Origin of the sequence: Pseudomonas atagonensis, assembly GCF_011369485.1 — a bacterium.
GTDB lineage: Bacteria > Pseudomonadota > Gammaproteobacteria > Pseudomonadales > Pseudomonadaceae > Aquipseudomonas > Aquipseudomonas atagonensis.
In genome coordinates this window covers 56,418-114,088 of the sequence record NZ_VXCA01000009.1, presented here as the reverse complement: position 1 = coordinate 114,088, position 57,671 = coordinate 56,418, and the positions used below count along the sequence as shown (strand labels likewise).

Annotated in this window: 48 protein-coding genes and 2 pseudogenes (2 of these 50 cut by a window edge); 18 read left to right on the top strand and 32 right to left on the bottom strand. The window is 60.2% G+C overall.

Annotated elements, in window-relative coordinates:
* From F2P67_RS06075 to F2P67_RS06050, 6 genes are all read left to right on the top strand, one after another.
* A protein-coding gene (locus F2P67_RS06075) for a phosphoribosyl-ATP diphosphatase (RefSeq protein ID WP_007909355.1) crosses the window boundary here: on the top strand, window positions 1–263 show its 3' portion. 70 nt of this gene lie to the left of the window's left edge; only the last 263 of its 333 coding nucleotides appear in the window; its start codon lies off the left edge, out of view; it ends in the stop codon at window positions 261–263.
* A gap of 25 nt (window positions 264–288) precedes the next feature.
* Window positions 289–570, top strand: coding sequence for a twin-arginine translocase TatA/TatE family subunit (locus F2P67_RS06070; RefSeq protein ID WP_003220847.1), 282 nt, complete (start codon window positions 289–291; stop codon window positions 568–570).
* A gap of 10 nt (window positions 571–580) precedes the next feature.
* Window positions 581–1,051 (top strand): Sec-independent protein translocase protein TatB, encoded by a 471-nt coding sequence (gene tatB / locus F2P67_RS06065; protein WP_166218547.1) that lies wholly within the window; start codon window positions 581–583, stop codon window positions 1,049–1,051.
* Entirely contained in the window at window positions 1,048–1,839 is a 792-nt protein-coding gene (gene tatC / locus F2P67_RS06060) for a twin-arginine translocase subunit TatC (RefSeq protein WP_166218545.1), read from the top strand. The genes tatB and tatC overlap by 4 nt, the downstream gene beginning before the upstream one ends.
* Window positions 1,836–2,543, top strand: a complete 708-nt coding sequence (locus F2P67_RS06055; RefSeq protein WP_166218543.1) for a 16S rRNA (uracil(1498)-N(3))-methyltransferase — start codon at window positions 1,836–1,838, stop codon at window positions 2,541–2,543. Before tatC ends, F2P67_RS06055 begins: the two co-directional genes overlap by 4 nt.
* Window positions 2,544–2,662: 119 nt before the next feature.
* Window positions 2,663–4,579, top strand: a complete 1,917-nt coding sequence (locus F2P67_RS06050; RefSeq protein WP_166218540.1) for a methyl-accepting chemotaxis protein — start codon at window positions 2,663–2,665, stop codon at window positions 4,577–4,579.
* A gap of 158 nt (window positions 4,580–4,737) precedes the next feature.
* On the opposite strand, the gene F2P67_RS06045 is transcribed toward F2P67_RS06050, so the two are convergent.
* The 19 genes and pseudogenes from F2P67_RS06045 to hutC form a co-directional block, all read right to left on the bottom strand.
* A complete protein-coding gene (locus tag F2P67_RS06045; protein ID WP_166218538.1) occupies window positions 4,738–5,472 on the bottom strand; it encodes an ATP-binding cassette domain-containing protein in 735 nt (244 codons plus the stop codon).
* Complete coding sequence (locus F2P67_RS06040; protein ID WP_166218536.1) at window positions 5,465–6,424, bottom strand: amino acid ABC transporter permease; 960 nt, start codon at window positions 6,422–6,424, stop codon at window positions 5,465–5,467. The genes F2P67_RS06045 and F2P67_RS06040 overlap by 8 nt, the downstream gene beginning before the upstream one ends.
* A 150-nt stretch (window positions 6,425–6,574) precedes the next feature.
* A complete protein-coding gene (locus F2P67_RS06035) occupies window positions 6,575–7,372 on the bottom strand; it encodes a transporter substrate-binding domain-containing protein (protein ID WP_166218534.1) in 798 nt (265 codons plus the stop codon).
* Between the two features lie 390 nt (window positions 7,373–7,762).
* Window positions 7,763–10,333, bottom strand: a complete 2,571-nt coding sequence (gene mdoH / locus F2P67_RS06030; RefSeq protein WP_166218533.1) for a glucans biosynthesis glucosyltransferase MdoH — start codon at window positions 10,331–10,333, stop codon at window positions 7,763–7,765.
* Entirely contained in the window at window positions 10,326–12,107 is a 1,782-nt protein-coding gene (locus F2P67_RS06025) for a glucan biosynthesis protein G (RefSeq protein ID WP_166218531.1), read from the bottom strand. The genes mdoH and F2P67_RS06025 overlap by 8 nt, the downstream gene beginning before the upstream one ends.
* A gap of 351 nt (window positions 12,108–12,458) precedes the next feature.
* The gene (gene dtd, locus F2P67_RS06020; RefSeq protein WP_166218529.1) at window positions 12,459–12,896 is read right to left on the bottom strand and encodes a D-aminoacyl-tRNA deacylase; all 438 of its coding nucleotides are present in this window, start codon (window positions 12,894–12,896) and stop codon (window positions 12,459–12,461) included.
* Window positions 12,893–13,864 (bottom strand): prolyl aminopeptidase, encoded by a 972-nt coding sequence (pip, locus tag F2P67_RS06015; RefSeq protein ID WP_123449369.1) that lies wholly within the window; start codon window positions 13,862–13,864, stop codon window positions 12,893–12,895. Before pip ends, dtd begins: the two co-directional genes overlap by 4 nt.
* Window positions 13,865–14,010: 146 nt before the next feature.
* Window positions 14,011–14,142: pseudogene (locus tag F2P67_RS27960) on the bottom strand (metal ABC transporter ATP-binding protein); the annotation flags it as partial.
* Window positions 14,115–14,918 carry an N-formylglutamate deformylase gene (hutG, locus tag F2P67_RS06010; RefSeq protein ID WP_166218527.1) on the bottom strand — a complete coding sequence of 268 codons (804 nt, stop codon included), beginning with the start codon at window positions 14,916–14,918 and terminating at the stop codon, window positions 14,115–14,117. The gene hutG and the pseudogene F2P67_RS27960, both read right to left, overlap by 28 nt.
* A gap of 10 nt (window positions 14,919–14,928) precedes the next feature.
* Window positions 14,929–16,134, bottom strand: a complete 1,206-nt coding sequence (gene hutI / locus F2P67_RS06005) for an imidazolonepropionase (RefSeq protein ID WP_166218525.1) — start codon at window positions 16,132–16,134, stop codon at window positions 14,929–14,931.
* A 246-nt stretch (window positions 16,135–16,380) separates the two neighbouring features.
* Window positions 16,381–17,913, bottom strand: a complete 1,533-nt coding sequence (hutH, locus tag F2P67_RS06000; protein ID WP_166218523.1) for a histidine ammonia-lyase — start codon at window positions 17,911–17,913, stop codon at window positions 16,381–16,383.
* A gap of 117 nt (window positions 17,914–18,030) precedes the next feature.
* Window positions 18,031–19,554 carry an HAL/PAL/TAL family ammonia-lyase gene (locus F2P67_RS05995; protein WP_166218521.1) on the bottom strand — a complete coding sequence of 508 codons (1,524 nt, stop codon included), beginning with the start codon at window positions 19,552–19,554 and terminating at the stop codon, window positions 18,031–18,033.
* 163 nt (window positions 19,555–19,717) lie between these two features.
* Entirely contained in the window at window positions 19,718–20,548 is an 831-nt protein-coding gene (locus F2P67_RS05990) for a quaternary amine ABC transporter ATP-binding protein (RefSeq protein WP_166218519.1), read from the bottom strand.
* A complete protein-coding gene (locus F2P67_RS05985) occupies window positions 20,545–21,396 on the bottom strand; it encodes an ABC transporter permease (protein ID WP_007949591.1) in 852 nt (283 codons plus the stop codon). The genes F2P67_RS05990 and F2P67_RS05985 overlap by 4 nt, the downstream gene beginning before the upstream one ends.
* An 83-nt stretch (window positions 21,397–21,479) precedes the next feature.
* Complete coding sequence (locus F2P67_RS05980) at window positions 21,480–22,448, bottom strand: ABC transporter substrate-binding protein (protein WP_166218517.1); 969 nt, start codon at window positions 22,446–22,448, stop codon at window positions 21,480–21,482.
* A gap of 70 nt (window positions 22,449–22,518) precedes the next feature.
* Window positions 22,519–23,991 carry a purine-cytosine permease family protein gene (locus F2P67_RS05975; RefSeq protein ID WP_166218515.1) on the bottom strand — a complete coding sequence of 491 codons (1,473 nt, stop codon included), beginning with the start codon at window positions 23,989–23,991 and terminating at the stop codon, window positions 22,519–22,521.
* A gap of 148 nt (window positions 23,992–24,139) precedes the next feature.
* Window positions 24,140–25,822 (bottom strand): urocanate hydratase, encoded by a 1,683-nt coding sequence (hutU, locus tag F2P67_RS05970; RefSeq protein ID WP_166218513.1) that lies wholly within the window; start codon window positions 25,820–25,822, stop codon window positions 24,140–24,142.
* A 463-nt stretch (window positions 25,823–26,285) separates the two neighbouring features.
* Window positions 26,286–26,858, bottom strand: a complete 573-nt coding sequence (locus tag F2P67_RS05965) for a HutD/Ves family protein (RefSeq protein WP_166218511.1) — start codon at window positions 26,856–26,858, stop codon at window positions 26,286–26,288.
* A 9-nt stretch (window positions 26,859–26,867) separates the two neighbouring features.
* On the bottom strand, window positions 26,868–27,578 hold the full coding sequence (hutC, locus tag F2P67_RS05960; RefSeq protein WP_166218791.1) for a histidine utilization transcriptional repressor HutC: 711 nt from the start codon (window positions 27,576–27,578) through the stop codon (window positions 26,868–26,870).
* Window positions 27,579–27,723: 145 nt separating this feature from the next.
* Here hutC and F2P67_RS05955 point away from each other — a divergent pair, with 145 nt between their 5' ends.
* Complete coding sequence (locus F2P67_RS05955) at window positions 27,724–29,088, top strand: formimidoylglutamate deiminase (protein WP_166218509.1); 1,365 nt, start codon at window positions 27,724–27,726, stop codon at window positions 29,086–29,088.
* A 117-nt stretch (window positions 29,089–29,205) separates the two neighbouring features.
* On the opposite strand, the gene F2P67_RS05950 is transcribed toward F2P67_RS05955, so the two are convergent.
* The gene (locus tag F2P67_RS05950; RefSeq protein ID WP_166218507.1) at window positions 29,206–29,775 is read right to left on the bottom strand and encodes a lipocalin family protein; all 570 of its coding nucleotides are present in this window, start codon (window positions 29,773–29,775) and stop codon (window positions 29,206–29,208) included.
* 30 nt (window positions 29,776–29,805) lie between these two features.
* Window positions 29,806–30,060 (bottom strand): lipoprotein, encoded by a 255-nt coding sequence (locus F2P67_RS05945; protein WP_034152995.1) that lies wholly within the window; start codon window positions 30,058–30,060, stop codon window positions 29,806–29,808.
* A gap of 281 nt (window positions 30,061–30,341) precedes the next feature.
* Between F2P67_RS05945 and F2P67_RS28020 the strand changes: the two are divergent.
* Together F2P67_RS28020 and F2P67_RS28015 are read left to right on the top strand one after the other, a co-directional pair.
* A pseudogene (locus tag F2P67_RS28020) lies at window positions 30,342–31,376 on the top strand (HAMP domain-containing protein); the annotation flags it as partial.
* A gap of 93 nt (window positions 31,377–31,469) precedes the next feature.
* Window positions 31,470–32,234, top strand: coding sequence for a methyl-accepting chemotaxis protein (locus F2P67_RS28015; RefSeq protein ID WP_371917810.1), 765 nt, complete (start codon window positions 31,470–31,472; stop codon window positions 32,232–32,234).
* A gap of 182 nt (window positions 32,235–32,416) precedes the next feature.
* Here the strand turns inward: F2P67_RS28015 and F2P67_RS05935 are convergent, their stop codons facing one another.
* The 5 genes from F2P67_RS05935 to F2P67_RS05915 form a co-directional block, all read right to left on the bottom strand.
* Window positions 32,417–33,019, bottom strand: a complete 603-nt coding sequence (locus F2P67_RS05935) for a DUF924 family protein (protein ID WP_166218503.1) — start codon at window positions 33,017–33,019, stop codon at window positions 32,417–32,419.
* 3 nt (window positions 33,020–33,022) lie between these two features.
* Window positions 33,023–34,033 (bottom strand): class 1 fructose-bisphosphatase, encoded by a 1,011-nt coding sequence (locus F2P67_RS05930; RefSeq protein ID WP_007961744.1) that lies wholly within the window; start codon window positions 34,031–34,033, stop codon window positions 33,023–33,025.
* Between the two features lie 331 nt (window positions 34,034–34,364).
* On the bottom strand, window positions 34,365–35,729 hold the full coding sequence (locus F2P67_RS05925; protein WP_166218501.1) for a DUF3999 family protein: 1,365 nt from the start codon (window positions 35,727–35,729) through the stop codon (window positions 34,365–34,367).
* Window positions 35,726–39,322 (bottom strand): DUF2339 domain-containing protein, encoded by a 3,597-nt coding sequence (locus F2P67_RS05920; RefSeq protein ID WP_166218499.1) that lies wholly within the window; start codon window positions 39,320–39,322, stop codon window positions 35,726–35,728. Before F2P67_RS05920 ends, F2P67_RS05925 begins: the two co-directional genes overlap by 4 nt.
* 102 nt (window positions 39,323–39,424) lie before the next feature.
* Window positions 39,425–41,875, bottom strand: coding sequence for a glycogen/starch/alpha-glucan phosphorylase (locus F2P67_RS05915; protein WP_166218497.1), 2,451 nt, complete (start codon window positions 41,873–41,875; stop codon window positions 39,425–39,427).
* A 260-nt stretch (window positions 41,876–42,135) separates the two neighbouring features.
* Here F2P67_RS05915 and F2P67_RS05910 point away from each other — a divergent pair, with 260 nt between their 5' ends.
* Window positions 42,136–42,573: a YkgJ family cysteine cluster protein gene (locus tag F2P67_RS05910; RefSeq protein ID WP_045122258.1), complete on the top strand. Its 438-nt coding sequence runs from the start codon at window positions 42,136–42,138 to the stop codon at window positions 42,571–42,573.
* Between the two features lie 143 nt (window positions 42,574–42,716).
* On the opposite strand, the gene typA is transcribed toward F2P67_RS05910, so the two are convergent.
* On the bottom strand, window positions 42,717–44,537 hold the full coding sequence (gene typA, locus F2P67_RS05905; protein ID WP_166218495.1) for a translational GTPase TypA: 1,821 nt from the start codon (window positions 44,535–44,537) through the stop codon (window positions 42,717–42,719).
* Between the two features lie 139 nt (window positions 44,538–44,676).
* A complete protein-coding gene (gene thiI, locus F2P67_RS05900) occupies window positions 44,677–46,131 on the bottom strand; it encodes a tRNA uracil 4-sulfurtransferase ThiI (protein WP_166218493.1) in 1,455 nt (484 codons plus the stop codon).
* A 327-nt stretch (window positions 46,132–46,458) separates the two neighbouring features.
* Between thiI and glnA the strand changes: the two genes are divergently transcribed.
* From glnA to ntrC, 5 genes are all read left to right on the top strand, one after another.
* Window positions 46,459–47,865 (top strand): glutamate--ammonia ligase, encoded by a 1,407-nt coding sequence (glnA, locus tag F2P67_RS05895; protein ID WP_064117048.1) that lies wholly within the window; start codon window positions 46,459–46,461, stop codon window positions 47,863–47,865.
* Between the two features lie 286 nt (window positions 47,866–48,151).
* Window positions 48,152–48,664, top strand: a complete 513-nt coding sequence (locus F2P67_RS05890) for a DUF4124 domain-containing protein (protein WP_166218789.1) — start codon at window positions 48,152–48,154, stop codon at window positions 48,662–48,664.
* Complete coding sequence (locus tag F2P67_RS05885) at window positions 48,661–49,284, top strand: DUF4124 domain-containing protein (protein ID WP_166218491.1); 624 nt, start codon at window positions 48,661–48,663, stop codon at window positions 49,282–49,284. Before F2P67_RS05890 ends, F2P67_RS05885 begins: the two co-directional genes overlap by 4 nt.
* A 231-nt stretch (window positions 49,285–49,515) precedes the next feature.
* Window positions 49,516–50,601, top strand: coding sequence for a nitrogen regulation protein NR(II) (glnL, locus tag F2P67_RS05880; protein ID WP_166218489.1), 1,086 nt, complete (start codon window positions 49,516–49,518; stop codon window positions 50,599–50,601).
* Window positions 50,598–52,034, top strand: a complete 1,437-nt coding sequence (ntrC, locus tag F2P67_RS05875) for a nitrogen regulation protein NR(I) (RefSeq protein ID WP_090280245.1) — start codon at window positions 50,598–50,600, stop codon at window positions 52,032–52,034. Before glnL ends, ntrC begins: the two co-directional genes overlap by 4 nt.
* Window positions 52,035–52,645: 611 nt before the next feature.
* Here the strand turns inward: ntrC and F2P67_RS05870 are convergent.
* Complete coding sequence (locus F2P67_RS05870; RefSeq protein ID WP_166218487.1) at window positions 52,646–53,086, bottom strand: hypothetical protein; 441 nt, start codon at window positions 53,084–53,086, stop codon at window positions 52,646–52,648.
* On the opposite strand from F2P67_RS05870, the gene F2P67_RS05865 reads away from it, so the two are divergent.
* Complete coding sequence (locus tag F2P67_RS05865) at window positions 53,085–53,540, top strand: tRNA (cytidine(34)-2'-O)-methyltransferase (RefSeq protein ID WP_041071426.1); 456 nt, start codon at window positions 53,085–53,087, stop codon at window positions 53,538–53,540. The two genes, F2P67_RS05870 and F2P67_RS05865, sit on opposite strands and share 2 nt — an antisense overlap.
* A 130-nt stretch (window positions 53,541–53,670) precedes the next feature.
* Here F2P67_RS05865 and secB read toward each other — a convergent pair whose 3' ends face one another.
* Genes secB through F2P67_RS05850 form a run of 3 tightly spaced genes read right to left on the bottom strand, consistent with a single transcriptional unit; the run spans window position 53,671 to window position 54,883 of the window.
* Window positions 53,671–54,156 (bottom strand): protein-export chaperone SecB, encoded by a 486-nt coding sequence (gene secB / locus F2P67_RS05860; protein WP_016772114.1) that lies wholly within the window; start codon window positions 54,154–54,156, stop codon window positions 53,671–53,673.
* Between the two features lie 57 nt (window positions 54,157–54,213).
* Window positions 54,214–54,468 carry a glutaredoxin 3 gene (gene grxC / locus F2P67_RS05855; protein ID WP_007952522.1) on the bottom strand — a complete coding sequence of 85 codons (255 nt, stop codon included), beginning with the start codon at window positions 54,466–54,468 and terminating at the stop codon, window positions 54,214–54,216.
* A 1-nt stretch (window position 54,469) separates the two neighbouring features.
* The gene (locus tag F2P67_RS05850) at window positions 54,470–54,883 is read right to left on the bottom strand and encodes a rhodanese-like domain-containing protein (RefSeq protein WP_166218485.1); all 414 of its coding nucleotides are present in this window, start codon (window positions 54,881–54,883) and stop codon (window positions 54,470–54,472) included.
* Window positions 54,884–55,036: 153 nt separating this feature from the next.
* Between F2P67_RS05850 and gpmI the strand changes: the two genes are divergently transcribed.
* Entirely contained in the window at window positions 55,037–56,563 is a 1,527-nt protein-coding gene (gene gpmI, locus F2P67_RS05845) for a 2,3-bisphosphoglycerate-independent phosphoglycerate mutase (RefSeq protein ID WP_166218483.1), read from the top strand.
* 136 nt (window positions 56,564–56,699) lie between these two features.
* Window positions 56,700–57,671, top strand: the 5' portion of a protein-coding gene (locus tag F2P67_RS05840) for a murein hydrolase activator EnvC family protein (protein ID WP_166218481.1). 315 nt of this gene lie beyond the right edge of the window; the window shows 972 of its 1,287 coding nt (coding positions 1–972); its start codon is at window positions 56,700–56,702; its stop codon lies off the right edge, out of view.

Below are 57,671 nucleotides of genomic sequence, written 5' to 3'. Positions count from 1 at the left end.
ATGTGGCTAGTCTGTATCACAAGGGTCTGAACAAGATTCTGGAGAAAGTCGGCGAAGAGTCGGTCGAAACCATTATTGCCGCCAAGGACGCCGCCATCAGCGGCGACTGCAGCGATGTGATCTACGAGACCGCCGACCTGTGGTTCCACAGCATGGTCATGCTCGCCCAACTGGGGCAGCATCCGCAGGCTGTACTCGACGAGCTGGATCGTCGCTTTGGCCTGTCCGGACACGTCGAGAAAGCCTCGCGTCCGTCCGCCTGAACAACTTTTAGAGAGGAACAGCAACATGGGCATTTTTGACTGGAAACACTGGATCGTCATTCTGGTTGTCGTGGTGCTGGTGTTCGGCACCAAGAAACTGAAAAACCTCGGCACCGACGTCGGTGAGTCGATCAAGGGCTTTCGCAAAGCCATGAACGACGACGAGAAGCCGGCCGCCGATCCGACCGTGACGCCTGCGCAACCGGTGCCACCGGTGCAGCCGCAAGCCACCGCTCAGGCCAACCCGCCGCACACCATCGACGTGCAGGCGCAGAAAGTCGAAGAGCCGATCCGCAAAGACGTGTGAGCACTGACTAATGTTTGGTATCAGCTTCTCTGAACTGCTGCTCGTCGGCCTCGTTGCCCTGCTGGTGCTCGGCCCCGAGCGTCTGCCGGGCGCTGCACGCACTGCCGGCCTGTGGGTCGGACGGCTGAAGCGCAGCTTCAACGCGATCAAACAGGAAGTTGAACGTGAAATCGGTGCCGACGAGATCCGTCGGCAACTGCACAACGAGCACATTCTGTCCCTGGAACAAGAGGCGCGGAAAATCTTTCAGCCGGTTCAGCAGGAGCCGACCCCGGTCGAAGTTGAACATGTCGGACAGCAGACGATTCAAGCGCCAACCGCACCTGCTGCAACTGCTCCGACACCAGCACCTGCTGCCGTTGTAGCGCCGACAGAACCGGCGCCCGTTGCCGCAGAAACCTCGGTTGAACACGTTGCTCAAACCGCCGCGCCGATCACACCTGCGCCTCACGATCCTACTTTGCCGCCGCGAGCCCCATGAGCGATCTCCCCGAAAACGACCAGCACATGCCGCTGGTTTCGCACCTCACCGAGTTGCGCACCCGCCTGCTGCGTTGTGTGGCGGCGATATTCATCATCTTCGCCGGTCTGTTCGCCTTCACCCAGCAGATCTACACTTTCGTCTCGACGCCGCTGCGCCAGTACCTGCCGGTCGGCGCGACGATGATCGCCACCGACGTGTCGTCGCCGTTCCTGACGCCGCTGAAACTGACGATGATGGTGTCGCTGTTCCTTGCGATTCCGGTGATCCTGCACCAGATCTGGGGTTTCATCGCGCCGGGCCTGTACAAGCATGAAAAGCGCATCGCTGTGCCGCTGCTGGTCTCCAGCATTCTGCTGTTTTACACCGGCATGGCGTTCGCCTATTACTTCGTGTTCCCGCTGATCTTCAAGTTCTTCGCCGCCGCCACCCCGGCCGGCGTGGAAATGATGACCGACATCGCCAGCTACCTCGACTTCGTCATGACGCTGTTCTTCGCCTTCGGCGTGGCGTTTGAAATCCCGGTGGCCGTGGTGCTGTTGGTGTGGATCGGCGTGGTCGACGTCAAATACCTGAAGAAAATCCGCCCGTACGTGATCATCGGTTGCTTCGTGGTCGGCATGATCCTGACGCCGCCGGACATCTTCTCGCAGACCCTGCTGGCTGTGCCGATGTGGATGCTGTTTGAAATCGGCATTCTGTTCGGTGGCCTGATCAGCAAGCGCGAACGCCCGGATGAAAAGCCGGCTGACGATCACAACGACCAGCCGCCAGCGACCCAGGCATGAACCTGCTGTTGCTCGAAGAGGCCGACTTCATCGCGGTCGACCGCGTGATCCTGCGTGATCGTCGTCTGACCCACATGCAGGAGGTTCACCGCTCGGAAGTCGGTGACAGCCTGCGCGTTGGCCGTATCAACGGGCTGATGGGTTCGGCCGAGCTGCTGCGCCTTGAGGCGGGTGAAGCGGAGCTACGTGTCACCCTCGATCAGCCAGCGCCGGCCAAACTGCCGTTGACCCTGGTGCTCGCGCTACCACGTCCGAAAATGCTCCGCCGGGTGTTCCAGACCGTGGCGACCATGGGCGTGTCGAAGGTGATTCTGGTCAACAGCTACCGCGTCGAGAAGAGCTTCTGGCAGACGCCATTTCTGGAGCCGCAAGCGATTCGCGAAAACTTGATCCTCGGCCTCGAACAAGCCCGGGATACCGTGCTGCCGGAAATCATCATCGAGAAACGCTTCAAGCCTTTCGTTGAGGATCGGCTGCCGGCGATTACCGAAGGCACGCTCGGGCTGGTCGGCCACCCCGGTAACTTCCCGACGTGCCCCCGTGCGCTGAGCGAACCGGTGACGCTGGCCATCGGCCCTGAAGGTGGCTGGATTCCTTACGAAATCGACCTGCTGGCCAAGTCCGGCCTGCAACCGGTGCAACTGGGCGAGCGCATCCTGCGCGTCGAAACCGCCGTCACCGCCCTGCTCGCCCGGCTCTTCTAAACCCCACGTCCCTCGCCACCGGGCCTCCTGCAATACCGGACAAAAGGTGTTACAGATTGCCATCACTCAGCCGATACAGTCCCCATAAGTCCAATTAGTGGTCCGAGGGGAGTCGTCGCATGTACCGTTGGTTAGCCGAGAATCTTGGGAACGTCAGCGTCAAACGCAAGCTGGGAATCGGTTTCGGCCTGGTGCTGTTGCTGACGCTGTTGATCACCTTCACCGGCTGGACCGGCATGAGCGGCATCATCAGCCGTGGCGACAAGCTCGGTTTTATCTCCAGCCTCAACGAACTGACCAAGGACCTGCGCCTGGCGCGTCTGGACTATGAAGCACGCCGTGGCGAACAAGGCCCGGGCGCGGTCAATGAGCTGCTGAGCAAACTTGATAGCGGTCTGCAAACCGCCCGCAGCCTGATCGAACAACCCGCCGACGCGGCGATGGTCGATCAGCAATTGGCTGCCGTGGCTGAATACAAGCGCGCCTTCGCCGACATGACCCAAGCCACCGTGCAGCGTGAAGACGCCCGCAGCAAGCTCGGCGCCAGTGCCGACAACGCCGTGGCGAAAGTCGCCGAAGTGGAAAAATCCATGCTTGCGGGTGACAGCGTCGCGCAATTCAACAGCGTGATCGAGCTGAGCAAACTGCTGCAACAGGCGCGCTATCAGGTTCGCGGCTATACCTACAGCGGCAAGGCCGAGGCTGAGCAGCCGGCGCTGGACGCCATCGACAATGCCTTGAAAAACCTCGAAAGCTTGCCGGCGAAACTGCCGGAACAGCACATCGCCAACCTGCAACAGGCGACCGACTCGATCAAGGCCTACCGTGCGGCTGTCGCCCAGTTCCGCGACTCGCAGGTCAACAATGCCAAGGCTCAGGCGCGCATGTCGACTCAGGGCGACATCCTGCTCGATGTCAGCAAGAAACTCACCGAATCGCAGACCGTCGTACGCGACACCGACGCCGCTCACGCCAAGAACATGCTGATCATCGCTACCTTGCTGGCCGTGGCCTTCGGTCTGCTGGCGGCTTGGGCGATCACGCGGCAGATCATCATTCCGCTGAACCAGACCCTGAAAGTCGCCGAGCGCGTCGCCGCTGGTGACCTGACCCACAATCTGGTGTCCCAGCGTCGCGACGAACTCGGCCAGTTGCAGCGGTCGATGCAAAGCATGACCCAAGGCCTGCGCGACCTGATCGGCGGGATCAGCGATGGCGTCACCCAGATCGCCAGCGCCGCCGAAGAACTGTCGGCAGTGACCGAGCAGACCAGCGCCGGGGTCAACAATCAGAAGATCGAGACCGATCAGGTCGCCACCGCCATGAACGAAATGGCCGCGACCGTGCAGGAAGTCGCGCGCAACGCCGAGGAAGCCTCCGAAGCCGCCGTGGCTGCCGACCAGCAGGCTCGTGAAGGCGACAAAGTCGTCGGCGAAGCCATCGCGCAGATCGAACGTCTGGCCGCCGAAGTCGGCCACTCCACCGAAGCCATGGGCGAGCTCAAACGCGAAAGTGACAAGATCGGCAGCGTCCTCGACGTGATCAAGTCCGTGGCACAGCAAACCAACCTGCTAGCACTCAACGCGGCGATTGAAGCGGCGCGTGCCGGTGAAGCCGGACGTGGTTTTGCCGTGGTTGCCGACGAAGTGCGCAGCCTCGCCCAGCGCACGCAGAAGTCCACCGAAGAGATCGAAGAGCTGATCGTCGGCCTGCAGAACGGCACCCAGCAAGTCGCAACGATCATGGACAACAGCCGCACCCTGACCGACAGCAGCGTCGAGCTGACCCGTCGTGCCGGTGGTTCGCTGGAAAGCATCACCCGCACTGTGTCGGCGATTCAGGCGATGAACCAGCAGATTGCGGCGGCGGCCGAGCAGCAGAGTGCGGTGGCTGAAGAAATCAACCGTAGCGTGTTGAATGTGCGCGATGTGTCGGATCAAACGTCGGCGGCGAGCGAAGAGACAGCGGCGTCCAGCGCTGAGCTGGCGCGGTTGGGCACGCATCTGCAGATGCTGGTCGGCCGGTTCAAGGTCTGAGTCGATGCGCAAACCTCGGTTCATTCAGAACCGAGGTGATGCCTTCGCGAGCAAGCCCGCTCCCACAGGGCACGGAGGTGTTGCCCAGATGACATGAGCGCCACCAAACCACTGTGGGAGCGGGCTTGCTCGCGAAGGCTTACCGGCAGACGCTGAAATTAAAGGACCTGACGCAGGAAGGCCTGAGCGCGGGGATCTTTCGGCGCATCAAAGAACTCTGCCGGCGCGGCATCTTCGAGCAATTTGCCGTGATCGAAGAACAACACCCGATCCGCCACTTCCCGGGCGAAACCCATTTCGTGGGTCACGCAGACCATGGTCATGCCTTCCACGGCCAGGTTTTTCATAACATCCAGCACTTCGCCGACCATTTCCGGGTCGAGCGCCGAAGTCGGCTCGTCAAACAACATGACCTTCGGCTCCATCGCCAGCGCCCGGGCAATCGCCACACGCTGCTGCTGACCGCCGGAGAGGCGTGACGGAAACTCATTGGCCTTCTGCGCAATGCCGACCTTTTGCAGCAACTCCATGGCCTTGGCTTCGCGCTCTTTCTTGCCACGCCTGCGCACGACTTTCTGTGCCAGGCACAGGTTCTCCAGCACGGTCATGTGCGGGAACAGGTTGAAATGCTGGAACACCATGCCGACTTCTCGACGATAGGCGTTGACGTCGGTTTTCGGGTCGGCCAGTTGCAGGCCGTCGATGCTCACCGAGCCGGAATCGAATTCCTCCAGACCATTGAGGCAACGCAGGAAGGTCGACTTGCCGGAGCCGGATGGGCCGATCACCACCAGCACTTCGCCCTTGGCGACGGAAGTGGTGACGTTATCCACAGCCCGTACCACCTGGCCACGGGTGTCGAAAACTTTTACCAGATCGCGGACTTCAATCACTTTGCGCGAGCCTCCGCTCAAGCCGGCTGGCGATTTTCGACAGCGGTAGGTTGATCAACAGGTACAAACCGGCGACGCAGAACAGAATCTCGAACGGCGAAAACGAGGTGGTGATGACTTCACGACCGCTTTTCAGCAGTTCGGTGATAGCGATCACCGACACCAGCGAGGTGTCCTTGACCAGGCTGATGAACTGCCCGGCCAGCGGTGGAAGCACGCGTTTGAACGCTTGCGGCAACACCACATGGCGCATCGACTGGCCGGCACTCAGGCCGAGCGAACGCGCCGCTTCGTTCTGGCCGCGTGCAATCGACTGCACACCGGAGCGGATGATTTCTGCCACGTAGGCGCCGGTGAACAGCGACAGTGCAGCGATCCCGGCGAACTCGCGGGACAGGTTCATCACCGTGCCGATGAAGAAGTAGAAAATAAAGATCTGCACCAGCAGTGGCGTACCGCGCACCAGCTCGACGTAAATGCTCGACAGATCACGCAGGGTCGGGTTGCTCGACAAGCGGCACAGCCCGGTGACCAGACCGATCAGCAGGCCGAGAACACCAGAGACCACCGACAGCCAAAGCGTCGTCCACAGCCCCCACAACAGCGGCCCAGCCGCCCAATGCCGGGTTACGCCCACGACGTCGCCTTCCGCGACATCGTCGCCCTGAGCGAATTGCAGGCTGTTTTCGTCGACGGTCAGGTGCTGCTCGTCACCGGCGTCGTTGCGCAGGGTGATTTGCGCACTGCCGCCCTTGCGCACCAGTTCACTGACCGTGGAAATGTCGGCAGCGCGCTGGGTTTCTTCGGCCTGATAGGCGAAGTACTGCGGCACGCGGTTCCAGCGCCATTCGTAGGACATCAGCGACGTCGCGTAATACAACGCGCCGGCCAGGCCGATCAGCACCAGCACGGTGAGGACGTGCCAGGGCCATTGGGCTTTTTTCTGTTTCATGGGTTTAGCGAAATCCGAAAGTTGTGTCGCCGGGGAGGCCGTCTTCGCGGGCAAGTCGAATCGTCGCACCGCCGCTCCCACAGGAGAACGCATTCCAATGTGGGAGCGGGCTTGCTCGCGAATGGGGCGACTCGGTCTATCTGACCGGGCTTATTCCATGTCCTTGAGCCACTCGGTGCTCTTGAACCACTTGTCATGGATGCGATCGTAGGTGCCGTCTTCGTGGATCTGGTGCAGGAAGTTATTGATGAAGTTGAGGCTGTCGTAGTCACCCTTCTTCAGACCGAACGCCAGTGGCTCGTAGGTAAACGGCTTGTCGAGGAACACCAGTTTGCCGGCGCCGACCTTGTTTACGGCAACCACGTTGTACGGCGCGTCGTAGATGAAGGCGTCTGCCTTGCCGTTGACCACGTCGAGCACAGCTTCCTGCTCGTTGTCGTAGCCGTGGTACTTGGCTTTGGAGATCAGCTTCTTGGCGACCATCTCGCCGGTGGTGCCGAGCTTGGAGGTGATGCGGTAGTCGGCAGTGTTCAGGTCTTTGTAGGACTTGATGGTGCCTTCCAGCTCCTTGCGGATCAGCAGAGTCTGGCCGACCACAATGAACGGTTCGCTGAAGTTCAGGCGCAGGTTGCGTTCCTGGGTCAGGGTCATGCCGCTGCCGATCATGTCGAACTTATCGGTCATCAGCGCCGGAATGATGCCGTCGTAACCGGTGGACACCAGCTCCAGTTTGACGCCCATGGCCTTGGTCATGGCTTTGAGGATGTCGACTTCGAAACCGATGATTTCGCCGCGCTTGTTGGTCATTTCGAACGGCATGTAGGTCGGATCCATACCGACTTTCAAGGTGCCGCGCTTGACCGCGTCATCGATGGCGCCGGCCTGCGCCGCATTGACTGCAACCAGTGCCGTGACGCCGACCAGCAGCATCGACAGATACTTCTTCATCTTCAAGTCCCCAAAACCATTGCGTTTGCGGCGCGAAAACCGACAGAAATGGACAAGATTGTCCGGGTGCGCCAATTCGGGGACGGATGCTAACGCACTCGATTTTTTGCACAAGGTTTAATGGACGATTTGTTTAACATTCAAAGGCCGACCCTCACCCCTGCCCTCACCCCTGCCCTCTCCCCAGAGGGGAGAGGGGGCCGACCGAGGTGTCTTGCGCCATACATCGACCTGAATGACCGAGTCGATTATGGATTCAACACCGCTAGATCAGGTCGGCGTATCTCTGAAGCATCCCCCCGTCAGTCCCCTCTCCCTCCGGGAGAGGGTTAGGGTGAGGGGGCTTTTCAGCAGGCAAAAAAAACCCCGCAACATCGCGGGGTTTCTTCATCAGGCCGGTTGCGCCTGCAGGCTAACAGGCTTGAGCGGCAGTAGCGGTGCATGCGGATCGGCTTTCACCGAAGCGCGCCATGCATCCAGCCACTCGGCGTGACCTTCGGCCCACACTTGCTCGTGCAGACGACCCAGCGCAACCGGATCGCTCAGCAGTTGCAAGCGCTCGTGGTTATTCAGCCCGGCCGGGCCGACCTTGATCGCGTGACGCACACGCTCCTGACGTAGCCACTCGATCGGTTCGGCCTGACCGTGACGGGAAGTCGCCAGCGAGCACGCCAAAGCGTTCTGCTGTGGATCGACCACCGCGCGGACAAAGCCGTCGTTGAGGGCGTGGTAACGATTTTCGTGGGTGTACTGATCGGTCGCCAGCAGCGCCTGTGGCGGATTGTATTCCTCAGGGATGAGGAACAGGCTCTCGTCACGGGATTTGAGGCCCAGACCGACACGACTGGAAATCACCGACACCGGAATCGACAACATCAGCGAACCGACAATCGGCACCAGCCACCAGAGGAAGCTCGGGTTCAGCCAGATCACCAGCAGTGCCCAGCAGAAACCCAGCAGGGTTTGCGGGCCGTGGCGCTTGACCGCTTCGCTCCATGGCGTCGAGTCGTCGTCACGCTGCGGCGAGTTCCAGGTCGCTGCCCAGCCGAGGAACGCGGCCAGGACGAAACGGGTGTGGAAAATCATCCGCACCGGCGCCAGCAGCATGGAGAAGAGCATCTCCAGCAGCATCGACAGAGTCACCTTGAACTTGCCACCGAACTCTTTCGCGCCCTTGGCCCAGATCAGTATGATGCTCAGCAGTTTCGGCAGGAACAGCAGCACGATGGTTGTCGAGAACAGCGCGATGGCTTTATCCGGGTGCCATTGTGGCCACAGTGGATAGAGCTGGCGCGGTTCGAGGAAGTACTGCGGCTCCATCAATGTGTTCACCGCCAGCAGCGCGGTCGACAACACCAGGAAGAAGAACCACAACGGCGCCGACAGGTACGACATCACGCCCGTCAGGAACACCGCCCGGTGTACCGGGTGCATGCCTTTAACCAGGAACAGACGGAAGTTCATCAGGTTGCCGTGGCACCAGCGACGGTCACGCTTGAGTTCGTCGAGCAGGTTCGGCGGCAGTTCTTCGTAGCTGCCCGGCAGGTCGTAGGCAATCCACACGCCCCAGCCGGCACGGCGCATCAGCGCGGCTTCAACGAAGTCGTGAGACAGGATCGCACCGGAGAACGCACCTTTGCCCGGCAACGGCGCCAGGGCGCAGTGGTCGATGAACGGCTTCATGCGGATGATCGCGTTGTGACCCCAGTAGTGGGATTCACCCAACTGCCAGAAGTGCAGACCGGCGGTAAACAGCGGGCCGTATACGCGGGTCGCAAACTGCTGCATGCGCGCATACAGGGTGTCCATGCCCGACGCACGCGGCGCCGTCTGGATGATCCCGGCGTCCGGAGTGGCTTCCATCAGACGCACCAGACTGGTCAGGCACTCGCCGCTCATCACCGAGTCGGCGTCGAGCACGACCATGTACTTGTAGTCACCGCCCCAACGACGGCAGAAGTCGTCGAGGTTGCCGCTCTTGCGTTTCACACGACGACGACGGCGGCGATAGAAGATCTTGCCGAAGCCTTTGGCTTCACGGCAGACGTCCAGCCAGGCCTGTTGCTCGGCCACGCAGATATCGGTGTCGTTACTGTCGCTGAGGACGAAGAAGTCGAAACGATCCAGATCACCGGTGGCGGCGACCGACTCGAACGTCGCACGCAGACCGGCGAACACGCGCGGCACGTCTTCGTTGCAGATCGGCATTACCAGTGCGGTGCGCGCATCCTTGGCAATCGGCTCGTTGCCGGCACTTTTACCGGAGATCCGGTATTTATCGTGACCGGTGAGCAGTTCAAGGAAGCCCATCAGCGCAGTCCAGAAACCGGCCGATACCCAGCAGAACAGAATCCCGAACAGAATCAGGATGCTGGTCTGCAACGCATACGGCAGCACTTGCGTGGCGGTTTGCAGCAACGGTTGATGCAGGACTTCTTCGAGGTCGACGAACGACCAGCCCTGATACGGCATGATGCCTTTCATGTACCAACCGGCGACGATGGTCTGGCCGAGCATCAGCAGCAACAGAATGTAGCGACGGATCGAACCTACGGTGCGCCAGCGCGCAGCCGGCAGGACATTCTCGTCCTTCGGCGGCTGCGGCGGGTTGGTGCGACCGGTCAGACGACGCCAGCCACGCACCAGAATATTGGTGCGCCACGGCTCCGGCACGACCTTGGTGCGACGGATCGGCGGCGTCGCCTTCATGCTGACGCGACCGCTGGCGTCGAGCACCAGCATCTCCGCGTCTTCCAGTTCTTCGGCGGTGCTCAGGGTCAAGCGCTTGCCCACCGAAGCCTGGGCGGCTTCGGCAGGGGCGTCGAACGTCGAGGACGACAAGCGTTGGTGCAGCTCGCTGAACGACTGGCAGCCCGCGAGTTCCGCGCGCTGTTCGTCGGTCATCGGCAGATGCGCCAGATACTCGGACAGAGTTTCTGGCTGTACTTGAGAGTTACTCATCGGCAGGCAACTGATAGCTCCAGGTCTCGGTCAGGACTTCTTCAGTCGGGGCCGATTCCGGTGTGGCTGGGGCCGCGTCCGCAGCTGCTGGCTGCTTAGCGTCTTTGTTGGCCTTGTCCTTGGCATCTGCTACTGGCTTGGCGTCGGCCTGTTTGGCCTCGGCAGCCTTGGCTTCCTTGTCGAGTTTCTCTTGTTGTTTGGCCGCGACCTTGTCGGCCTTGGCGACGGACGAATTGGACGCCGGCACCGATTTCGCCAGATCAGCAGTCACAACCGGCTGAACCAGAGCGGCACGCATCTCTGTCGACTTGCTCGCGTCCTTGATTTTCATCCGCAGGGTCAAACGCCAGCCCTTGGTTTCAGGGTTGTAACGCACGCTGTTTTCAACCAGTTCGGCGTTGTCGCCAACACTGACCTGGCTGCGCACGTCGGCGTCCGGGGTCAGAGCCGCCAGCGATGGACCTTCGAAGTCGACCAGGTAGGCAACGCTGCCGTCCGGCTGACGGATCAGGTTCGATTGCTTGACGTCACCGGTGGAGCGCAGCGTCTGCGAAACCCAGGCGCTGTCCGGCGCGTGAATCGCCGCTTCGTCCATGGTCCAGTGCAGGCGGTAGGCGAAGTCCAGTGGCTTGCCTGGCTCCGGCATGGTTTCCGGGCTCCAGAACGCAACGATGTTGTCGTTGGTTTCGTCGGCGGTCGGAATTTCTACCAGATCAACGGTGCCCTTGCCCCACTCGCCCTTCGGCTCGATCCAGGCGCTTGGGCGCTTGTCGTAGCGATCGTCGAGGTCTTCGTAATGGCTGAAGTCGCGGCCACGTTGCAGCAGACCGAAACCACGCGGGTTCTCGACGCTGAAGTTGCTCACGGCCAGGTGTTTCGGGTTGTTCAGCGGACGCCAGATCCACTCGCCGTTACCGGCATGGATCGACAGGCCACTGGAGTCGTGCAGTTCACGACGATAGTTGAGGACTTTCGACGGCTGGTTGGCACCGAACAGGAACATGCTGGTCAGCGGCGCGATGCCCAGTTTGCCGACTTTGTCACGCAGGAAGACCTGCGCCTTGACGTCGACGATGGTGTCGCTGCCCGGACGCAGGATCAGACGATAGGCACCGGTGGCACGCGGCGAGTCGAGCAGCGCGAAGATCACCAGGTGCTTGTCACCCGGCTTCGGCTGCTGAATCCAGAACTCTCGGAAACGCGGGAATTCTTCACCCGACGGCAGCGCGGTATCAATCGCCAGACCACGGGCCGACAGACCGTAGGTGTGCCCCTTGCCGACGACGCGGAAGTAGCTCGCGCCGAGCATGGTCATGATTTCGTCTTGCTTGTCGGCCTTGTTGATCGGGTACAGCACACGGAAACCGGCATAACCCAGTTGTTCGGTGGCTTTCGGATCGAATTTCAGATCGCCGAAATCGAAACGGGAAGGATCGTATTTGATCTCTTCGACGGTGTTCGCCGTGATTTCGTTGATTTTCACCGGTGTATCGAAGTGCATACCCTGGTGATAGAAGGACAATTTGAACGGGGTCTTCTGATCGGCCCACTCAGCCTTTTCGGTGAGGAAGCGGATTTTCTGATAGTCCGCGAACTTCATGTCACGGAATTCGTTCGGCAGGTTGCTGCGCGGGGCTTCGAATTTCTGCCCGGCCAGCTCTTTGGCCTTGGTCGATACATCGTCAAGATTGAACGCCCAAAGCTGACCGGCGCTGAGCAGGCACAGGAGCGCCGAACCCGCTACCAGGGCACTTCGCATGCGTTTGGCAGACATTTTTGCTGCATTACAGGGACTAACAATCACGAGCAACCCTCGCCGAAAACAGATCAATAAACCAACGGCCAGATGAAGTGCCTGTAGGGTTTTCGGTAGTAAAAAACCGACCTTCCAGAACACTCTTGCCAAGTTGGCGAGCATTGTTCCGACTCCGCTGGGGCAAAATGATTCCCCAATCGGATCCGGACAAGTCTCTACCTAAGTCAAAATGGACCAACGAACGCTGATCCCCGTAGCGCGCGATTATCTAGTAGCCCGCATGACAACGCATCAGGGGTAACAAAGTATTTATCGCGAAAATTGCCTGTTTTCAGTCGAAATGCCCTTAAAAAGATGTTTCAAGCGCTTTCAAGTCTGTAACAGGAAGGTTACCGGGCCATCATTGACCAGGTGCACCTGCATATCCGCGCCGAATCTACCTGATGCCACAGTGCCATGCATCTGTTTCGCTTTGCTTAATAGATAGTCGAACAATTCCTCGCCCAGGGCCGGAGGAGCCGCCGTCGAAAAACTCGGTCGCAACCCGCTTTTGGTGTCGGCAGCCAGAGTGAACTGAGAGACCAGCAGCAACCCGCCGCCAACATCCGCCAGAGACAAGTTCATCTTGCCCTCGGCGTCGCTGAATACCCGATAGTTAAGCAGCTTATGCAGAAGTTTGTCGGCGCTGGCACGCGTGTCGTCGGGTTCGACCGCTACCAGCACCAGCAAACCCTGATCGACCGCGCCAACCACCTCGCCCGCCACTTCGACTCGCGCACCACGAACGCGCTGTAAAAGCCCCTTCATGCTTCTTCGGGCGGCAGGTCGAGCAGACGCCGGGCCATTTTGCTCGCGGCGCGCACCAGCGCATCGGTTATGCCCGGCTCGGACGCAGCATGGCCGGCATCGCGGATCACCTGCAGTTCGCTGTTCGGCCAGGCCTGGTGCAATTCCCACGCATTGTCCAGCGGACAGATCACGTCGTAACGACCGTGAATGATCACGCCCGGCAGATGGGCGATCTTACCCATATCGCGAATCAGTTGATTCGGCTCAAGGAACGCATTGTTGGTGAAGTAATGGCATTCGATCCGCGCAATCGACAGCGCGCGCTGCGGTTCGGAGAAGCGATCGACCACCAGCGGATTCGGCCGCAGCGTCGCGGTGCGCCCTTCCCAGGTCGACCAGGCTTTAGCCGCGTGCATCTGGGCTATTTGATCGTTGCCGGTCAGGCGCTTGTGGAAAGCGCTGAGCAGGTCGTCGCGCTCGTCGAGCGGGATCGGCGCAATGTAGTCCTGCCAGTAATCAGGGAACAGACGGCTGGCGCCGGCCTGATAAAACCACTCGATTTCCTGCGGGCGGCAGAGAAAGATCCCACGCAGGATCAAACCGTGAACGCGTTCAGGGTGGGTTTGCGCATAGGCCAGCGCCAGGGTCGAACCCCACGAGCCGCCAAAAAGCACCCATTTATCGATGCCCAAGTGCTTGCGAATGCGCTCGAGGTCAGCGACCAGATCCCAGGTGGTGTTGTTTTCCAGGCTGGCATGCGGGGTGGAACGTCCACAGCCACGCTGGTCGAAGGTGACGATGCGATACAGGTTCGGGTCGAAATAGCGACGGCTCTGCGCGTCGCAACCGGCGCCAGGACCGCCGTGAATGAAGACGACCGGCAAACCTTCCGGCGAGCCGCTTTCGTCTACATAAAGAGTATGGGTGTCATCGACAGCCAGATCGTGCCGGGCGTGAGGTTTGATCTGCGGAAACAAAGTCTGCATTGCGCGCTCCGTAAGGGGTCGAGGTCATCCCTGGGGGGACTTCTATTATTCTGCCGTTGGGCATCATAAACCCGATTTGCGTCAATGAGCATGCTCCGGGACAGTCACCGTTTGTCAGCCATCAACTTCGCAGGGTGTACACCATCCTGTGGGAGCGAGCCTGCTCGCGAATGCGGTGTGTCAGTCAACGTAGATGCTGGCTGACCGGACGCCTTCGCGAGCAGGCTCGCTCCCACAGGGAATTGCGTGATTACTTGCTGTAGTGTTTTTGGCCCCACGCCAGATAGCCCTGCAGCAATTCCTTGAGCACCACCCGCGTCGGCTCGGCCAGATCGGCGCGATAGCGGAACGGTTCGAACTCTTCCATGTAGGTGCACTGGCCCAGTTCCAGTTGCACCGCGTGAATGTTCTCGGCCGGGTTGCCGTAGTGACGGGTGATGTGGCCACCCTTGAAACGGCCGTTGAGTACATGGCTGTAATCGCCGTGACGCGCGCAAATCGCTTCCAGTTGCGTGGCCAGTTGTGGATCGCAACTGGCGCCGTTGAAGGTGCCGAGGTTGAAGTCCGGCAACTTGCCGTCGAACAGGTGCGGGATGATCGAGCGGATCGAGTGCGCATCGAACAACAGCGCATAACCAAACTCGGCTTTCAGACGCTCCAGTTCTTCCTGCAAGGTGCGGTGATACGGCGTCCAGATCTGTTCCAGATAAGTCGCACGCTCCTCTTTTGAAGGCTCCTGCCCTTGCTTGAACAGCGGGATGCCATCGAACAGCGTCGCCGGATACAGCCCGGTGGTGGCGCCGGCGTAAAGCGGTCTGTCGTCGGACGGGCGATTCAGGTCGATCACAAAACGCGAGTATTCGGCGGCCAACGTACTGGCGCCGAGTTCTTCAGCAAAATCGTAAAGCTGCGGAATGTGCCAGTCGGTGTCCGGCAGGCTTTTCGCGTCCGGAATCAACCCGGCCTCGACCGCCGGCGTCAGACGCACACCGGCGTGGGGCATGCTGATCAGCAGCGGCACACGACCTTGTTTGAAGTTCAGAACCTTATCCACAACCGCTCTCCTACAGACTTGATTCGACGCCGTGACGCACGACGCGTTTGTCCAGATCGCCACCGAGCCAATAAGCCAGGTCCGCCGGGCGATCAATGTGCCAGGCAACGAAATCCGCGACCTTGCCGACTTCCAGCGAACCGTGGGTGGCGGCCATGCCCAACGCTTGCGCAGCATGAATGGTCGCACCGGCCAGGGCCTCTTCCGGGGTCATGCGGAAACAGGTGCAGGCCATGTTCAGCATCAGGCGCAACGATAGCGCTGGCGAGGTGCCGGGGTTGAGGTCGCTGGCGATGGCGATCTTCACTTTATGCTTGCGCAGGGCTTCCATCGGCGGCAACTGGGTTTCACGCAGGAAATAGAACGCGCCCGGCAGCAACACCGCGACGGTATCGGATGCGGCCATGGCGATGGCGTCGGCCTCGTCCATGAACTCCAGATGATCGGCAGACAACGCGTGATAGCGCGCAGCGAGGCTGGAGCCGTGCAGCGACGACAGTTGCTCGGCGTGCAGCTTCACCGGCAGACCGAGTTTTTGCGCGGCGACGAACACACGCTCGACCTGCTCCGGCGAGAACGCCAGGTATTCGCAAAATGCATCCACCGCATCGACCAGACCTTCGGCGGCCAGCGCCGGCAGCATCTCAGTGCAGATCAGCTCGATGTAATCGTCAGCGCGGTCCTTGTATTCCGGTGGCAACGCGTGAGCGGCGAGACAGGTGCTGCGCACGCTGATCGGCAGCTCGTTGGCCAGACGGCGGATGACCCGGAGAATTTTGCGTTCATTGACCAGATCGAGGCCGTAGCCGGATTTCATTTCGACCGTGGTCACGCCGTCGCGCATCAGGCTTTTCAGGCGTTTGGCGGCGCTGGCGAACAGCTCGTCTTCAGTCGCTTCGCGCGTCGCGCGCACGGTGCTGGCGATACCACCGCCCTGCGCGGCGATCTCAGCGTAGCTGACGCCTTGCAGGCGCTTTTCGAATTCACCGCTGCGGTTGCCGCCGAACACCGTATGGGTGTGGCAGTCGATCAGGCCGGGAGTGACCCATGCACCTTGCAGATCATTGACGTCCGGGTACTCGCCGGACGGCAATTGATCACGCGGGCCGATCCACTCGATGAGCGCACCGGACGTCACGATGGCCGCATCCTCGATGATCGAGTAGACGCCTTGCGCCATGGTTGCGACGTGGCAGTGTTGCCAGAGGGTTTTCACTGTTGGCCTCCGTTGGATTCTGTTTGGTGAGCGGCCTTCAAAAGCCCCTCACCCTAGCCCTCTCCCGGAGGGAGAGGGGACTGACCGGGTTGTTCTTTCGAGGTACATCGACCTGAAATTACTGAGCCGAACTCAGGTCTCGAAGCTCACCGAGATCGGCTCCCTTCCCCCTCTCCCCCTTGGGGGAGAGGGTTGGGGTGAGGGGGATAGATTTCAGTAACAACAAACCTCCCCTTGAAAACCCACTTACAAACTAGGCAGCAGCTTGGCCGGAACCAGTTCGGTCAGGCACCGCGAAGCCAGCAGTTCGGTCGCGGCATTGATGTCCGGCGCAAAGAAGCGGTCCTTCTCGTAGAACGGCACTTCGCGACGCAGAATCGCCCGCGCCTGTTCCAGCTTCGCCGAAGTCTTCAGACCGCTACGCAGATCCAGCCCTTGCACCGCCGCCAGCCATTCCACCGCGAGAATTCCACGCGTGTTCTCGGCCATTTCCCACAGGCGCTTGCCCGCCGCCGGGGCCATCGACACGTGGTCTTCCTGGTTGGCCGAAGTCGGCAGGCTGTCCACCGAATGCGGATGGGACAGCGCCTTGTTTTCGCTGGCCAAGGCCGCTGCGGTCACTTGAGCGATCATGAAACCGGAGTTCACCCCGCCATTGGCCACCAGGAACGGCGGCAGTTGCGACATGTGCTTGTCCATCATCAGCGAGATACGGCGCTCGCTCAGCGAGCCGATTTCGGCAATGGCCAGCGCCATGTTGTCAGCCGCCATGGCCACCGGTTCGGCGTGGAAGTTACCGCCGGAAATCACATCGCCTTCGGCTGCGAATACCAATGGGTTATCCGACACGGCGTTGGCTTCGACCGCCAGCACTTCAGCGGCCTGACGGAACTGGGTCAGGCAGGCACCCATGACTTGTGGCTGGCAGCGCAGCGAATACGGGTCCTGGACCTTTTCGCAGTTCTGGTGCGAGTCGGAGACTTCGCTGCGCTCACCGAGCAGATCGCGGTAAGCGGCAGCGGCATCGATCTGGCCTTTCTGGCCGCGAGCCGCGTGAATGCGTGCGTCGAACGGCGAGCGCGAACCAAGTACCGCTTCAACCGTCAGACCGCCCAGCGCCAACGCGCCGGCAAACAAATCTTCACCTTCAAACAAGCCACGCAACGCAAACGCCGTGGAAACCTGCGTGCCATTCAGCAGCGCCAGACCTTCTTTGGCCGCCAGCGTCAGTGGCGTCAGACCGGCAACTTTCAGCGCTTCGGTCGCTTCCATCCATTCGCCCTTGTAACGCGCCTTGCCCTCGCCCAGCAGCACCAGCGACATGTGCGCCAGCGGCGCCAAGTCACCGGATGCGCCCACCGAACCCTTCAATGGAATGTGCGGGTAAACCTCGGCGTTGATCAGCGCGATAAGCGCATCGATCACCACGCGGCGGATACCGGAGAAACCACGGCTGAGGCTGTTGACCTTGAGCACCATGATCAGGCGCACCAGCTCATCGCTGATCGGCTGGCCGACGCCGGCGGCGTGGGACAGCACCAGCGAGCGCTGCAGGTTTTCGAGGTCTTCGCTGGCGATGCGGGTCGAGGCCAGCAGGCCGAACCCGGTGTTGATGCCGTAGGCTGTGCGGTTCTCGGCGAGGATCTGCTCGACGCAGGCCACGCTGGCTTCGATCTGCGCCGAGGCGCTGTTGTCGAGGCTCAGCTTGACCGGGTGCTGGTAGACGTCACGCAGTTGAGCCAGGCTCAGTTGGCCGGGAATCAGGTTTAGCGCAGTCATTAAAATGCTCCTTTTGAGAGTTTGTTATTGGCTCGCCAGTCGCTCCGGATTATTCCGTTGTCCGTCGCATTTCGCCTTTTGGGCGATCCGCGCCTTGGCACGCTGGCGTTTAAAAAATCAGTGCAAATTCGGCAGTAACGTGTGCGGCAGATTCGGGTCTTTCAACACGCTCGCAGCGGCGCCGATGTCCGGCGCCAGCCAGCGATCCTGATCGTAGGCCGGGACCTTTTCCCGCAGCAGTCGCCACGCCACATCGGTGCCGGCGCCGAAGCGTTGTTCCTTGAGAAATTCAAACGCCTGCGCCGCCAGCAGATATTCGATGGCGAGGATCTGTGTGCAGTTTTCCAGCGCACGGTGCAGCTTGAGCGCGGCGTTGGTGCCCATGCTCAAGTGGTCTTCCTGCAGGCCCGAGGTGATGTAGTTGTCGAGCACCGCCGGTTGCGCCAGTTGACGGTTTTCCGCACACAGCGACGCGGCGACGTACTGCACGATCATCATCCCGGAGTTCACCCCCGGATTGGCCACCAGAAATGCCGGCAGACCGCTGACGTGCGGGTTAACCAAACGATCGAGGCGACGCTCGGCAATCGAGCCGATTTCGGCCATGGCGATGGCCAGCAGATCCGCCGCCATCGCCACCGATTGCCCGTGAGGGTTGGCTTGCGACATGACGCGGAAGTTGTCCGGCGTGCCGAGCAACAGCGGGTTGTCGGTGCAGCCGTTGAGTTCGGCTTCGACCTGTTTGATCGCGTGATCCAGTTGATCGCGGGCGGCGCCGTGCACCTGCGGGATAGAACGGATACTCAGCGCATCCTGCGTACGAATGCCTTTGCTCGACGCAATCACTTCACTTCCATCGAGCAACGCACGCAGGTTGATGCCGACGTGCTGCATGCCCGGGTGCGGCTTGAGCGCGATGATCTCGGCATCGAACGCGGCGATCTGCCCGCGTTGCGCTTCGAAACTCATGGCACCGATGACGTCGGCCCATTGCACCAGACGCGTGGCATCGGCAATCGCCAGACAGCTGAGGCCGGTCATGCACGGCGTGCCGTTGACCAGGCACAAGCCATCCTTCGCACCGAGTTGCACCGGTTGCAGGCCTTCTTCGGCCAGAGCCTGTTGCGCCGAGGTGATCTGCCCGCGATAGCTGACATTGCCCACGCCCAGCAGCGCGATGCCGATGTGCGCCATGTGGGTCAGATAACCCACCGAACCTTGCGAGGGCACCTGCGGAGTAATGCCAAGATTGAGCAGCGCCAGCAGCGCTTCGACCACCCGGCGATGAATCCCGGATTTACCGTGGCTGTAGTTGTGAATGGCGGCGCAGATGATGGCGCGGGTCTGTTCGTCGGCGAGTACCGGGCCGACGCCACAGGCGTGGCTGAGCAAGGTGTTGCGCGAGAGCTGGCTGAGTTGTTCATCCTTGAGCGAGACGTTGGACAAGCCGCCCAGACCGGTGTTGACGCCATAGGCGCGCTCGCCGCTTTCGACGATGCGCTGGACGATGCCTTGGGCATTTTCGATGCGCGCCCAGGTCTGGGCCGACAGCTCGAGCTGCGCGCCGTGACGGGCTACCGCGACCACATCCTGCCAACGCATCGGGGCGTCGGCGATAACGATTTTTTCAGCCTGGGACATCATTGACCTCTTACCCGAATATTGATGCAGCTCTGCCGACGCCTTCGCGAGCAAGCCCGCTCCCACATTGGATCTGTGCCGAACACAAATTTTAAATACACCAACTATCCAATGTGGGAGCGGGCTTGCTCGCGAAAAGGTCGGCACAAACGCCGCGAATCTCTTAAACCACCGCCGCCCGCCGCTGCACGAAGCGGTCGACATATTCGTCCGCCGGCGAATGCAGGATCTCTTTCGGCGTGCCGACCTGAATCAGGCGGCCGTCCTTGAGGATCGCGATGCGATTGCCGATGCGCACGGCCTCGTCGAGGTCGTGGGTGATGAAGACGATGGTCTTGTGCAGAGTCTTTTGCAGCTCCAGCAACTGATCCTGCATCTCGGCGCGGATCAGCGGATCGAGGGCGCTGAACGCTTCGTCCATCAGGATGATGTCAGTGTCCGCCGCCAAGGCCCGGGCCAGACCGACGCGCTGACGCATGCCGCCGGAGAGTTGATGCGGGTATTTGTTTTCATAGCCTTTGAGGCCCACGGTGTTGATCCAGTGCAGCGCACGTTCGGAGCACATTTGCTTGCTCTCGCCGCGCACCTTCAGGCCGTAGGCGACGTTGTCGAGCACGGTCTTGTGCGGCAGCAGGCCGAAGCTCTGGAACACCATGCTGATCTTGTGCCGGCGAAATTCGCGCAGGGCTTCCATGTCGTATTGCAGGATGTCCACGCCATCGACCAGGATCGCGCCGCTGGTCGGGTCGATGAGGCGATTGAAGTGGCGTACCAGCGTCGATTTGCCGGAGCCGGACAGGCCCATGATCACGAAAATCTCGCCGGTGCCGATGCTCAGCGACAGGTCGTTGACGCCGACCACGCAACCGGTTTCGTTCAGCACCTGATCCTTGGTTTTGCCCTGACCGACCATGGCCAACGCATCCTTGGCGCGGTTGCCGAAAATCTTGAAGACATTTTTGACTTCGATCTTGCTCACGGTTGCGTTGCTCATTTGCTCACCTCATGCCGTGGCCGACCGTACGCCTGGGTAATGCGGTCGATGACCACTGCGAGAATCACGATCGCCAGACCGGCTTCAAGACCGCGTCCGACGTTGAGGGTCTGAATGCCCACCAGCACATCTTCACCCAGGCCACGGGCGCCGATCATCGAGGCGATCACCACCATCGACAGGGCCATCATGGTGGTCTGGTTGATCCCGGCCATGATGCTTGGCAGGGCCAGCGGCAGTTGCACGCCGAACAGTTGCTGCCAGCGATTGGCGCCGAAAGCGTTGATCGCTTCCATGACTTCGCCGTCGACCTGGCGAATACCCAGATCGGTCAGGCGGATCAGCGGTGGCGCGGCGTAGATCACCGTGGCGAAAATCGCCGGGACCTTGCCCAGACCGAACAGCATCAGCACCGGGATCAGGTACACGAAACTTGGCATGGTCTGCATGATGTCGAGCAGCGGCATCAGCACCGAACGCAGGCGATTGCTGCGCGCCGAGAGAATCCCCAGCGGGATGCCGATCAGCACCGAAATGATCGTCGCGACCATCATCAGCGCCAGGGTCTGCATGAGTTTGTCCCACAGGCCAACGGCGCCGACGAGGAACAGCAGACCGACGATGACCGCCGTGGTCACCACTTTGCGTGTGGCGTGCCAGGCGACGACACCGACGATCGCCAGCATCAACCACCACGGCGCCGCACGCAGCAAGCCTTCGAGATTGACGATGGCCCACAACAGGGTGTCGGAGATGTGGCGGAACACATCACCGTAGTTGGTGACCAGCGAATCGACCCAACCGTTGACCCAGTCGGCGATGGAAAAGGTAAAGCTCTCGGGAAACATAAGCGGCTCTCAATCAGAAATCTCAATCAAGCGTTTACGGCATATCTCCCGGCCTGCCTCACGGTTAGCCGGGAGGTATCGACCTACAGCGCCGCGTCGATTTTCTTGGCTGCGTCGTCACTGACCCACGCGTGCCAGACCTCAGGATGTTCCTTGAGGAAGATTTTCGCCAGTTTTGGCGACTCGATACGTTCTTTGGCCATGCGACCCAGATTCTGGTTCAGCAAGTCGATTGGCAGGTTGACCTTTTCCAGCACGGCCACCAGTTCCGGAGCCTGTTCGTGGAAGGTTTTCGAGAGGCCGACCTTGATGCTCACAGACTTGTCGACGCCCGGTTTCTCTTCGAGTTTGACCGCGTCGATCTGACCCATCAGCGGTGTTGGCGACCAGTAGTAGAACAGGATCGGCTCGCCACGCTTGTAACTCGACAGCACTGCTGCATCGAGTGCCGGGCCGGTGCCCGGGCGGAAGTTGGTGTAGCTGTTTTCGAGGCCGTAGCTTTTCAGCATTTCGCTGTTGTCCAGCTCGCAGGTCCAGCCGGCCGGGCAGTTGTAGAAACGGCCCTTGGAAGGCTCTTCGGCGTCTTTGAAGATGGCCGCGTATTTGCCCAGATCAGCGATGTTTTTCAGGTCTGGGGCTTTCGCCTCAAGCTTGCGCTTGGCGTCGCCTTCGATCACGTAGCGCGGCACGTACCAGCCTTCCACCGCACCGACGACCGGCGCGCCGACACCGACGACCTTACCGGCCTTCTCGGCCTTGTTCCAGACCTCGCTGCGGCCGACCCACTCTTCGGCGAACACTTGAATATCGTTGCTGCTCAGGGCGTTTTCCATGGTGATGGAGTTGCCCGGCAGGCTGTCGGTCTTGCAGTCGTAACCTTTCTCCAGCACTACTTGCAGCACATCGGTCAGCAGCATGCCGCTTTCCCAGTTCAGCCCGGCGAATTTCACCGGTTTGCCCGATTCGCACCAGCCGGCTGCCTGAGTGGCGCCGGCACTGGCCAGCAGGCCCATGGAAAGCAATGCGGTCAGCAGGGTCTTGTTCGATTTCATTGTCGTGACGCTCCTAATCATGAATTGGGCTTACGGCAGTCAAGAGGCATCCAGCCCTGTCCACGTCCAATCAGGCCTGCGCCGCTACGCGACTGGCCCCGCTTTTTTCAGGTTGTGCATGGCTGTTCTGCTCGACCGGCAGAATCAGTTGATCAGGTACCGCGCTGTGCCATTTTTTCGCGCACACGTAATACACAGCGGCGGGCAGCACCAGACCGATGATCCAGGAGATATCCACATCACCCAGCGCTGCCACCAGCGGACCGGTGTAGAACTTGGTGGAGATAAACGGCAGTTGCACCAGCACGCCGAACACATAGACGCTGATGCCGAGGATGTTCCAGCGCCCGTAGCGGCCGTTCGGATCGGCCAGTGCCGGCACGTCGTAGCGCTCGCGGGTGATGCAGTAGTAGTCCACCAGATTGATCGCGCTCCACGGGGTGAAAAAGGCGAGCAGGAACAGGATGAACGACTTGAATGCACCGAGGAACGAGTGCTGACCGAGCAGCGCAATCAGGGTCGCCGCACCGACAATCACCAGCACGAAAACCAGACGCTGCAGGCGCGTCACCGTCAGGTGCCCTTTGAAACCACTGATGATGGTCGCGATGCACATGAAGCTGCCGTAGGAGTTCAGCGTCGAGATGGTGACCTTGCCGAACGCGATGCTGAAGTACAGCAGCGCGGCAGTTGCACCGGCTCCGCCCAGACCGACGATGTAAGCCACCTCGTGACCGGCGAACTGGCCGTTGGAGGACGCTGCGGCGAACACGCCGAGGATCATCGCCACTTGTGCGCCAACCACAGAGCCGGCACCGGCGGCGAAGAAGGTTTTAACCGCCGAAGTGTTGCTCGGCAGGTAACGGGAATAGTCAGCCACGTAAGGGCCGAAAGCGATCTGCCAGGAAGCGGCAAGCGATACCGCGAGCAGGAAGCTGCTCCAGCTGAAGTGACGGATTTGCAGAAGTGCGCCAACGTCAACCTGACTGATCAGACGGCTGAACAGATAAACGAAGGCGATCACACCAATGACACTGGCGACCCGGCCAATCCAGTGGATGACCCGATAACCGAGCACCGTGACCAGCACGATGACACTGGCGAAAATCAGAATGCCGACGGTGTCGCTGACGCCAAACAACTGGCCCAGCGCCTGGCCGGACAGTACGGTTCCGGTCGCGGTGAAGCCCAGGTACATCAGGCACACCAGCACGATCGGGATGGCCGCGCCATAAACCCCGAACTGCACACGGCTGGAGATCATTTGCGGCAAGCCAAGTTTCGGCCCTTGCGCCGCATGCAGCGCCATGACGCCGCCGCCGAGCAATTGACCGATCAACAGACCGATCAGCGACCAGAACACATCACCGCCCAGCACCACGGCCAGGGCCCCGGTTACAATCGCAGTGATTTGCAGGTTGGCACCCATCCACAGGGTGAACTGACTGAACAGACGACCGTGTCTTTCCGCTTCCGGGATGTAGTCGATCGAACGCCTTTCGATCAACGGTTTGTTGCTTGCACGATCGGTGTTGCCAGCCATGATTCAACCTCTGTGGATTGTTCCGGGTTTTGTTCTTGTTTTGGCTTTTGTAGGAGTAAGCCTTCTCGCGATTGCGGTGTGTCAGTCAGTGGATTTGCTGAATTTGCTGACCTCATCGCGAGCAGGCTCGCTCCTACAGGGGAAAGCATTATTTGCCGGTAATCATCGGCAGGTTCAGGCTCTGTTCCTTGGCGCAGTCGATGGCGATCTGGTAACCGGCATCGGCGTGACGCATGACGCCGGTGGCCGGGTCGTTGTGCAGCACGCGCGCAATGCGCTCGGCCGCTTCGTCAGTGCCGTCGCAGACAATCACCATGCCCGAGTGCTGCGAGAAGCCCATGCCGACGCCGCCGCCGTGGTGCAGGGAAACCCAGGTCGCGCCGCTCGCGGTATTGAGCAGGGCGTTGAGCAGTGGCCAGTCGGAGACAGCGTCGGAACCGTCCTGCATCGATTCGGTTTCGCGGTTCGGGCTTGCGACCGAACCGGAGTCGAGGTGGTCGCGACCGATCACGATGGGCGCCGACAGCTCGCCGCTACGGACCATTTCGTTGAACGCCAGACCGAGCTTGGCGCGCAGGCCCAGGCCAACCCAGCAGATACGAGCCGGCAGACCCTGGAAGCTGATGCGCTCGCGGGCCATGTCCAGCCAGTTGTGCAGGTGGGCATCGTCCGGGATCAGTTCTTTGACCTTGGCATCGGTCTTGTAGATGTCTTGCGGATCACCCGACAGCGCCGCCCAGCGGAACGGGCCGATGCCACGGCAGAACAGCGGACGGATATAGGCCGGTACGAAACCCGGGAAATCGAAGGCGTTTTCGACGCCTTCTTCCTGCGCCATCTGACGGATGTTGTTGCCGTAGTCGAAGGTCGGAATGCCTTGCTTCTGGAATTCCAGCATGGCTTTGACGTGCACCGCCATCGATTGCTTGGCGGCCTTGATCACAGCGGCCGGCTCGGTCTTGGCGCGGGCGCGGTATTCGTCCCAGGTCCAGCCGGCCGGAAGGTAACCGTTGAGCGGGTCGTGGGCACTGGTCTGGTCGGTGACCATGTCCGGGCGCACGCCGCGCTTGACCAGTTCCGGAAGGATTTCTGCCGCGTTACCCAGCAGCGCGATGGAGATCGCCTTGCCTTCTTTGGTGTATTTGTCGATGCGCGCCAAGGCGTCGTCGAGGTCTTTGGCCTGCTCGTCGACGTAACGGCTTTTCAGACGGAAGTCGATGCTGACTTGCTGGCATTCGATGTTCAGCGAGCAAGCGCCAGCCAGGGTCGCGGCCAGAGGCTGAGCGCCGCCCATGCCACCGAGACCGGCAGTCAGGACCCACTTGCCGGTGAGGTTGTCGTTGTAGTGCTGACGACCGGCCTCAACGAAGGTTTCGTAAGTGCCCTGGACGATGCCCTGGCTGCCGATGTAAATCCAGCTGCCGGCGGTCATCTGGCCGTACATGGCCAGGCCTTTGGCGTCGAGTTCGTTGAAGTGTTCCCAGCTCGCCCAGTGCGGCACCAGGTTGGAGTTGGCGATCAGTACGCGCGGGGCATTGCTGTGAGTCTTGAACACGCCGACCGGCTTGCCGGATTGCACCAGCAGGGTTTCATCGTCATTCAGGTTGGTCAGGCTCTCGACGATCTTGTCGTAGCATTCCCAGTTACGCGCGGCGCGACCGATACCACCGTAGACCACCAGCTCTTTAGGGTTTTCGGCGACTTCCGGGTCGAGGTTGTTCATCAGCATGCGCAGCGGCGCTTCAGTCAGCCAGCTCTTGGCGGTCAGCTTGTTGCCGCGGGCGGCACGGATCTCGACGTTGCGGTATTTAGTAGGCTTATTGTCAGTCACGAAAAAGACTCCTCAGCGATCAATTCAAACCAACCCTGGCAGTGGGCAAGCAGCCTGCGCGCTTCAATGCGCGACAAGCGAATCAGTGGACGCTGCGGACTTATACGCATACGTCTTTACTTGTACATACAAGCATATGCAATCAAGCGGCCAACTTGTTGAAGGGCTGTTCAAGAAAAATCGCGGATACGGCTGGAGACCGCCTGAAACAAGGGTTCTGGCGTGGATGAAATTTTTTGCGAGGGTATTGGGGGGAAGTGAACGGCTGTTACGGAAGCGTGGTTTTGCGCCACGCTGGGGCGTTCGGTAACAAGTTGGTGCGCTTGGGGGAACAACAGTGGGCTGGCTTTTGTGGCGAGGGGATTTATCCCCGTTGGGTCGCGAAGCGGCCCCATTCTCGAATAAAAAAAGCGGTCTGCTGCGCAGCCCAACGGGGATAAATCCCCTCGCCACAGGGTTTTGCCTAGTTTTGGAGGAGTTCGATTACGCAGCAAGCGGCATTGGTTGAGACCTCAACCAGCCCGACGTTACCGTTCAGTTGCAGGCAATCGTGTCGGCCCAGTTGCGAGACACTTTCGCCGGCCTTCACTTCCAGCAGTTCAGCAACACTGAACACCAACAACGTCCCCGCCGAACTGAAAAACCGTTGCTCACCGTCCAGCCACTGCAACCGCGCGCGGTAACGCTGCGGTGCATAGATCAGGTTGAAGTCGCGGATCGCGCCACCGAGCAACGTGCACGACACCTGGCTCTCGCCACTGAAAGCGAACGGGTCCAGCGGTAACAACGGACGGGTATCGTCGCCGTCGACACACAGGGTCATGCCGTCGCCCTGCAATACCGTGATGACTCGCTGGTAGCCAGCGAAGGTCGAGAACCCGCCCGATTCGGCGATGTCGGCAATCGACAGGCGCCAGCCAAATCCATCAAGACCGGCACCCGCGTCACGGGTGATTTCCTCGGTGCTGCCACCGCCGTTTTTCCACGGCATGCGTGGGTAGCCTTCGGCGCGTAAAACCTTCACTTCACTGCTCATTTATGCTCTCTATTTATGGAACCGACCTTCCAGACGATGACGAGAACCGGGGTGAATCAGACGCGCAGCGGTAACAGGCTGACGACCCGACCAGGTACGACGACGAATCAACAGGCAAGGCTCGCCCTTCTCGATTTGCAGCAACTTGCACTCGGACGGCTCGGCAAGAATCGCCTCGACCACATGCTCGCCTTCGGTCAGTGGCGCGACCTGATTCAAATACGCGTATGGGGTTTGCAGGGTGAAGTCCTGCTTGAGGTATTCCGGGGCGACCAGCGCATTGACGAAACGGTCTTCGATTTGCACCGGAATGTCGTTTTCGTAATGCACGATCAGCGAGTGGAAGACTTTCTGCCCTTCGCGCATGTCCAGCGCCAGGGCACGCTCGGAACCGGCGGCTTCTTCTTCAAGGGTGATGACCGTACAAGTATGGCGGTGACCGCGCGAGGCGATTTCGTCGGCAATGTTGTGCACTTCGAACAAGGCGGACTGGCTCTTCGGCTCGGCGACGAATGTACCGACGCCTTGCATGCGCACCAACAGACCGTCAGCGGTCATTTCGCGCAGCGCACGGTTGATGGTCATGCGGCTGAAACCGAGCTGATTGACCAGTTCGCTCTCCGACGGCACGCGGTAGTGCGGCGGCCAGTTACCGCTGTCGATCTGCTGGGTGATCATCTGTTTGACGCGGGCGTACAAGGGCGCCGGACTGTCGCCCATGTTCGCGGCCAACGGGGAAACTGGAGGCGGAGTCGGCACGGTTGATCCTTGTTCGTCGGTAGAGGTTGCTAGCTTGCCGGAGTTTACCGGGCAGGCAAACGTCTGTATATGTATATACAAATAACACACGATGGGGTGCTGAACCATGTCCGCTTTCTTTGCCGAACGCGCGCTGCTGCCTAACGGATGGGCCAACAATGTACGTCTTGAGGTCAGCGCCGATGGCCTGCTGACCCAAATCCAGGCCGATTCCACCGCAGATGGCGCCGAACGGCTGAGCGGGCCCGTGTTGCCGGGGATGCCCAATCTGCACTCCCACGCCTTCCAGCGCGCCATGGCCGGACTGGCCGAAGTAGCCGGCAACCCGAACGACAGTTTCTGGACCTGGCGGGACTTGATGTATCGGCTCGTCGGAAAAATCAGTCCGGATCAACTTGGCGTCATCGCCCGTCAGCTGTACATCGAAATGCTCAAGGCCGGTTACACCTCGGTGGCCGAGTTCCATTACGTGCACCACGACAGCAACGGCCAGCCGTACGCCGACCCGGCCGAACTGGCGTTGCGCATCAGTCAGGCGGCCAGTGAAAGCGGCATCGGTCTGACCCTGCTGCCGGTGCTCTACAGCCACAGCGGTTTCGGTGGCCAGGCGCCCAACGACGGCCAGCGCCGCTTCATCAACAGCACTGAAAACTACCTGAATCTGCAATCGCGCTTGCAGCCATTACTGGCGCAGCAAAAAGCACAATCATTGGGTCTGTGCTTCCACTCATTGCGCGCGGTCACTCCGCAGCAGATCAGCGAAGTATTGGCCGCCAGCGACAAGCAATGCCCGGTGCACATCCACATTGCCGAACAGCAGAAGGAAGTCGATGACTGCCTGAGCTGGAGCGGCCGCCGCCCTCTGCAATGGCTCTACGAGAACACCGAAGTCGATCAGCGCTGGTGCCTGGTTCACGCGACCCACGCCAACCCGGAAGAAGTCACGCTGATGGCCAAGAGTCGCGCCATCGCCGGCCTGTGCCTGACCACCGAAGCGAATCTGGGCGACGGGATTTTTCCGGCCGTGGATTTCCTCGCTCAGGGCGGACGCATGGGCATCGGTTCCGACAGTCATGTGTCGCTCAGCGTGGTCGAGGAATTGCGTTGGCTGGAATATGGCCAGCGTCTGCGCGATCAACGGCGCAACCGTTTGTACGGCGCGGATCAACCGATGGTTGGCCGCACGCTGTACGACGCAGCGCTGGACGGTGGCGCTCAGGCGTTGGGCCAGCCGATTGGCGCACTGGAGGTTGGCAAGCGTGCCGACTGGATTGTGCTCGATGGCAACGATCCGTATCTGGCCACGGCCAGTGGTGACGGGATTTTGAATCGGTGGTTGTTTGCCGGCGGGGATCGGCAGGTGCGCGATGTGCTGGTCAACGGTCAGTGGGTCGTCCGAGACGGGCGACATGCCGGGGAAGAGGACAGCAATCGCGCGTTCACCCAAGTCCTGCGCGACCTTTTGGGCTGACACATAACCAAATGTAGGAGTGAGCCTGCTCGCTATAGCGGTGTATCAGACATAAATATGTGACTGACACATCGCTATCGCGAGCAGGCTCACTCCTACATTGGTTTTGCAGTGTTCTTAGTTCGAAGTCTTGGCCATCTGCCGATCCGACGCTCGCCAGATCAGTCGCGTGGTGTCGTACCCCTGTTGCCGCGCCTTGCTCAGCAGCTCTTCGCGCACCACACCATTGACGGTCGGCGTACGCGACAGCAGCCACAAGTACTTGCGACTCGGGTCGCCGACGATGGCGGTCTTGTAGTCGTCGCTGACGTACAACACCCAGTATTCGCCCTTCGCCACACCCGGAATCAACCGCGAGAACCAGGTATCGAACTCGACCCATAACTTGTCGGTCTTGCCCGGCACCTGTGGATAAGCCGTGCCTTTGACCTCTTCCCACTGCCAGTCCGTGGTCATGCAGCGATTGAACACCGCAACATTGCCATCGGGCTTGAGGGTGTAGCGGGCTTCGGATTGCGCGCAATTGCGCTGGAAGTACATAGGCAGACGCGCCAGCTCATACCAGGTGCCTTGGTAGCGTTTGAGATTGACGCTGTTGACGGTCTTCGGCGCCAACGGATCTACGCCGGAACTGGCGCAGCCGGCCAGTACCAGGCCGGCAAAAAGGATTAGCAATAACCGCTTCATTTTTCTTCTCCGTGGGCGCGAGGCCCCGGTTTACTTCAGGCCTTGGCCGGAAAACATCAGCACTTTGTCACCGGCGTACTGCACGCTGATAAAGCTGTTCTTGTCGCCCCAGGTGCAACTGGACATGCCGAGCGCGCCCGAGCAATCGGTCGGTTTACCGAGCAACGTTTCCACTTCGGCCTTGGCCATGCCGGCAGACAGTTTCGAGTAGTTTTCCTGATTGACCTTGCTGCATGCGGCCAACAGCACGCAAAACGACAGCAGGGCGAGGGATCGCAGCGACATGGTGTAACTCCTGGAACGAGGGGGGATGGCATGGTGCCAACCAGAAGCTTAGAAGAGAAAACCCTCATCTGGTTCCCTCGACAAAGGCCTAATTTTCCCGCCACTCGTCCGGCATTTGTCGGTAAATCAGACACTTTGTAGGGCTATTGCGCATTTCGTCGCATTTCGCAAAAGACGCCTAATCTTTGGCGCGCCGCGGTCGAAATAAGAGCAGCGCAAAGCCCTCGAGTGTGGCAAATTGCCGCCCTTTCTTGACCAGCCCCTTCGCGGTAGTTCATTCGATGACCAGAAACATGAAATTCAGCCACAAGATCTTGCTGGCTGCCGCCCTCGTGGTGGCCGTTGCGTTCGCCTGTTTCATTTTGTTCAACGACTATCGACAGCGCGAAGCCCTGAGCACCAGCACCGATGCGTCGATGCAGGAACTGGGCAGTCTGACCACCAGCAACATCCAGACCTGGCTGGAAAGCCGCATTCAATTGCTGCAATCGCTGTCCCAGCAAGTCGCTGCCGACGGCAACGCAACAGCCAGCCTGAAACGCATCATCGACCTGCCCGCCTACACCGGCAATTTCCAGCTGAGCTACTTTGGCGGCGCTGACGGCGTAATGTTCTCCGTGCCCGCCGGCAACCGCGCGCCGGACTACGACCCGCGCGCCCGTGGCTGGTACAAGGCGGCGAACAGCGCGCAGCAGACCATCGTCACCGAACCGTACATCGCCGCCTCGTCGGGCAAACTGGTGATCACCGTCGCCACCCCGGTCCAGCGCCAGGGCCAGATGATTGGTGTGGCCGGTGCCGACATCGACCTGACCAGTGTCAGCGCGATCATCAACTCGCTGAACTTCGGCGGCCACGGCCACGCATTCATCGTCAGCGCCGATGGCAAGATTCTGATTCACCCGGACAGCAAACTGGTGCTCAAGACTCTGGCCGAGGCCTACCCGAACGGCGCGCCGAAAGTCAGTCCGGGTCTGAAAGAAGTCGAGTTCGACGGCAAGACTCAACTGGTCTCCTTCACCCGCGTCAACGGCGTGCCGTCGGCCGACTGGTACGTCGCGCTGGTGCTGGACAAAGACACCGCGTTCTCGATGCTCAGCGAATTCCGCACCTCGGCGCTGATCGCCATGGTCATTGCCGTGGTAATCATCATCGCCCTGCTCGGCATGCTGATACGTGTGTTGCTGCAGCCGCTGCTGACCATGGGCCGCGCCATGCACGACATCGCCGAAGGTGAAGGCGATCTGACCAAGCGCCTGGTGATTCACGGCAATGACGAATTCGGCGCACTGGGCACCTCGTTCAACCGCTTCGTCGAGCGTATTCACACGTCGATCCGCGAAGTGTCCTCGGCCACCGGGCAAGTCAACGAAGTGGTCCTGCGTGTGGTCGCGGCCTCGAACTCGTCGATGTACAACTCCGATCAGCAAGCGACACGCACCAACAGCGTCGCGGCGGCAATCAACCAGCTCGGCGCCGCCGCCCAGGAAATCGCCCAGAACGCCGCCCTCGCCTCGCAGCATTCCAGCGATGCACGCAGCCTGGCGGTCGATGGCCAGCAGGTTGTGGATAAAACCATCCACGCGATGCAACAGCTGTCGGCGAAGATCAGCGATTCGTGCGGCAACATCGAAACCCTGAACAGCAACACGGTGAACATCGGCCAGATTCTGGAGGTGATCACCAGCATCTCGCAGCAGACCAACCTGCTGGCCCTGAACGCCGCGATCGAAGCCGCGCGCGCCGGTGAGGCTGGCCGTGGATTCGCCGTGGTCGCCGACGAAGTCCGCAACCTCGCGCACCGCACCCAGGATTCGGCGCAGCAAGTGCAGAAGATGATCGAAGAGCTGCAAGTCGGCGCGCGTCAGGCGGTAAGCATCATGACCGAGAGCCAGCGCGAGAGCGAAAGCAGCGTCGGCATCGCCAATCAGGCTGGCGAACGTCTGGGCAGCGTGACCCAGCGCATCGGCGAAATCGACGGGATGAACCAGTCGGTGGCAACTGCAACCGAAGAGCAGACCGCTGTGGTCGAGTCGATCAACGTCGACATCAACGAGATCAACACGCTGAACCAGGAAGGTGTGGAAAACTTACAGGCGACGTTGCGGGCTTGCTCGGATCTGGAGCAGCAGGCGGCGCGTCTCAAGCAATTGGTCGGTAGTTTTCGCATTTAAAGATCAAGGGCTTTACCCCCTCACCCCAGCCCTCTCCCCCAAGGGGGCGAGGGGGAAAGGGAGCCGATCGGGGGATGTTCCAGAACTGAGTGCGACTCGATATTTCAGGTCGGCGTACCTCGCCCAATCACCTCGGTCAGTCCCCTCTACCTCCGGGAGAGGGCTAGGGTGAGGGAAAGTTCTTAAAACCGTGAACCCGGTTCGGAAAGAAACACCAACTCCTCAGCCGTAGACTCCCTTCCCAACACCGCATTGCGATGCGGAAACCGGCCAAACCTGGCGATCACCTTCTGATGCCGCTCGGCATAATCCAGATTGTCCGCAAACACCGCCCGCTGCGCTTCCGGCTGTTCAGCCACCAAGTCGATGAATCGCGAAACCGCTTCGTTCTGCACCGCGAGGTTTTCGCAGTGTTCGAATACCAGATAAATGAATACCCGCTGAATCGGTTTCAACTGCCGGTCGAAATCCGCAGCAATGCCTTGCGCAACAAGCTTCTGCGCACGCAGATCGCCGGAGAAAGCTTTGGGGGTATCGCGAAAGATCATTCGCGGCAGTTGATCAAGCAGCAACACCACCGCCAGCCAACCTTCGGGACGTTGCGTCCACTCGGTCAATTCGCCGGCCATGGCCTGATCGACAAAGACCCCGAAACGCTCACGCGCTTCGAGGTCTTGACTGTCTCGCTTACCGAACCACAACTTGCCCTTGTCCGCCGATATCTCGTCCGCTGATTCGGCGTGTCCGAACCACCAATCGAGCAACGGCTGCCAGGGCGCGGTCATGATTTATTCCTTGTGGTAAGCCGTGGCGCGAGCGACTTCTTCTTTCGAACCAAGGAACACTGCAACACGCTGGTGCAGGCCTTCCGGCTGAATGTCGAGGATGCGCTGGTGACCGTCGGTGGACGCGCCGCCCGCCTGCTCTACGAGGAACGACATCGGATTGGCTTCGTACATCAGACGCAGTTTGCCTGGCTTGGACGGCTCGCGGCTGTCACGCGGGTACATGAACAGACCGCCACGGGTCAGGATGCGGTGAACGTCGGCAACCATCGCCGCAACCCAGCGCATGTTGTAGTTCTTCTTCAGCGGGCCTTCTTCGCCGGCCAGCAGTTCGCTGACGTAGCGTTGTACCGGGGCTTCCCAGTGGCGCTGATTGGACATGTTGATCGCAAATTCCTGGGTGGTTTCAGGAATGGTGATGTCTTCGTGGGTCAGCACGAAGCTGCCCATTTCGCGGTCCAGGGTGAAGCCTTTGACGCCGTCGCCCAGGGTCAGCACCAGCATGGTCTGCGGGCCGTAGATCGCGTAACCGGCAGCCACTTGCTGAGTGCCTGGCTGCAGGAAAGCTTTTTCGTTCAGCGGTTCGTTCTGACTCAGGTATTCGTTCGGGCAACGCAGTACCGAGAAGATGGTGCCGACCGGCGCGTTGATGTCGATGTTCGACGAACCGTCCAGCGGGTCGAATACCAGCAGGTAGGCACCCTTCGGGTATTTGCCCGGGATCTGGTAGGCGTTGTCCATTTCTTCGGACGCCATGCCGGCCAGGTGACCGCCCCACTCGTTGGCTTCGAGCAGGATTTCGTTCGACAGCACGTCGAGTTTCTTCTGCACTTCGCCTTGCACGTTTTCAGTGCCCATGCTGCCCAGAACACCACCCAGGGCGCCTTTGGACACGGCGTGGCTGATCTCCTTGCAGGCACGCGCCACCACTTCGATCAGGAAGCGCAGATCGGCAGGAGTGTTGTTGCTGCGGGTCTGCTCAATCAAATAGCGACTCAAGGTAACGCGGGACATGGACGGCTCCGGTGGAATGGGGGGGCTAAAAACCCGCGCAGTTTACAGGGAGTCTGAAAACGTAGCGAGCGAAGACGCCCGGTAACGTGCGTTGGGGTGTATTTGCCTGCATGAGACGTGATTGTCGGTGGAGAGTTCAGGTAGCGGATTTAGCGTAGACCGGTTCGGGACGGGTGGTGGTTGAGTGAAGGGGCCGTTTGAGGATTTTTGTTGGCTGGGAGACCGCTATCGCGAGCAGGCTCACTCCTACAGGGATCGCATTGCATCTGGAGAAATGCAATCAACTGTAGGAGTGAGTCTGCTCGCGATCGGGTGCACAGCACCCGCCTTTTCAGGATTTGGCAGGAGGTTTACGCAGCAGGCTGAACGCCATCGCCCCGAGAAACACCACACTCAGTAGCAACACGGCCCATAGGCCGATTTTCTTCCAGTGGGTCTCGGCCACCGCCGCCGTCGGCGCGGTCGATGTCTGCGTGACAACCACTTCACCCTGCACCGACGCCTTACCCAGCGTTGTCAGTTTTTCCGGTTTGAAATCCGGGATCAGCGTCGACAACGGCAGGTTCGCCGTTTTCACCGTCGGATTACCGAGCGTCAGGCTGTACGGCCCTTCGCCGCGAGCGAGGAAAATCACCTGAGTCGCCCGCACCGCGTATTTAAGACTCGGTGCCTGCTCACCCAATCCGCCGCCACGCTCATCAACCGCCAGTTTCAGTTGCTGCACGGTTTGCCCATAAAGCTGCAGTTCGTTTTGCACCACGTCCTGACCATTCTGGGTCAGGCGATAGAGCAAGCCGCTGCTCAGTGTCTGCCACGGCAGGCTGCTCTCGCGCCGCCCCGCCAACGTCACTGGCGCCAGACTGTTCGGTTGTTTCAACTCAACCTGCACCCGCTCGACGCTCAGCCCCATCGGCAGTTGCCAGGTGTATTCGCCCGCCTTGACGCTGCTACCGGCCAGTTCTTCTGACCAGACTAGAGGCAGCGGCACGTTTCGCGGATCACTGCTTTTCAGTTGCGCCGAGGTCAGGGTCGGCGCCGAATTCGGCGATTCCCACAGCAGCCGCAAATAGCGCGCAGATTGCCCCGGCAACGTCACTTCGTGCTGCTCGATGCGCTCATCGGAAAAGGTCAGCCGCGCCACCTGCCCCTCGCCCCACGGCTGCCAGTGCTGCAAGTCGTCGCTGGCCTCGATGCTGAAACGCTGGAAGCCATCGCGCTCGCTGGTCCAGTCGAGGATCAACTGCTGCAACGGCGCCTTGATTGCACTGGCATCGAGCAGCCAGCCACGCAGCACTTCTTCGCCGGCTTCCAACTGACTGGACGGTTGCACTTCAACCAGCGTACCGGTGGTGGTGGATTGCACACGTACGTTCGGCGCGCGCTCAGTGGCGTCAGCGGCGTTGTACAGAGGGAACCATTTGACCTCGTTCAACCGACCGTCATCGCGGGTCTGCGCGGACTCGCGGGCCAAGGCGTAGGCTTGCGCTTCGCCGGCGGCGTTAAATACGCGCAGGTCACTGAGATCGGTCTGACGCGCCTGCAATTGCACGTTCAGCGGCAGTTCGAGGCGATACCACGGGCCGTTGCCGCTGACGGACAGCGGCACTTGCGTAGCGAAGTCCGCCGGTTTCTCCTGAGCGCCGGCGGTCATCACCACGCCCAACGCCAACCACCCCAGCTTTCGCATACGACTCACGATGAAACTCCTTCGGTTTGCGGGGCAGGTTTGTCCGCCGCCGGTTCGGCTTCGACGCGTTTGGGCGGCAGCGGCGCAAAATAGCCGACCACCAGCAACAACACGCCAACGCCGATAAACGAGACGATTCGGGCCAGACCGCCACGGTTGCTCAGCTCGACAAAAATCAGTTTGGCCACCACCAGCGCAATCAATGCCGCGCCGATCAGCCAGACCTCACGGCGATGACGCAAATGCCCGCCGATCATCAGACCCAGCGCCATCAGCGTCCAGACGATGGATAATCCGGCCTGCACCAGCATCGATTCCAGCAACAGATCCAGCTCGAACGGAATGCCCGCCCAATGATGCGCAGCGCGGGTGACCAGTGCCGTGCAGAAGGCGAACAGCGAAACCCCGGCGATCAGTTGCGTGGCGTAATCGGCGTAGTCCTGGCGAATCGACAGTTGCGACACGGCACTGCGCGACCAGACGTAAACGCCGAACAAGGCGAACAGCAGACCGAGTTCCAGCGGGTTGAGCAGCGGCACGTACGGCAGCGGTTCGGCGTTGCCATCGCTGACGCCGTTGGCCAGCCAGAACCAGCCGAGCATCAGCACCGCCAGCGGTGCAGCGGCGTACAAACGGTATTCACGAGAAAACGCTGCCACCGGCCATGGCCAGTTACGCGGTGCAGCCGCCATCAGCAGATAGAGGCTCGGCAGAATCGCCCAGCCCAGCCAGCGCCAGGCGTTGTATTGCTCGGACAACAGCAGCAAGCCGTAGCGCAACTCCAATGCCAGCACGCCGATCAACAGCCAGCAGCCGAGCACATGCGCCGTGCGCAAAGCGCGGGCCGGGAGCATCGGCTCGAGACGTCGCAGGCTGAAGAAATGCACCGCAAACACCGCTGCCCACGCCAGCCAGCCGAAGTCTGCCGCCGGGTGATAACGCGAATGCCACGCCGCCAATAACACCAGTCCCGCTGCCGGAATCAGCACGGTGCAGAGCAGGCCCAGCGCCGGCCATTTCAGACGCAGAGACAACAACGACCAGAGTGCGACACTCAGTGCCGCGACCAACAACAAAAGCGTGCCCTGTAGATTCAACGGCGCAAAACGCAGCACTTCGCTGACCCACGCCAACGCCCACCAACCGGCGCCCCATACCAGCAAGACTTCGGACAGTCGCTGCAAGCTCAGCACATCGAACGCCGAAGCGTGATTACCCAGTTGCAGACGCCACGCGCCAATCATCGCCGCCAGCCCCAGCACCAGCGGCGTCCAGAAGCCACCATGGGCAAACGGCTTCAGCCCTTCGCTGGACAGCGGCCCGAGCAACTCGGGACCGGCCAGCAGAAACGCCGCGCCACCGATCAACTGCAACAGCAGACCGAAAACAAAACTCACGCGTTGCTTGAGGTAAAGACTGAGCCAGATGATCAACAGGCCACTGGCCGCCCACACCGCGCTCGCGGTCTGCCACGGCAGCACAAACAACACCGCCAGATTGATCAGCACCAACCCCGCCAGCAGCACCACCGACAAACCGCGCAACAAACGCACATCGCCGCGCACCATCTCGTCGCGCGCTGCCAGCAACATGCCGGCGATCAGTGCCAGACCGATCAACGACGCACTAAGCAAGCCGCTCCAACCGGCGCTGAACACCGCCGCCGAATCCTCGTCCGCGCCTTGCAGACGCAACAGGAATAACGCGCCGCCGAGCAATTGCACGGTAAACGCGGTGAACAGCAACGTACGCGACTGCAGGCGCAGCCCGGCAAACAACGTCGCCAGCCCTGCCAGCGCCCAACTGATCGCCGTGCCCTGAACGAAGAAGAACAGCGGCGCCAGCAGATAAAGAAAAGTCAGCCCCAGACACGCCAACACCGGCATGCCCTGACGCTCCCACGGCGACGCCTGCTCCGACGAAGCCTTGCGCAATTGATAAAAGCTGAACAGCAACGCCAGACCGAGCATCAACGCGCCGAGCGGCGCAGCGTCGAGCAAACTGCTTTCGCCGACGTGCAGCTGACTGAGGAACGCCAGCGCCGAACCGAGTTGCAGCAGCAAGGCAAAGGCCCGGGCAAACGGGCGATGCTGACGCAAACCGAGCCAGAAAATTCCCGCGCCTTCCACCGCCCACGCCGCCGACGTCCAGCGCGCATCGAGCCCCAGCGGGATCGCCAGACTGGCGAAAATCACGCCCAGTGCCAGGCAGGTTTCACCCAGCAGGATCGCGCGCCCGCCCATCAGCACTTTGGCCAGTGCCATGTAAATCATGCCCAGCGCAAGGGCGCTGAACGCTGCGGCGAACTCCAGATGCTGGACCAAAGCAAACTGCAAACCGAAACCGATGATCGGTGGGCCAAACAGCATCGTCCCATCGACGTAATCGCCTTTGCGCGCCGACCAGTGCAGCAGCGCCTCACGGTCGCCCTCCGCCGGGGCGTCAGGCAGGTCGAGCAACTTGCGCCGGGCGAACAGCAGACCAATGGCGAGGTACATCAGAAAGAACAGAATCAGAAACGGCTCGGTGCTCCACAACAGCTCCGGCGTGTACGAACGCAGGCCCCAGGCGAACCCGATGCCGAAGGTGCCGACGAAGCCGATCAGGTTGAGCAACCGCCACGCCTTGAACCACGCAATCGCAAGAATGCCGGCGTTGAGCAACGCGAAATAACTGAACAGCGCTATGTGGTTGCCAGCGCCAGTGGAGGTCAGGATCGGCGCAGCGAAACCGCCGAGTGCGGCCACCGCCGCCAGCGCCAGCGAGTCTTCGGTGATCGCCAGAATCGCCGAGAACACCGTCACCGCGACCAGCAAGCCAAGGGCCGCCGAAGGATCGAGCAACGGGTGCAAACGCATCGCCGCAAACACCGTCAGGTACAGCACCGCGATCCCGGTGCCTTGCAGCATCAACGCGTAATTGTTGTTGCGATGCCGCAGCCACCAGCCCAGCGCCAGCAGGCCCAGCGCTGCCGCCGCGACGCCGGCGTATCGCAACTCGATCGGCACGACCATGCCTTCGGTGGCATAGCGCAACAGGAATGCCAGACCGAAGAACAGCAACACCACGCCGACACGCAGCACGGTGTTGCCGCCGAACAACCAGTTGCGTGCGGCGCTGATGCCACGCTCGATGAGGTTGGGGCCACGGGGTTCGGCAGGTTGTCGGGGTTCCGGTTCAGTGGTAACGGCGTCCAGACGCCAGACATCGTCCGGCAGCGGTTGGCCGGTCTGCCGGGCGACGGCGGCTATCGGGTCGAGTTCGGGCGGCAGTTCCCAGACCAGCTCAGGGGCTGGTACCTGTGCCTCTTCGGCAACTTTGACGGGTTCGACGACTGGCTCGGCGGCCGCTGTCGCGCTCGGGAGTGGTGCTGTATGGAGCAGCGCGCCTTCCAGCAAAAACAGACGCTGCTCGACAGCCTGCAAGGCGACTTTCGCCTGTTCAAGTTGACGCTGCTGTTCAGCAGCCTGCGAGCCCAACCGAGCAATACGCAGTGTCTGCCCGATCGCCAAGCCCAGCAACGCGCCCAACAGCGCCGAGCTGAACGACTCATCGAGCAGCCAGCCAAGCACCAGCCCGATCAACATGAACATCCATTGCATGGTCGATATCCCTGAGCAGCCCCGAAACGGGGCGGAACCAGGGCTCAGTATATCGGCCCGGCCCAACAAACGTTGGGCCTTCCGTACATTTGTTGCGGAAAGTTATTCCAGCGCTTTCCAGATGTCGGTGGCGTACTCGCGAATCGTCCGGTCCGACGAGAACCAGCCCATCCGCGCGGTGTTGAGCACCGCTGAGCGCCACCAGTTGTTGCTGTCGTGCCAGTGTTCCTCAACGCGCTTCTGCGCATCCCAATAGGAATCGAAGTCGGCGCAGACCAGGAAGCGGTCGTAATCCACCAGCGAATCGATCAAACCGGTGTAGCGCGAGGTATCGTCCGGCGAGAAAACGCCGCTGCGAATCGCCTGCAGCACGTCGTTCAAGCGATGCGAGGCGGCGATGTCCGGCGCCGCGCTGAACTCGTGATTCTGTTTTCGCGCTTCTACCTGCTGGGCGCTGAGGCCGAAGATGAACATGTGTTCGGCACCGATGCGCTCGCACATTTCCACATTGGCACCGTCCAGCGTGCCGATGGTCAGCGCGCCGTTGAGGCCGAATTTCATGTTACTGGTACCCGATGCTTCGAAACCTGCCGTGGAGATCTGCTCGGACAAGTCCGCCGCCGGAATGATGCTCTCCGCCAGGCTGACGTTGTAGTTGGGCAAGAACACCACTTTCAACAGGCCGCGCACCGTCGGGTCGTTGTTCACCACCCGGGCGATGTCATTGGTCAGTTTGATGATCAGCTTGGCCTGGTGATAACTCGCCGCCGCTTTACCGGCGAAGATTTTCACTCGCGGCACCCAGTCGACCTCAGGCTCGGCGCGAATGGCCTGATACAGCGCCACGGTGTGCAGCAGGTTGAGCAACTGGCGTTTGTATTCGTGGATCCGTTTGACCTGCACGTCGAACATCGCCGCCGGGTTGACCGCGATGCCCAAACGTTCGTGAATCAGATAGGCCAGGGCTTTCTTGCTGTGCAGGCGTTGTTCGGCGAAGGCTTTGCGGAAGGCAGTTTTCTCGGCGAACGGCTCGAGATCGAGCAAGCGTTCTTCGGGGTTATCGAGCACATCCGGGCCAAGGGCATCGACCAGCATCGAGGTCAGCTCGGAGTTGGCCTGGAACAGCCAGCGGCGGAAAGTGATGCCGTTGGTTTTGTTGTTGATCCGCTCCGGGTAGAGCTTGTGCAGTTCGGCGAACACGGTTTTACGCATCAGTTGCGTGTGCAAACCGGACACGCCGTTGACGCTGTGTGAACCGAGGAACGCGAGGTTGCCCATGCGCACGCGGCGGCCGTTGTCCTCTTCGATCAGCGACACCGCACGCAGCACGTCGAAATCGTGAATGCCCTTGGCCCGCAGCGAATCGATGTGCTGGGCGTTGATCAGGTAAATGATCTGCATGTGTCGCGGCAGCATGCGTTCCATCAGGCCGACCGGCCAGGTTTCCAGCGCTTCTGGCAGCAGCGTGTGGTTGGTATACGACAGCGTATCGACGGTGACTTGCCACGCCGCATCCCAGGCAACGTCATAAACATCGACCAGTTGGCGCATCAGTTCGGCAACGGCAATCGAGGGGTGCGTGTCGTTGAGCTGGATCGCCGCGTGGTCGCCAAGGGTCAGCACCGAGGTGTGCATATTGCGATGACGGCGCAGCAAATCCTGCAACGATGCGGCGACGAAGAAATATTCCTGGCGCAGGCGCAACTCCTGCCCCGCCTCGGTGCTGTCCGCCGGGTAGAGCACCCGGGAGATGCTCTCGGCACGGGCCACTTCGGCGACAGCGCCCAAGTGGTCACCGGCGTTGAAGCGCTCCAGGTGCAAATCCTCCATGGCCCGCGCGCGCCACAGGCGCAAGGTGTTGACGCTGGCCCCACGCCAGCCGACTACCGGTGTGTCGTAGGCAATTGCGCGGACGGTCTCGGCGGGAGACCAGACTTGCTTGGTTTTGCCGCTGGCATCGGTGACGGTTTCGACACTGCCACCGAAACCAATGCTGTAAACGACTTCTGGCCGTTCGAACTCCCATGGGTTGCCGAAATCCAGCCAATGCTCGGTCTGCTCCTGTTGCCAGCCATCGACGATGGCCTGACGGAACAGGCCGTGTTCATAACGAATGCCGTAGCCGTGGCCGGCGATACCGAGGGTCGACATGCTTTCCATGAAGCACGCCGCCAGGCGCCCGAGGCCGCCGTTGCCGAGCGCCGCATCCGGTTCGAGCAAGCGGATGCGTTCGAGGTCGACACCGAGTTCGGTCAACGCTTCGCGGGCGACATCGAGCAGGCCGAGATTGCTCAGGCTGTCGTAGAGCAAACGACCGATGAGAAACTCCAGCGAGAGGTAATACACCCGTTTCTGGCCTTTGCGGTAAATCTGCCGGGTGTGATCCATCCAGTGCTCGACCATGTGATCGCGCGCGGCCAGGGCAATGGCTTCGAACCAGTCATGGTCGAAAGCGTGATCGGGGTCTTTGCCCACCGCGTAGGTGAGTTTGGTCAGGACGGCGTCGCGGAATGCGGCCACCTCTGCTTCGCGAACTAGTGGTTCTTGAGTCATCGATAGGACCTCGAGCGAGCGGGGAATTGTCTGAGCCTAGACGGTCTGACCGACGGTAGCGGCGCAGGTTCGGCAGTTTTTCCTGAGACGGTGAGATGGCCCGGCATTACCCTGGCGGATGAGCGAATGAATGCAGGGGCCGTGCCGAATTGTCCGGCCATGTGCCTGCATGCAGAAAAAATCTGGCGAAAGGTTGTTCAAAAATCCACCAGTCCCGGTATGATCGCGCGCCCTGATGCACACACGCCTGGTAACTCCCGATGATGAAGCCCAACCTGATTGCCGCCGCCGAGATCGACCGTCTCGATACGTGGGCCAAATATTCGGCCCCGATGTGCGGCTCCTGCATCTCCAGCTGCTGCACGCTGCCGGTCGAAGTGAAGATCAAGGATCTGGTGCGCATCGGTGTGGTCGACGAGTTCGAACTGGGCGATCCGCCGAAGAACATCGCCAAGCGTCTGCAAAAGGAAGGTCTGGTCGAACGCTTCAATCAGAAGTCGGGCATCTTCACCCTCCAGCGCATGAGCAACAACGATTGCTACTACCTAGATCGTAAAAGCCGCCTGTGCACCATTTATGACAAGCGCCCGGATACCTGCCGCAACCACCCGAAGATCGGCCCGCGCCCGGGCTATTGCGCGTACAAGCCGAAAGAAGTGGAGCGGGTGCAGAATTCGCGGTCGATCGAGAAGTTTTGATCTGATCCGAGATGTTCGGCGGCTGATCGGTCGCCTTCGCTGGCAAGCTAGCGATGGGGCCGGCACAACCCCCGCATAAACCCCAGACAAACAAAAACGCCCCCGGTCTCGCGACCGGGGGCGTTTTTTATTCCAGGGCTAAATTACGCCTTGGCTTTCTTGGCAGCGCGGGTACGCTCGCTTTCGTCCAGGATCTTCTTGCGAAGACGGATGGACTTAGGCGTCACTTCGCACAGCTCGTCTTCCTGGATGTATTCCAGAGCCTGTTCCAGGGTGAAGCGAACAGGTGGGACCAGAGCGATGGTTTCGTCTTTACCCGAAGCACGCATGTTGTCGAGCTTCTTGCCTTTGGTCGGGTTCACACCCAGGTCGTTGTCGCGGGAGTTCTGACCAACGATCTGACCGTTGTAGATCTCCTGGCCGTGTTCTACGAACAGCTTGCCACGAGCCTGCAGGGTTTCCAGGGAGTAGGTCAGTGCCTTGCCGGTTTCAACCGAAACCAGAACGCCGTTCTGACGGCCGGACATGTGGCCCGACTTCACTGGAGCGTAACGATCGAAGATCGAGGTCAGGATGCCAGCACCGTTGGTCAGGGTCAGGAACTGGTTACGGAAACCGATCAGACCACGAGCAGGGATGTTGTATTCCAGACGAACACGGCCCTTGCCATCCGGCACCATGTTGCTCAGGTCGCCTTTACGCAGACCCATTTCTTCCATGACCTTGCCCTGGGATTCTTCAGGGATGTCGATGGTCACGTTTTCGAACGGTTCCTGCTTCACGCCGTCAACTTCACGGATGATCACTTCAGGACGGCCCAGGGCCAGCTCGAAGCCTTCGCGACGCATGGTTTCGATCAGTACCGAGAGGTGCAGCTCACCACGGCCGGAAACCTTGAACTTGTCAGCCGAGTCGCCTTCTTCAACGCGCAGTGCAACGTTGTACAGCAGCTCTTTGTCCAGACGATCCTTGATGTTACGCGAAGTCACGAACTTGCCTTCTTTACCGCAGAATGGCGAGTCGTTTACCTGGAAGGTCATGGAAACGGTTGGCTCGTCAACGGTCAGAGGCTTCATCGCCTCGACAGTGTTGATGTCGCACAGGGTGTCGGAGATGAACAGCTCGTCGAAACCGCTGATGCAGACGATGTCGCCAGCCGCTGCTTCTTCAACGTCGATGCGGTGCAGACCGTGGTGACCCATCAGCTTCAGGATACGACCGTTGCGGCGCTTGCCGTCGGCGCTGATAGCGACAACCGGAGTGTTCGGCTTGACGCGACCACGAGCGATACGGCCAACACCGATAACACCCAGGAAGCTGTTGTAGTCCAGAGCGGAAATCTGCATCTGGAACGGACCGTCACGGTCAACGGCCGGAGGCGGAACGTGGTCGATTACCGCTTGGTACAGCGGGGTCATGTCTTCCGCCATGGCGGTGTGATCCAGACCGGCAATACCGTTCAGGGCCGAAGCGTAAACAACCTGGAAGTCCAGTTGTTCTTCGGTCGCACCGAGGTTGTCGAACAGGTCGAAGATCTGGTCCAGAACCCAGTCCGGACGCGCGCCTGGACGGTCAACCTTGTTGATCACCACGATTGGACGCAGGCCGGCTTCGAAAGCCTTCTTGGTCACGAAACGGGTTTGCGGCATAGGGCCGTCTTGAGCGTCAACCAGCAGCAGAACGGAGTCAACCATCGACATTACGCGTTCAACTTCGCCGCCGAAGTCGGCGTGGCCCGGGGTGTCCACGATGTTGATGTGGTAGCCGTTCCAGTTGATGGCGGTGTTCTTCGCCAGAATGGTAATACCGCGCTCTTTTTCCTGGTCGTTGGAGTCCATCACGCGCTCGTCGTTGAGCTCGTTGCGCTCCAGAGTGCCGGATTGACGCAGGAGTTTGTCTACCAGGGTGGTCTTACCATGGTCAACGTGGGCAATGATGGCGATGTTGCGTAGATTTTCGATCACTTGTGTATCTCGATCAGAGGATTCGGTTTGCTGACAAGTCTTGGCAGCGATTAGCAGTAGTGTCCGGCATGGCCGTTACAGCTTGACGGCGGTGTCGGGGGGCCGGTGACGCAGGCCACAGGCAAACAGCCCCGGGCACTTAGCTCGGTCGATAAACGCGCACATTGGCATGCCCCTCACTGAGCAAATGGTGAGCATGCAGGCGACTCATCACGCCTTTGTCGCAATACAGCAGGTACTGGCGAGTCGGATCCAGCTCCTTGAAACGAGCGTTCACTGCGTAGAACGGCATCGTCTGTACTTCTACGCCAGCGAGTTCCAGCGGATCATCTTCGGCGGCATCCGGGTGACGGATGTCGATCACGATCTGACCGGCCAGCGCTTCGCTGACTTCTTCAATCTGCAAATCCTGGCCCAATTCGTCGATCACGCGATCGATCGGCACCAGTTTGGCGTTTTCGAGCGCACGCTCGAGCACCGCCATGTCGAATTCCTGTTCTTCGTGCTCAACGCGGCCACGCTTGGCGGCAGTCTTCGGATTGACCGAGATGACTCCGCAGTACTCCGGCATGTGCCGGGCGAAATCGGCGGTGCCGATCTCGTTGGCCGTGTCGATGATGTCCTGCTTGTGCGCCACGATCAGCGGACGCAGGACCAATTTGTCGGTCACGCAGTCGATCACCGAGAGGTTCGGCAGCGTCTGGCTCGACACCTGGGAGATCGCCTCGCCAGTGACCAGCGCATCGATGTGCAGGCGCTCGGCAATGACGGAGGAAGCGCGCAACATCATACGCTTCAATACGACGCCCATATGACTGTTATCGACTTTGCCGAGAATTTCGCCCAACACTTCTTCGAACGGAACACTGACAAATAGCACGCGTTGCGAGCTGCCGTACTTCTTCCAGATGAAATGCGCGACTTCCATCACGCCCAATTCGTGGGCACGACCGCCCAGATTGAAGAAGCAGAAGTGTGCCATCAGGCCGCGACGCATGATCTGGTAGGCAGCAACGGTCGAGTCAAAGCCGCCGGACATCAAGACCAGCGTCTGTTCCAGCGCACCGAGCGGGTAGCCGCCGATGCCATTGTGCTGGCTGTGGATCACAAACAACCGTTTGTCGCGAACTTCGATGCGAACTTCGATTTCCGGCGCTTTCAGGTCGATACCGGCCGCACCGCACTCACGACGCAGCTTGCTGCCGACGTATTTTTCGACGTCCATCGAGCTGAACGCATGCTTGCCCGCACGCTTGCAGCGCACCGAGAAAATCTTCCCGGCCAGGGCAGCGCCGTAGTGCTGTTTGCACTTCTCGGTAATGTCGTCGAAGTCGCCCAGCGGGTACTCGTCGATCTGCAAAAAGTGCGCAATGCCCGGCATGCAGGTCAGGCGCTCGCCCATCTCTTTCAAGGCTTTGGCGTCGGTAACGCGGGTTTCCAGCTCGAGATTGTCCCACACACCGTTCACCACCACGGCCGGGTCCAGGTCACGGAGCACGGTGCGGATGTTCTTGGCCAACTGGCGGATGAATTTCGTCCGGACAGGTCGGCTTTTGATGGTGATCTCGGGGAAGACTTTTACGATTAGTTTCATGAAAACAGCGCGCGAACGGCCAGCCGAAAAAGGGGGGCGCGGATTATAGCGGAAATTGCTCAAGGTTTAACCAGTTAATGTGCATAAGGTTTTGCATGCACCAAAACAGGTCATTTTTCGATTTTGACGCTACATTAAAGGGCGAGAATTCCAGCATTAAGACGCTTTGCACCTTAATAAGCGTGAATTTGGGGCAAAAAACCCATGCTGGGGCACTGGCATGCAATTTGCTCCCTTGTGAGGCAGGTTGCCTTGGCAGAGTATTCGCGCCGGCATCACCACTATTAAGGGCATCCACTACCCGCCCTAATTCACCCGGAGGACACTATGTCGAAGTCGGTTCAACTCATCAAAGATCATGACGTCAAGTGGATTGATCTGCGCTTCACGGACACCAAAGGCACTCAGCACCACGTGACCATGCCGGCTCGCGATGCGCTGGAAGACGACTTCTTCGAAGTCGGCAAGATGTTCGACGGTTCCTCCATCGCTGGCTGGAAAGGCATCGAAGCCTCCGACATGATCCTGCTGCCGGACGACGAAACTGCCGTTCTCGACCCGTTCACCGAAGACGCGACCCTGATCCTGGTCTGCGACATCATCGAACCTTCGACCATGCAAGGTTACGATCGCGACCCACGCGCCATCGCGCACCGCGCCGAGGAATATCTGAAGACCACCGGTATCGGTGACACCGTATTCGCCGGTCCAGAGCCAGAATTCTTCATCTTCGACGAAGTGAAATTCAAGTCGGACATCTCCGGCTCGATGTTCAAGATCTACTCCGAACAAGGTTCGTGGATGTCCGACCAAGACATCGAAGGCGGCAACAAAGGTCACCGTCCAGGCGTCAAAGGTGGCTACTTCCCGGTTCCGCCGTTCGACCACGACCACGAAATCCGTACTGCCATGTGCAACGCACTGGAAGAAATGGGCCAGACCGTTGAAGTTCACCACCACGAAGTGGCGACTGCCGGTCAGAACGAAATCGGTGTCAAGTTCAACACCCTGGTGAAGAAAGCTGACGAAGTTCAGACTCTGAAATACGTTGTCCACAACGTTGCCGATGCCTACGGCCGCACCGCAACCTTCATGCCGAAGCCACTGTACGGTGACAACGGTTCGGGTATGCACGTACACATGTCCATCGCCAAAGATGGCAAGAACACCTTCGCTGGCGAAGGCTATGCCGGTCTGTCCGAAACCGCTCTGTACTTCATCGGCGGCATCATCAAGCACGGTAAAGCGCTGAACGGCTTCACCAACCCGGCCACCAACTCCTACAAGCGTCTGGTGCCAGGCTTCGAAGCTCCGGTGATGCTGGCCTACTCGGCTCGCAACCGTTCCGCCTCGATCCGTATTCCTTACGTCAACAGCCCACGCGGCCGTCGTATCGAAGCACGTTTCCCGGATCCGGCTGCCAACCCGTACCTGGCTTTCGCAGCTCTGCTGATGGCCGGCCTGGACGGTATCCAGAACAAGATCCACCCAGGCGATGCCGCTGACAAAAACCTGTACGACCTGCCGCCTGAAGAGGCGAAAGAGATCCCACAAGTTTGCGGCAGCCTGAAAGAAGCCCTGGAAGAGCTGGACAAGGGCCGTGCGTTCCTGACCAAGGGCGGCGTGTTCTCCGACGACTTCATCGACGCTTACATCGCGCTGAAATCCGAAGAAGAAATCAAGGTCCGCACCTTCGTACACCCACTGGAATATGAGCTGTACTACAGCTGCTGATCCGGTAGCGCCGCGCGACGCGGCGTGACAAAAAGAGGCCTCCTTCGGGAGGCCTTTTTTATTGCCTGCAATTTATGGCGTGACGCAATTCCCTGTGTGAGCGGGCTTGCTCGCGAAAGCGGTGGGTCATTGAAATAAATGTTATCTGACACGACGCCTTCGAGAGCAAGCCCGCTCCCACAAGGGGATTTGTGGCGTGAGAATGATCTCTGGATGTGTGCAGGGTTGGGCCTACCGCCACACCTGGCCTATGCTGCACCCCATCGCTTTCTTTCCGGTCGATTTCATGGGTCGCACCTTTCTCTACATTCTGCTGCTGATCGCCCTGCCCGCCGCTGCGCAGATCTACAAGTACACCGACGCCAATGGCAACACGGTCTACAGCGATCATTCGCCGGACGGTGTGCAGGCGCAGCCAGTGGAGCTGCCGCCACTCAACAGCGTCGAGCCACAGGCACCGAACGCTCCAGCGCCCTCTGACACGAACAATCGCCAGCCCGCACGCAGCACCTATGAAATTCTGGAACTCACTGGCCTGCCCACCGAAGAAGCCCTGCGCGCCAACAACGGCACCTTCACGGTCAACGTGCTGATCAAGCCGCGCCTGCAAGCGCCGCATCAGTTAAGACTGGTGCTGGACGATGAACCCTACGGCCAGCCAAGCAACGTGCCGATCCTGCAACTGGTGAATGTCGACCGTGGCGAGCATCGCCTGGTGGTGCAGGTCATTGATGGCGAGGCGATCATTCAACAGAGCCCGTCAGTGGTCTTTACCGTGCAGCGGGTGCACACGCCATGATTCGCGCCTGGATGATCGCCCTGCTGGCTCTGGTGACCCTGCAGGCTTCGGCAGAGGTCTTCACCTACACCGATGCGCAGGGCAACCGCGTCTACACCGATCAGCCACGCGGCAACGCCAAGCGGGTACCGCTGGCGACCAGCAATCGCATGCCGGCCAATCCAGCCGCCACCGCGCCTGTCACGATGGCGAAAAAATCCCCCGAGCAGCCTCTGTTCCACTACGACATGCTGCGTGTGCTGGTGCCCGAGCCGGACGCAACCATTCGCAGCAGCGCGGGTGAAGTGATCGTCAGTATCACCAGCGAACCAGGTCTGCAAAACGGCCACCGTTATCGGCTTTTGCTGGATGGCCAGCCCACTGGTGAACCCGGACTCAGCCCGGTATTCCCGCTAAGCAACATCGACCGGGGCAGCCACAACCTGTCTGTGGAAATTCTTGATGCGCAGGGCCGCACCGTGGAGCGCACCGCCAATCAGCCCTTCCACATGCTGCGCATCTCGCTGGCGCAGAAACGCCAAGTCAAACCCTGCGCAACCGACGACTACGGCGTGCGCCCGGAATGTCCACTGAAGGACAAACCGCCAGAACCGAAAAACCCCTTCCTGCGTTTCTTCTAACGCCATTCAGCTTTGCGCACTATATTGGTGCAGAAGGCTGCACCGCACCCACATTCCAACCCATTTTGGTTCGAAAGTACCCGCGAAGGCTGGCCGACTGCCACGCAAACGAGCGTCAAACGCCCGTTTCAGGGGATGAACGCTTCTTTTCGGAGCCTTGGTTTGGTTTTTGCATTTTCCCGATACCGACGCTTGTTACTTGCGCACGCTCCGCCCCCAAAAGAGGCTCTGATGACCATTAGCGACGCAATCCCACGTTTGCTGCTCGACAACCTGACCACCGCCACCATTTTGCTCGATGCCGAATTGCGCCTTGAGTACATGAACCCGGCGGCGGAGATGCTGCTGGCCATCAGCGGGCAGCGCAGCCATGGGCAGTTCATCAGCGAGCTGTTCACCGAATCCACCGAGGCGCTCAATTCGTTGCGCCAAGCGGTGGAGCAGGCACACCCGTTCACCAAGCGCGAAGCAATGCTCACTGCCCTCACCGGCCAGACCCTGACGGTGGATTACGCGGTAACGCCGATCCTCAGCAACGGCGCGACCCTGCTTTTGCTGGAAGTGCACCCGCGTGACCGCCTGCTGCGGATCACCAAGGAAGAGGCGCAACTGTCCAAACAGGAAACCAGCAAAATGCTGGTGCGTGGTCTCGCCCATGAGATCAAGAACCCCCTCGGCGGCATTCGCGGCGCTGCGCAACTGCTGGCCCGGGAGCTGCCCGAGGACAGCCTGCGCGACTACACCAACGTGATCATTGAAGAGGCTGACCGCCTGCGCAATCTGGTCGACCGCATGCTCGGCTCGAACAAGTTGCCGTCGCTGGCCATGTGCAACGTTCACGAAGTGCTTGAGCGCGTCTGCCAGTTGGTCGAAGCGGAAAGTCAGGGCTGCATCACTCTGGTGCGCGACTACGACCCGAGCATTCCCGACGTATTGATCGACCGCGAACAAATGATTCAGGCCGTATTGAACATCGTGCGCAACGCCATGCAAGCGATCAGCAGCCAGAACGAGCTGCGCCTGGGCCGTATCAGCCTGCGCTCGCGAACCATGCGCCAGTTCACCATCGGCCACGTCCGCCATCGCCTGGTGACCAAGATCGAGATCATCGACAACGGCCCGGGGATACCGGCGGAACTTCAGGAAACCATTTTCTTTCCCATGGTCAGCGGTCGCCCGGACGGTACCGGGCTGGGCCTGGCCATTACCCAGAACATCATCAGCCAGCACCAGGGCCTGATCGAGTGTGAGAGCCACCCCGGCCACACCACGTTCTCGATCTTTCTGCCACTGGAACAAGGAGCCACATCGACATGAGCCGTAGTGAAACCGTGTGGATCGTCGATGACGACCGTTCTATCCGTTGGGTTCTGGAAAAGGCCTTGCAGCAGGAAGGCATGACCACGCAGAGCTTCGACAGCGCCGATGGCGTGATGAGTCGTCTGGCCCGTCAGCAGCCGGATGTGATCATTTCCGACATCCGCATGCCGGGCGCCAGCGGCCTGGATTTGCTGGCGCGGATCCGTGAGCAACATCCACGGTTGCCGGTCATTATCATGACCGCTCACTCCGATCTGGACAGCGCTGTCGCTTCGTATCAGGGCGGCGCTTTCGAATACCTACCCAAACCATTCGACGTCGATGAGGCGGTGTCGCTGGTCAAGCGCGCCAATCAGCACGCGCAAGAACAGCAAGGCCTGGAGGTGGTGCCCGCGCTGACCCGCACCCCGGAAATCATCGGCGAAGCGCCGGCGATGCAGGAAGTGTTTCGCGCCATCGGCCGTTTGAGCCACTCCAACATCACCGTGCTGATCAACGGCGAATCCGGCACCGGTAAAGAACTGGTCGCCCACGCCCTGCACCGCCACAGTCCACGCGCGGCCTCGCCGTTTATCGCGCTGAACATGGCGGCGATCCCCAAGGATTTGATGGAATCCGAGCTGTTCGGCCACGAGAAAGGCGCGTTTACCGGCGCGGCCAACCTGCGTCGCGGCCGCTTCGAACAGGCTGACGGTGGCACGCTGTTCCTCGATGAAATCGGCGACATGCCGGCGGACACGCAAACCCGTTTGCTGCGCGTTCTGGCCGATGGCGAGTTCTATCGCGTCGGCGGCCATGTGCCGGTCAAGGTTGATGTACGAATCATCGCCGCGACCCACCAGAATCTGGAAACCCTGGTGCACGCCGGGAAATTCCGTGAGGACTTGTTCCACCGCCTCAATGTCATCCGCATCCACATCCCGCGCCTGTCGGATCGTCGCGAAGACATCCCGACCCTGGCCAAGCACTTTCTCAGCCGCGCCGCTCAAGAACTGGCGGTTGAACCGAAGTTGCTGAAAAGCGAGACCGAGGAATACCTGAAAAACCTGCCGTGGCCGGGCAACGTGCGCCAATTGGAGAACACCTGCCGCTGGATCACGGTGATGGCGTCCGGACGCGAAGTGCACATCAGCGACCTGCCTCCGGAACTGCTGAACCTGCCGCAAGACTCGGCGCCCGTGACCAATTGGGAGCAGGCGCTGCGCCAATGGGCCGATCAGGCGTTGGCACGCGGTCAGTCGAGCCTGCTCGACAGCGCGGTACCGGCGTTTGAGCGAATCATGATCGAGACGGCGCTGAAACATACCGCTGGCCGTCGCCGGGATGCCGCGGTTTTGCTGGGTTGGGGACGTAATACCCTGACGCGCAAGATCAAGGAACTGGGGATGAAGGTTGATGGCGGGGATGATGATGAGGGGGATGAGGGTTAACGGCCGGATTGCTTGAGGATTGTTGTGATTCCAAAATCCAGCCCCTCACCCCAGCCCTCTCCCAACGGGAGAGGGGGAAAGGGAGCAGATCTCGGGTGTTTTCGAATCCCGAGTTCGGCGGGGTATTTCAGGTCGGCGTAACTTGACCGGGCAACTCGGTCAGTACCCTCTCCCTCTGGGAGAGGGTTAGGGTGAGGGCCACTGTGCACCGCATCAATGCACGATGACCCGCGATTGAGCACAGTCGGATCCCCGCATCCGCTTGTGAAAACACTGAAAAATAAACTTTTCAAATGCGCGAAAGCCCCGAATTACGGGGCTTTCGTGTTTCTCATCAGCTTTTTTGTTTCATCAGATTAAAAACTGGCACGCCCCCTGCAGTACCTCTTACAGGTGATTCGATTCACCACCCGTTTCGGGGACCTTGGTACAGGCAGGCCGGGGATTCCCCTCTTTACACCGGGCGTACAACGCGACGCGTTGCGCCCACCCTTTTGGGATCCTTGGTACAGGCAGGCCGGGGGTTCCCTCTTTACACCGGACCGACGCTGCAAAGCGAAGTCCACCCCGTTTTGGGAACCCTGATACAGGCAGGTCAGGGATTCCCGCTTTTATTGCTCCCGCAGATGAATCTCCAGCCGCCAGCGGTCATCGACCTCGCTGGCGGCCCAGTCACCCTGCAGCGGCCGCGCCGCCAACACCGTCAGCAACAACCCGCCGTCACTCGCTCGTGTACGCCAATTGACATCTTTGCCGTTGAGCCTGAGCTGGCCTTTCTGCGCCCGCCCTTCAGCCTGGAACAACAACGCCACAGTGCCATCGATGATTTCGCCGTGCAGCTTCGGTTCATTGTTGAACCACACCACCAGCCCTTGATCCGTAACCTCGACTTGCTGCAACACAGTAGGGTCCGGCGTGGTCAGTCGACCGATCATCAAGCCGATCATCACGCCTACAATCGCCAGCGAACCGATCACGCGCGGGAATAGTTTCGAACGGTTGTCCACAGGCGGCGTAGAATGCCGCTCATCTTTACCTTCGGAGCCGTGCATGTTTCACGTCATCCTTTTTCAACCAGAAATTCCGCCGAATACCGGCAACGTTATCAGGCTGTGCGCCAACAGCGGCTGCCACCTGCATTTGATCGAACCGCTGGGCTTCGAGATGGACGACAAGCGCTTGCGCCGCGCCGGTCTCGATTACCACGAATATGCCACGCTGCAACGCCACGCAGACCTCGCCAGTTGCCTGGAAAGCCTCGGCCATCCACGGTTGTTCGCGTTCACCACCAAGGGTTCGCGACCGTTTCACGATGCTGCGTTCGTCCCGGGCGACGCGTTCATTTTCGGCCCGGAAAGCCGTGGCCTGCCGCCGGAAGTGCTCGATGCCCTGCCCGCCGAACAGCGCCTGCGCCTGCCGATGCGCGAAGGCTGCCGCAGCCTGAACCTGTCCAACACCGTCGCAGTGGCGGTTTATGAAGCGTGGCGGCAGAACGACTTCAAATAACTGCACATAACAAATGTGGGAGCGGGCTTGCTCGCGAAGGCGTCGTATCAGCGGACATCACAGTCGCCTGACACACTGCTTTCGCGAGCAAGCCCGCTCCCACATTGGACTTGCGTCAACGCTCAGATTTTTACTGAACGGTTGGCGTCTCGCCACTTTCCTGCATGCGCTGCAGCTCTTGCGCGTACAGGGCGTCGAAGTTCACCGGGGCCAGCATCAGGGCCGGGAACGAACCGCGGGTCACCAGGCTGTCCAGGGTTTCGCGAGCGTACGGGAACAGGATGTTCGGGCAGAACGCACCCAGGGTGTGGCTCATCGAAGCCGCGTCCAGGTTCTTGATCAGGAAGATACCGGCCTGTTGCACTTCAGCGATGAAGGCGACTTCTTCACCGTTTTTCACGGTGACGGACAGGGTCAGCACGACTTCGTAGAAATCGCCTTCCAGCGCTTTCTGGCGAGTGTTCAGATCCAGACCGACCGCCGGGTCCCACTGCTGGCGGAAGATCGCCGGGCTTTTCGGGGCTTCGAAGGACAGGTCGCGTACGTAGATGCGCTGCAAGGAGAATTGCGGTGCGGTTTCTTCTTCGCTGGCTGCAGTGTTCTGTTGGTCAGTCATCTCAGATCCTTTCTGATCTTGGGTCTTTTAGGGTTCTTGGTTTGCAGGTGCAGCAGTTCAGGCCTTGAGCAGCGCGTCGAGCTTGCCGGCGCGCTCCAGGGCATACAAATCATCACATCCGCCGACGTGGGTGTCGCCGATCCAGATCTGCGGCACGGACGTGCGTCCGGCCTTTTGGGCCATGGCGGCGCGCACCTGCGGCTTGCCATCGACCTTGATCTCTTCGAAGGCCACGCCTTTGTTCGCGAGCAGGTACTTGGCGCGCGAGCAGTAAGGGCAGTAATCGCTGGAGTAGACGATGACGTCGCTCATGTCACTTCACCAACGGCAGGTTGTCGCCTTTCCAGCTGGAAATCCCGCCGGACAGCTTGGCGGCGGTGAAGCCGGCCTTCATCAGTTCGCGGGCGTGGGTGCCGGCAGTCTGGCCCAGAGCGTCGACCAGAATGATGGTCTTGGCCTTGTGTTTTTCCAGCTCGCCGATGCGGGCAGCCAGTTTGTCCTGGGGAATGTTCACGGCACCAACGATGTGGCCGGCGGCGAAATCCTTCGTCGGACGGATGTCCACCACCACACCTGCGTCTTTATTGACCAGTGCGGTCAGCTCGCCGGTGCTCAGGCTTTTACCGCCGCCCTGCATCGTGTGCGCCAGCAGCAGAGCCAGCAGTACGACGAAGATACCGACAAGAATGTAGTGGTTAGTGGCAAATTCAATCAGGTGAGCAACCATCGAAGGAGGTTCCAGGGCGTTAAAATGTCGGCCAGTATACACAGCCACTATGGTCGGCCAAACCCCGTCCGGCGGTGACGCGGTCGGAACTTCGCTTTAAACTCCAACTCCCTTTTCCATCGCCCTCTTCTTTATTAGCCACGAGTGGATTCCATGACTACCACGCCTAAACCTTTGGTCCTGATGATTCTCGACGGCTTCGGTCACAGCGACAGCCCCGAATCCAATGCCGTTTTTGCGGCGAAGAAGCCTGTTCTCGATCGCCTGTGGGCCACGGTGCCGAACGGCTTGATCTCGGGCAGCGGCATGGACGTCGGCCTGCCGGACGGCCAGATGGGCAACTCTGAAGTCGGCCACATGAACCTCGGCGCCGGGCGCGTGGTGTATCAGGACTTCACCCGCGTGACCAAAGCGATCCGCGACGGCGAGTTCTTCGAGAACCCGACCATCTGCGCCGCTGTGGATAAAGCCGTGGCCGCCGGCAAAGCCGTGCACTTCATGGGCCTGCTGTCGGACGGCGGCGTGCACAGCCACCAGGATCACCTGATCGCCATGGCCGAACTGGCCTTCAAGCGCGGCGCGGAAAAAATCTACCTGCACGCCTTCCTCGACGGCCGCGACACCCCGCCGAAAAGCGCCGCGTCGTCGATCGAACTGCTCGACGCGACCTTCCAGGCCCTCGGCAAGGGCCGCATCGCCAGCATCATCGGCCGCTACTTCGCCATGGATCGTGACAACCGCTGGGATCGCGTGGCCCAGGCCTACAACCTGATCGTCGATGGCAACGGTGAATTCAACGCTGCCACCGCCCAGGAAGGTCTGGAAGCCGCTTACGCCCGTGGCGAGAGCGACGAGTTCGTCAAAGCCACCAGCATCGGCGAGCCGGTCAAAGTTGAAGACGGCGATGCCGTGGTTTTCATGAACTTCCGCGCCGACCGTGCTCGTGAGCTGAGCCGCGTGTTTGTCGAAGACGGTTTCAAGGAATTCGAGCGCACACGCCAGCCAAAAGTGCAGTACGTGGGCCTGACCCAATACGCCGCAAGCATCCCGGCCCCCGCAGCCTTTGCTCCGGGTAGCCTGGAAAACGTGCTGGGTGACTATCTGGCGAAAAACGGCAAGACCCAGTTGCGCATCGCCGAAACCGAGAAATACGCCCACGTGACCTTCTTCTTCTCCGGCGGCCGCGAAGAACCGTTTCCGGGTGAGGAGCGCATCCTGATTCCGTCGCCGAAAGTCGCCACCTACGACTTGCAGCCGGAGATGAGCGCACCGGAAGTCACCGACCGCATCGTCGAGGCCATCGAAAATCAGCGCTACGACGTGATCGTGGTCAACTACGCCAACGGAGACATGGTCGGCCACAGCGGCGTGTTCGAAGCCGCGGTGAAAGCCGTTGAATGCCTCGACACCTGCGTGGGTCGCATCGTCGATGCGCTGGAAAAAGTCGGCGGCGAAGCGCTGATCACCGCTGACCACGGCAACGTCGAGCAGATGGCCGATGAATCCACTGGCCAGGCGCACACTGCGCACACCACCGAGCCGGTGCCGTTCATCTATGTCGGCAAGCGCGACCTGAAAGTCCGCGAAGGCGGCGTACTGGCGGACGTGGCGCCGACCATGCTCAAACTGCTCGGCCTGGAAAAACCGGTGGAAATGACTGGCACTTCGATTCTGGTCTGATATCAAAAACGCCCTGTAATCAGCCTGAAACGGCTTTATATGACGAACGCCTCAAAGCAGTTGGCTTTGAGGCGTTTTTTTTGCAGCGTGAGGCGGGCATACTAGGCCGTCCCTTACCCTGGTGCCGCCCGCCCCTATGCTTCGCGTCCTGATCGCCCTTGCTCTGACATGCCTGCTCCAACCGGCCTTCGCTGACGAGCGCGCGCAAACCCAACAGCAGCTGGACGCCACGCGTCAGGACATTGCCGAGCTGAAAAAGCTGCTGGGCAAGCTCCAGGAAGAAAAGTCCGGCGTGCAGAAAGAGCTCAAGGGCACTGAAACCGAGATGGGCAAGCTGCAGAAGCAGGTTGATGCCCTGCAGAAAGAACTGCAGAAGAGCGAATCCGAGCTGCAGCGGCTCGATGCAGAGAAAAAAAAACTCCAGAGCGCGCGCACTGAACAGCAGCGACTGATCGCCATTCAGGCCCGCGCCGCCTACCAGAACGGTCGCCAGGAATACCTCAAACTGCTGCTAAACCAGCAGAATCCCGAGAAATTCGCCCGTACCCTCACCTATTACGATTACCTGAGCCAGGCCCGCCTGGAGCAGTTGAAGAACTTCAACGAAACCCTGCGCCAACTGGCCAATGTCGAAAAAGACATTGCCCTGCAGCAAGCGCAGCTGCTCGTGCAAAAAAGCAGTCTCGACACTCAGCGCGACGAACTGGAAAAAGTCCGTAAGGAACGCCAGCAAGTCCTCGCCAAACTCAACGACGACGTGAAGGCCCGCGACCAGAAACTCGCCGCTCGCGAGCAGGATCAGGCAGACCTGTCTAAAGTCCTTAAAACCATTGAAGAAACCCTGGCCCGCCAGGCTCGTGAGGCTGAAGAAGCGCGGCAGAAAGCGCTGATCGCCCAGCAGGAAGCGGAAAAAAAGCGTTTGCGTGAGGCCGAAGCTGAAAACAGCGACGCCCCACGTAAACCTGCCAGATCAACACCCGGCGCACTGGTTTCCAGCAGCGGCGAGACCTTCGGTGGCCCTTTTGCTGCAACCCGGGGAAAACTTCCGTGGCCAGTTGATGGTCGATTGCTGGCACGCTTCGGCGAAACCCGTGGCGACGATGCCCGC

Bases quoted from the DNA above. Each gene is read 5' to 3' on its own strand.
- F2P67_RS06070 (WP_003220847.1), top strand. From the start codon at position 289: ATGGGCATTTTTGACTGGAAACACTGGATCGTCATTCTGGTTGTCGTG.
- tatB (WP_166218547.1), top strand. From the start codon at position 581: ATGTTTGGTATCAGCTTCTCTGAACTGCTGCTCGTCGGCCTCGTTGCC.
- tatC (WP_166218545.1), top strand. From the start codon at position 1,048: ATGAGCGATCTCCCCGAAAACGACCAGCACATGCCGCTGGTTTCGCAC.
- F2P67_RS06055 (WP_166218543.1), top strand. From the start codon at position 1,836: ATGAACCTGCTGTTGCTCGAAGAGGCCGACTTCATCGCGGTCGACCGC.
- F2P67_RS06050 (WP_166218540.1), top strand. From the start codon at position 2,663: ATGTACCGTTGGTTAGCCGAGAATCTTGGGAACGTCAGCGTCAAACGC.
- F2P67_RS06040 (WP_166218536.1), bottom strand. From the start codon at position 6,424: ATGAAACAGAAAAAAGCCCAATGGCCCTGGCACGTCCTCACCGTGCTG.
- F2P67_RS06035 (WP_166218534.1), bottom strand. From the start codon at position 7,372: ATGAAGAAGTATCTGTCGATGCTGCTGGTCGGCGTCACGGCACTGGTT.
- mdoH (WP_166218533.1), bottom strand. From the start codon at position 10,333: ATGAGTAACTCTCAAGTACAGCCAGAAACTCTGTCCGAGTATCTGGCG.
- F2P67_RS06025 (WP_166218531.1), bottom strand. From the start codon at position 12,107: ATGTCTGCCAAACGCATGCGAAGTGCCCTGGTAGCGGGTTCGGCGCTC.
- dtd (WP_166218529.1), bottom strand. From the start codon at position 12,896: ATGAAGGGGCTTTTACAGCGCGTTCGTGGTGCGCGAGTCGAAGTGGCG.
- pip (WP_123449369.1), bottom strand. From the start codon at position 13,864: ATGCAGACTTTGTTTCCGCAGATCAAACCTCACGCCCGGCACGATCTG.
- hutH (WP_166218523.1), bottom strand. From the start codon at position 17,913: ATGACTGCGCTAAACCTGATTCCCGGCCAACTGAGCCTGGCTCAACTG.
- F2P67_RS05995 (WP_166218521.1), bottom strand. From the start codon at position 19,554: ATGTCCCAGGCTGAAAAAATCGTTATCGCCGACGCCCCGATGCGTTGG.
- F2P67_RS05990 (WP_166218519.1), bottom strand. From the start codon at position 20,548: ATGAGCAACGCAACCGTGAGCAAGATCGAAGTCAAAAATGTCTTCAAG.
- F2P67_RS05985 (WP_007949591.1), bottom strand. From the start codon at position 21,396: ATGTTTCCCGAGAGCTTTACCTTTTCCATCGCCGACTGGGTCAACGGT.
- F2P67_RS05980 (WP_166218517.1), bottom strand. From the start codon at position 22,448: ATGAAATCGAACAAGACCCTGCTGACCGCATTGCTTTCCATGGGCCTG.
- F2P67_RS05975 (WP_166218515.1), bottom strand. From the start codon at position 23,991: ATGGCTGGCAACACCGATCGTGCAAGCAACAAACCGTTGATCGAAAGG.
- F2P67_RS05965 (WP_166218511.1), bottom strand. From the start codon at position 26,858: ATGAGCAGTGAAGTGAAGGTTTTACGCGCCGAAGGCTACCCACGCATG.
- hutC (WP_166218791.1), bottom strand. From the start codon at position 27,578: ATGGGCGACAGTCCGGCGCCCTTGTACGCCCGCGTCAAACAGATGATC.
- F2P67_RS05955 (WP_166218509.1), top strand. From the start codon at position 27,724: ATGTCCGCTTTCTTTGCCGAACGCGCGCTGCTGCCTAACGGATGGGCC.
- F2P67_RS05950 (WP_166218507.1), bottom strand. From the start codon at position 29,775: ATGAAGCGGTTATTGCTAATCCTTTTTGCCGGCCTGGTACTGGCCGGC.
- F2P67_RS05945 (WP_034152995.1), bottom strand. From the start codon at position 30,060: ATGTCGCTGCGATCCCTCGCCCTGCTGTCGTTTTGCGTGCTGTTGGCC.
- F2P67_RS28015 (WP_371917810.1), top strand. From the start codon at position 31,470: ATGTACAACTCCGATCAGCAAGCGACACGCACCAACAGCGTCGCGGCG.
- F2P67_RS05935 (WP_166218503.1), bottom strand. From the start codon at position 33,019: ATGACCGCGCCCTGGCAGCCGTTGCTCGATTGGTGGTTCGGACACGCC.
- F2P67_RS05930 (WP_007961744.1), bottom strand. From the start codon at position 34,033: ATGTCCCGCGTTACCTTGAGTCGCTATTTGATTGAGCAGACCCGCAGC.
- F2P67_RS05920 (WP_166218499.1), bottom strand. From the start codon at position 39,322: ATGCAATGGATGTTCATGTTGATCGGGCTGGTGCTTGGCTGGCTGCTC.
- F2P67_RS05915 (WP_166218497.1), bottom strand. From the start codon at position 41,875: ATGACTCAAGAACCACTAGTTCGCGAAGCAGAGGTGGCCGCATTCCGC.
- F2P67_RS05910 (WP_045122258.1), top strand. From the start codon at position 42,136: ATGATGAAGCCCAACCTGATTGCCGCCGCCGAGATCGACCGTCTCGAT.
- thiI (WP_166218493.1), bottom strand. From the start codon at position 46,131: ATGAAACTAATCGTAAAAGTCTTCCCCGAGATCACCATCAAAAGCCGA.
- glnA (WP_064117048.1), top strand. From the start codon at position 46,459: ATGTCGAAGTCGGTTCAACTCATCAAAGATCATGACGTCAAGTGGATT.
- F2P67_RS05890 (WP_166218789.1), top strand. From the start codon at position 48,152: ATGGGTCGCACCTTTCTCTACATTCTGCTGCTGATCGCCCTGCCCGCC.
- F2P67_RS05885 (WP_166218491.1), top strand. From the start codon at position 48,661: ATGATTCGCGCCTGGATGATCGCCCTGCTGGCTCTGGTGACCCTGCAG.
- glnL (WP_166218489.1), top strand. From the start codon at position 49,516: ATGACCATTAGCGACGCAATCCCACGTTTGCTGCTCGACAACCTGACC.
- ntrC (WP_090280245.1), top strand. From the start codon at position 50,598: ATGAGCCGTAGTGAAACCGTGTGGATCGTCGATGACGACCGTTCTATC.
- F2P67_RS05865 (WP_041071426.1), top strand. From the start codon at position 53,085: ATGTTTCACGTCATCCTTTTTCAACCAGAAATTCCGCCGAATACCGGC.
- F2P67_RS05870 (WP_166218487.1), bottom strand. From the start codon at position 53,086: ATGCACGGCTCCGAAGGTAAAGATGAGCGGCATTCTACGCCGCCTGTG.
- secB (WP_016772114.1), bottom strand. From the start codon at position 54,156: ATGACTGACCAACAGAACACTGCAGCCAGCGAAGAAGAAACCGCACCG.
- grxC (WP_007952522.1), bottom strand. From the start codon at position 54,468: ATGAGCGACGTCATCGTCTACTCCAGCGATTACTGCCCTTACTGCTCG.
- F2P67_RS05850 (WP_166218485.1), bottom strand. From the start codon at position 54,883: ATGGTTGCTCACCTGATTGAATTTGCCACTAACCACTACATTCTTGTC.
- gpmI (WP_166218483.1), top strand. From the start codon at position 55,037: ATGACTACCACGCCTAAACCTTTGGTCCTGATGATTCTCGACGGCTTC.